Below are 56,782 nucleotides of genomic sequence, written 5' to 3'. Positions count from 1 at the left end.
GAGCCTTGGTCTCCTCTATCCGTAACCAGTCCACATCATGTGAGGGGTTAGCCATGGCCGCCCACCGGATTCATTACCGCACGACCACCGTCCAGGGTCACGCGATCTTCTACCGGGAGGCCGGCCCTGCGGACGCCCCCGTGCTGCTCCTGCTGCACGGGTTCCCCACCAGCTCCCACATGTTCCGCGAGCTGATCCCGCTGCTCGCCGACCGCTATCGGGTCATCGCCCCCGACCACCTCGGCTTCGGCCGCTCGGCCACTCCCCCGGCCGACGCCTTCGGCTACACCTTCGAGCGGCTCGCGTCCCTCACGGACGAGTTCACCGAACAGCTGGGACTCACCCGGTTCGCGCTCTACATCCAGGACTACGGCGCCCCGATCGGGCTGCGGCTCGCCCTGCGCCACCCCGAGCGCGTCACCGCGATCATCACCCAGAACGGAAACGCCTACGAGGAGGGGCTCGGCGCCGAAGCCTGGGCGCCGGTGCTGGCCATGATCGCCAACCGGACCGCCGAGACCGAGGAGGCGGTCCGCGCGATCCGCTCACTCGACGGCATCACCTGGCAGTACCTCCACGGCGTCCCCGCCGAGCTGCTGTCCCTGGTCAGCCCGGACTCCTACCACCATGACGCCGCGCTCATGGCCCGCGAAGGCCAGGACGCCATCCAGCTCGACCTGATGGGAGACTACGGCTCCAACATCGCCCTCTACCCCGACCTCCACGCGTACTTCCGCGAAAGCCAGGTGCCGCTGCTCGCGGTCTGGGGCGCGAACGACGCCGTGTTCGTACCGGCCGGGGCCGAGGCGTACCGCCGGGACCTCCCGGACGCCGAGGTGCACCTTCTGCCGACCGGGCACTTCGCCCTCGAGACGCACACGCCCGAGATCGCGGCGCTGATCGACGACTTCCTGAAGCGGGTGCTCGGCCATGACCGGGCAGCGGTGACCCCATTGCCCTGACCGCGTGTGGTGACCGGGTTGCGGCGCCCAGGTTGCGCTGCCTAGGTCGAGGTGACCTTCTCCAGATACGCGGCCATCCGCCCCACCCAGCCGGTGAACTCGTCGCGGCTCTGTGCCTGCGCACCGCACAGCGCAGCGACCTGCGGATCCGTGAGCCGGTGCGGCCCGGCCTCGTCCAGCAGCCGGTGCAGGTCCCTCATGACGGACGCGAGCCGCCGGGCATCGGCGTGGTCGATCGCGTCGACCCCGTGGCCGGGGCCGAGAGTCGTCGAACCGGGCATGGTGAGCCTCCTCGGCGTCGCCCCCCTGCCTTCCCCAGCAGCCTAAGCCCGGTGAACGTGAGCCGCCCCCGGCCGGTACGGGGGGAGACCGGCCGAGGGCGGGGTTCATGGGCGGCCCCGCAGGGCCACACGTGGGCGTCAGCCCATGTGCGGGTAGGTGTAGTCCGTCGGTGCGACCAGCGTCTCCTTGATCGCGCGGGTCAGCGTCCAGCGCATCAGGTTCTGCGGGGCACCGGCCTTGTCGTTCGTACCGGAGGCACGGCCGCCGCCGAAGGGCTGCTGGCCGACGACGGCACCGGTCGACTTGTCGTTGATGTAGAAGTTGCCCGCGGCGTAGCGGAGCTTCTCCATCGCCTCGGCCGCGGCGGCACGGTCACCGGCGATGATCGAGCCCGTCAGCGCGTACGCCGACACCGACTCCATCTGCGCCAGCATCTCGTCGTACTTCTCGTCCTCGTAGACGTGCACGGCGAGGATCGGGCCGAAGTACTCGGTCGTGAAGACCTCGTTCTCGGCGTCGGTGCACTCGATGACGGTCGGGCGGACGAAGTAGCCGACCGAGTCGTCGTAGGTACCGCCCGCGACGATCGTGCAGCTCGGATCAGCCTTGGCACGGTCGATCGCGGCCTTGTTCTTGGCGAAGGCGCGCTCGTCGATGACGGCGCCGATGAAGTTGGTCAGGTCGGTGACATCACCCATCTTGATGGCGTCGACCTCGGCGGCGAACTCCTCCTTGAAGCCCGAGTTCCAGACGGAGGCCGGGATGTACGCACGCGAGGACGCGGAGCACTTCTGGCCCTGGAACTCGAAGGAACCGCGGGTCAGCGCGGTCTTCAGGACGGCACGGTCGGCGCTCGGGTGGGCGACGACGAAGTCCTTGCCGCCCGTCTCACCGACGATGCGCGGGTAGGAGCGGTACTTCTCGATGTTGTTGCCGACCGTCTTCCACAGGTGCTGGAAGGTCCTGGTCGAGCCGGTGAAGTGGATACCGGCGAGGTCCGGGTGGTTGAGGGCCACCTCGGACACGGCGACGCCGTCGCCCGTCACCAGGTTGATCACGCCCTTGGGCAGACCGGCCTCCTCCAGCAGCCGCATCAGCAGCACGGCGGCGTGGGTCTGCGTCGGGGACGGCTTCCAGACCACCACGTTGCCCATCAGGGCGGGGGCGGTGGGCAGGTTGCCCGCGATCGCCGTGAAGTTGAAGGGGGTGATCGCGTAGACGAAACCCTCCAGCGGGCGGTGGTCCAGACGGTTCCACACACCCGGGGAGTTGGCCGGGGGCTGCTCGGCCAGGATCTGGCGGGCATAGGCGACGTTGAACCGCCAGAAGTCGACCAGCTCGCAGGGGGTGTCGATCTCGGCCTGCTGGGCGGTCTTCGACTGGCCGAGCATGGTCGAGGCGGCCATCGTCTCGCGCCAGGGGCCCGCCAGCAGCTCGGCGGCACGCAGGATGATCGCTGCGCGGTCGTCGAAGGACAGCGCGCGCCACGCCGGGGCGGCGGCGAGGGCGGCGTCGATCGCGTCCTGCGCGTCCTGCTGGGTGGCACCGTGGAAGGTGCCGATGACGGCCTGGTGGTTGTGCGGCTGGACGACCTTGAACTCCTCGCCGCCACCCATCCGCTGCACGCCGTTGATGGTCATCGGGAGGTCGATCGGGTTCTCGGCCAGCTCCTTGAGCTTGGTCTCGAGGCGGGCGCGCTCGGGCGAACCGGGGGCGTAGCCCTGGATCGGCTCGTTGACCGGGGCGGGGACCTGGGTCACAGCGTCCATGAGTTCCGTTGCTCCTTTTGAGAGGGGTGGGAGGGCTCGGTCCTGGGGCCCTGGAGTCGGTTCTGGGTTCTCGGTCAGTTCTTGGTGATCATCGAACGCACGAAGAACAGCAGGTTGGCCGGCTTCTCGGCCAGACGGCGCATGAAATAGCCGTACCAGTCGGTGCCGTACGCCGTGTAGACGCGCATCCGGTGGCCCTCGGCCGCCAGGCGGAGGTGCTCGTCGCTGCGGATGCCGTACAGCATCTGGAACTCGTACTCGTCCATCTTGCGCCCGGCGCGCCGCGCGAGCTCCTGTGCGATGGAGATCAGCCGGGGGTCGTGGGACCCGATCATCGGATACCCCTGTCCCTCCATCAGAATCTTCAGGATGCGGACATAGGCCTTGTCGATCTCGCCCTTGTCCAGGTACGCGACCGACGCGGGCTCCTTGTAGGCGCCCTTCACGATCCGCACCCGGCTCCCGCTGGCGGCGAGCCGGCGGGCGTCGGCCTCGGTGCGGAACAGATAGGCCTGGATGACGCAGCCGGTCTGCGGGAAGTCCTTCCGCAGTTCCTCGTGAATCGCGAACATCGAGTCGAGGGTGGTGTGGTCCTCGGCGTCGAGCGTGACCGTGGTGCCGATCGCCGCGGCGGCCTCGACGACCGGGCGCACATTGGCCAGCGCCAGTTCATGGCCGCCCTCGAGGGACTGGCCGAACATCGACAGCTTCACGGACATCTCGGCCCTGGCGCCGAGCTCCAGTGCCTCCAGGCGCCCGATCAGCTCCAGATAGGCGTCGCGGGCGGCGGCGGCCTGCTCGCGGTTGGTGATGTCCTCACCGACCACGTCCAGGGTGACCTCGAGTCCGCGGCTCGTCAGGTCCGCGACGATCGGGATGACCTCGTCGACCGTCTCTCCGGGGATGAACCGGTTGACCACGGGCTTGGTCACCGGGGCCGCGGACACCAGACGGCGCATCTTGTCGCTGCGTGACGCGGCGAGGATCACGGGACCCAGCACGGGCACCTCCACGGAACGGGGGTCGAAGACGGCCGGAACCGGACGGTCCGGAACGGCACGGGGAACCACCGTGAAACCTAAATATCGCTCCGACAGCGGGCCATCGACAGCTGTCACGCATCCGTGTCCCGTACTTCAGACATTTGTCTGAAGCGTGCGTCGTGCGGTGCGAGAATGTCCGGGTGAAGGGCGATTACCAAGAGCTGGTGGACGAGATCTCGGCCCTGCTGGGCGTCCCCGCCACCCTGGAGAACCGCGACTTCGGACTGATCGCCTTCGGCGCGCACGACAGCGAGGACGACAGCGCGATGGACCCGGTCCGTACGCGCTCGATCCTGACCAGGAAGTCCACCCCGGCCGTCCGCTCATGGTTCGAGGGATTCGGCATCGCCCGGGCGACGGGGCCGGTGCGGATTCCGGCTGCCCCTGAGGCGGGGGTGTTCCGCGACCGGCTCTGTCTGCCCGTCCGCCATCGCGGGGTGGTACTCGGGTATGTCTGGCTGCTGGACGCGGAGCCGGGGCCCGCGCAGGACCGGCTGGCCGCTGCCATGGAGGTGACGGAGCGGATCGGGGTGCTGCTCGCGGACGAGGAGCGGGCCGGTTCGGACCTGTCGCGGGAGCTGCGCGCGGCACTGACGGCGGACCGCGACTGGCAGTACGACCTGGCCCTCGCCACCCTCCGCACCGCCCTCGGCCCGGACGCGGAGGGCCTGCACACGGTGGTGTGCGTGGCGCCGTGGACCACACCGGATGCCCCCTCCGTACGTACCATCCCCGGCGCCTCCGCACTGTGCCTGATGCCCTGGCCCTGGACGAGCCCGCGCGGCGGCGGTCAGCCGGACGACTCACCCGCCGGCCAGGTCCGCACGCCCCAGGCACTCGCCGCGCTGCTGCGGCTGCGCTCACCGGACGCCCCCGGCCCGGCCCACTCGGCGGCCGGCCGGCTCGGCGGCAGCGCGGGGGTCGCACTCCCCCGCCGCGGCCTCGGCGAGCTCCGCCTCTCCTGGCGCGAGGCCTGCTCCGCGGCACGCGCCGCTCACGCCCAGCCCCGGCTCGGCCCGGTCGCCGACTGGTCCGCCATCGGTCCCTACCGCCTGCTCACCGCCCTGCCACGGACCGATGCCCCCGACCCGGCGGCGAGCCCCCTGCTCATGCCCGCACACGCGGAACTGGTGCGTACGGCCGAGGTGTTCCTGGACTGCGCGGGGCAGGCGGGGCGCGCGGCCTCGGAGCTCGGTATCCACCGTCAGACGCTCTACTACCGGCTCTCCCGGGTCGAGCAGTTGACCGGGCTCGATCTGGACGAGGGCGAGGACCGGCTGCTGCTGCACATGGCACTCAAGTCGGCCAGGCTCCAGCGCTGACGTGCCGCACTGGTGAGCCGGCATTCGTGATGCGTCCAAAGGCATTAGGGTTTCCGGTCATCGTGTCATGACCACCGCAAAACAGGGGGATCTCCGTGGCAACCCCGCCACCACCGCAGAACGCCGACGCGCACTCCCACGCGCACGGCTGGCAGCCTCAGCAGCCCGCCAACCCGTACACGGCCGGACAGCCAGGAGCGTACGGGCCCCAGCCCGGCAACCCGTACCACACGTCGCCGCACCAACCGGGGCCCTACGCGCCGCCGCCGGGCGCCACGTATGGCGGCGCACCCCACCCACCGGCACCCTACGTCGGGCCGCAGCCCGGCCCGCATCCCGCCGGGACGGGCTGCCGGGTCTGCGGGGGGATGCCCGCCGTTCGCGCCACCGTGCGGGGGCACCAGGGCTTCCTCGTCATCATGCGGTTCCTGAGCCTCAACGGACCGTTCTGCCGCGACTGCGGGCTCTCCGCGGTCCGCGAGATGTCGGCGAACACGCTGTGGCAGGGCTGGTGGGGACCGCTGTCCGCGGTGATCACTCCCTTCACCCTGCTGACGAACCTGGCGCCGTGGTCGAGCCTGCGCAAGCTCCCCGCCCCGTCCGGCGGCTTCCGCCCGCCGCTCGACCCGGGTAAGTCACTGCCGCGCCGCCCGGTAGCGCTGGTGTTCCTGGTGCTGATGGCACTCATACCGGCCGCGATCACCGCGCTGGTGACGCTGTCCCTGGTGATCGGTGGCGAAAGGCCGACGCAGCTGTCGGTCGGCGACTGTGTGCGCAACGCGGCCGAGTGGCCCGAACTGAGCCTGCGCACCGCCGACTGCGGCACCTCGGAAGCGGAGTACAAGGTGTCCCGGGTGCTGGACCGGCCCGGCGACGGATGCCCCGCGGGCCACTACCTGACCTACGACTCCCAGTACGGCTCCGCCTGCCTGGAGCGGATCCCCTGACCCGTCGCGAACGCAGCGCACCCGCCGCGGGAATGGCGGCGGGTGCGCGCAGTGCGGTTGCCCTGTCAGTCGACCAGATTGACCGAGCGGGCCGAGGTGGCGCCGATCTCCTCGGCGATCTCGGTCAGCACATGCGGCGGGACGGTGTCGTCGACGGTGAGGACGACCAGCGCCTCGCCACCCTCCGACTGCCGCGCGACCTGCATGCCCGCGATGTTGAGCCCCGCCTCGCCGAGGATCCGTCCGACGGTGCCGACGACGCCCGGACGGTCCTCGTAGCGCGCCACGACCATGTGGTCGGCCAGGGCCAGATCGATGTCGTACTCACCGACGGCCACGATCTTCTGGAGGTGCTTGGGACCGGCCAGGGTGCCGGAGACCGCGATCTCCTCGCCGTCGGCAAGCGTGCCGCGCACGGTGACCACATTGCGGTGGTCCGGGGACTCGGAGCTCGTGGTGAGACGGACTTCGACCCCGCGCTCCTGGGCGAACAACGGTGCGTTCACATACGAGACGGTCTCGTCCACCACGTCCTCGAACACGCCCTTGAGCGCCGACAGTTCGAGCACCTTCACATCGTGCTGGGTGATCTCGCCGTACACCTCGACGTCCAGCCTGACCGCCACCTCGCCCGCCAGCGCGGTGAAGATCCGGCCGAGCTTCTCGGCGAGCGGGAGTCCCGGGCGCACGTCCTCGGCGATCACACCACCCTGGACGTTGACCGCGTCCGGCACCAGCTCACCGGCGAGGGCGAGCCGCACCGACTTGGCGACGGAGATCCCGGCCTTCTCCTGGGCCTCGTCCGTGGACGCGCCGAGGTGCGGGGTGCAGACGACCTGGTCGAACTGGAACAGCGGGGAGTCCGTGCAGGGCTCCTTCGCGTACACATCGAGGCCCGCGCCCGCGACCCGGCCCTCCTTGAGGGCGCTGGCCAGCGCCTCCTCGTCGACGATCCCGCCGCGTGCGGCGTTGACGATGCGGACGGTCGGCTTGACCTTGTGCAGCGCCTCGTCGCCGATCAGCCCGAGCGTCTCCGGGGTCTTCGGGAGGTGGACGGTGATGAAGTCCGACGCCTCGAGCAACTCGTCGAGCGTCAGCAGCTTGACACCCATCTGGGCGGCGCGCGCCGGCTGGACGTAGGGGTCGAAGGCGACGACCTTCATACCGAAGGCGGCCATCCGCTGGGCCACGAGCACACCGATCCGGCCGAGACCGACGACACCGAGCGTCTTCTCGCTGAGCTCGACGCCGGTGTACTTCGAGCGCTTCCACTCACCGTTCTTCAGCGCGGTGTTGGCCTGCGGGATGTGGCGCGCGGTGGCGACGATCAGACCGCAGGCGAGCTCGGCGGCGGTGATGATGTTGGAGGTCGGAGCGTTGACCACCATCACACCGGCCTTGGTGGCGGCGGAGACGTCCACGTTGTCCAGTCCGACACCGGCACGGGCGATGACCCTCAGCTTGCGTGCGGCGGCGATGGCCTCGGCGTCGACCTTGGTGGCGGAGCGGACGAGGATCGCGTCGACGTCGGCGATGGCGGGCAGCAGCTCGGCGCGGTCCGCGCCGTTGCAGTGCCGGATCTCGAAATCCGGGCCGAGGGCGTCCACTGTCGCGGGCGACAGCTCTTCGGCGATGAGTACGACGGGTTTACGAGGCGCAGTGCTCACGTGTGTCCTCACTGGTCCTGGTGGCACCCCGTGCTGGGGAGAACCACGGGAGAAGACGGCCGTCCCGACGGCCGCCTGGCGGTGGAGGGGCTAGCCGCGTGGAAGACGCACGACGCTGTGGGCCTGACCTGACGCGTATGTGTTGACCACTCTAGTGGTGGTGGGGTGATGGTTTCCCGCCTTGACGGAAGGATCACCCCTCCGTGTTGGACCTGAGTGAGGGGTCCCACGGTCATGCGGCGGGCCCTTCCGGACCCGCCGCACAGGTGGCTCACGCCTCCTCGTTGTCCACCCAGCTCATGAGCTTGCGCAGCTCCTTGCCGGTGGTCTCCAGGAGGTGGTTCTCGTCCTGGGTCTTGTACTCGTTGTACTTCTTCAGACCGCCGTGGTACTCGTCCATCCAGTTCTTGGCGAAGGTGCCGTCCTGGATCTCGGTGAGGACCTTCTTCATCTCGGCCTTGGTCTGGTCCGTGATGATGCGCGGGCCGGTGACGTAGTCGCCCCACTCGGCGGTCTCGGAGACCGACCAGCGCATCTTCTCCAGGCCGCCCTCGTACATCAGGTCCACGATCAGCTTCAGCTCGTGGAGGCACTCGAAGTACGCGATCTCCGGCTGGTAGCCGGCCTCGACCAGGGTCTCGAAGCCCGCCTTGACCAGGGCGGCGGTACCGCCGCAGAGCACGGCCTGCTCGCCGAACAGGTCGGTCTCGGTCTCCTCGGTGAAGGTGGTCTTGATGACGCCGGCGCGGGTGCCGCCGATGCCCTTGGCGTAGGAGAGCGCCAGGGCGAAGGCGTCGCCGGAGGCGTCCTGCTCGACAGCGGCGATGCAGGGGACGCCGCGACCCTCCTCGTACTGCCGGCGCACCAGGTGGCCCGGGCCCTTCGGCGCGACCATGGCGACGTCCACCCCGGCCGGGGGCTTGATGAAGCCGAAGCGGATGTTCAGACCGTGGCCGAAGAACAGGGCGTCGCCGTCCTTCAGGTTCGGTGCGATGGACTCCTCGTACACCTGGGCCTGAATCGGGTCCGGGACAAGGATCATGATGACGTCGGCCTCGGCGGCGGCCTCCGACGGCGTCACCACGCGCAGGCCCTGCTCCTCGGCCTTGGCCTTGGACTTGGACCCCTCGTGCAGACCGACGCGGACGTCCACACCAGAGTCACGGAGCGACAGCGCGTGGGCGTGGCCCTGGCTGCCGTAGCCGATGACCGCGACCTTGCGGCCCTGGATGATGGACAGGTCGGCGTCGTCGTCGTAGAACAGCTCGGCCACTGGGTTTCTCCTTGGGTGTTCTGGTGTTGCGTCCACCGTACGGCGGCGAGGCGCAGGATGGTCTTCGAGTCTCGGTATCCGGGCGCAGCCGCGGTCCGGACAGGTCGGGAGGGTTACGCGCTGCGGTCGAGGGCACGCAGGCTGCGGTCCGTGATGGACCGGGCGCCACGCCCTATGGCGATCGTCCCGGACTGGACGAGCTCCTTGATGCCGAACTGCTCGAGCATCTTCAGCATGGCCTCCAGCTTGTCACTCGATCCGGTGGCCTCGATGGTGACGGCCTCCGGCGAGACGTCCACGGTCTTGGCGCGGAACAGCTGGACGATCTCGACGATCTGGGAGCGGGTCTCGTTGTCGGCGCGGACCTTCACCAGGACGAGCTCGCGCTGAACGGCGGAGCTGGGCTCGAGCTCCACGATCTTCAGCACGTTCACCAGCTTGTTCAGCTGCTTGGTCACCTGCTCCAGCGGGAGGTCCTCCACATTGACCACGATGGTGATGCGGGAGATGTCCGGGTGCTCGGTGACGCCGACGGCGAGCGAGTCGATGTTGAAGCCGCGGCGGGAGAACAGCGCGGCGATCCTGGCGAGGATGCCCGGTGTGTTCTCCACCAGGACGGAGAGCGTGTGCTTGGACATGGTCTTGGTGTCTCTCTCTACTCTCGCTGGTCGCTCAGTCGTCTTCGTTGTCGCCGAAGTCCGGACGGACCCCGCGGGCGGCCATGACCTCGTCGTTGGAGGTGCCGGCGGCGACCATCGGCCACACCATGGCGTCCTCGTGCACGATGAAGTCCACGACGACCGGGCGGTCGTTGATCGCGTTGGCCTCGGCGATGACCTTGTCCAGGTCGGCCGGGTCCTCACAGCGCAGGGCGACGCAGCCCATCGCCTCCGACAGCTTGACGAAGTCCGGGATCCTGGTGCCCTTGCGGGGTGTGGTGGACGCGCCGAGCTGGGAGCCGGTGGTGTGGTGGCCCGTCTCGTCAGCGTGCAGCACGGTGCTCGAGTAGCGCTGGTTGTAGAACAGGGTCTGCCACTGGCGGACCATGCCCAGCGCGCCGTTGTTGATGATCGCGACCTTGATCGGGATGCCGTTGAGCGCACAGGTGACCAGTTCCTGGTTGGTCATCTGGAAGCAGCCGTCGCCGTCGATCGCCCAGACGGCGCGGTCCGGCATACCCGCCTTGGCGCCCATGGCCGCCGGGACCGCGTAGCCCATGGTCCCCGCGCCACCGCTGTTCAGCCAGGTCGCCGGCTTCTCGTAGCCGATGAAGTGGGCGGCCCACATCTGGTGCTGGCCGACGCCCGCCGCGAAGATCGTGTCCTCCGGCGCGAGCTGGCCGATGCGCTGGATGACCTGCTGCGGCGAGAGGCTGCCGTCGTCCGGCAGGTCGTAGCCGAGCGGATACGTCTCGCGCCAGCGGTTGAGGTCCTGCCACCAGGCGGTGTAGTCGCCGGCGTGGCCCTCATTGTGCTCCGCCTGGACGGCCTGGACGAGGTCCGCGATGACCTCGCGGGCGTCACCCACGATCGGGACGTCGGCGGCGCGGTTCTTGCCGATCTCGGCCGGGTCGATATCGGCGTGGACGATCTTGGCGAACGGGGCGAAGCTGTCCAGCTTGCCGGTGACCCGGTCGTCGAAGCGGGCACCGAGGGCGACGATCAGGTCGGCCTTCTGCAGCGCGGTGACGGCGGTGACCGCACCGTGCATGCCCGGCATTCCCACGTGCAGCGGGTGGCTGTCGGGGAAGGCGCCCAGCGCCATCAGGGTGGTGGTGACGGGGGCGTTGGTGAGCTCGGCGAGCACCTTGAGCTCGGCGGTGGCGCGGGCCTTGATGACCCCGCCGCCGACGTACAGGACAGGACGCTTGGCCTGGGTGATCAGCCTGGCGGCCTCGCGGATCTGCTTGGCGTGCGGCTTGGTGACGGGCCGGTAGCCGGGCAGGTCGGCCTGCGGGGGCCAGCTGAAGGTGGTCCGTGCCTGGAGGGCGTCCTTGGCGATGTCGACCAGGACCGGGCCGGGTCGGCCGGTGGAGGCGATGTGGAAGGCCTCGGCGATCGTCCTCGGGATGTCCTCGGCCTTGGTGACCAGGAAGTTGTGCTTGGTGATCGGCATCGTGATGCCGCAGATGTCCGCCTCCTGGAAGGCGTCCGTGCCGATGGACTTGCTGGCGACCTGACCGGTGATCGCGACCATCGGGACGGAGTCCATGTGAGCGTCGGCGATCGGGGTGACCAGGTTGGTGGCACCCGGCCCTGAGGTGGCCATGCACACGCCGACCTTGCCGGTGGCCTGCGCGTAGCCCGTCGCGGCATGACCCGCGCCCTGCTCGTGGCGGACCAGGATGTGGCGGACCCGGGAGGAGTCCATCAGCGGGTCGTACGCGGGGAGGATGGCGCCGCCGGGGATACCGAAGACGGTGTCGGCCCCGACTTCCTCGAGAGAGCGGATGAGGGACTGCGCGCCCGTGACGTGCTCTACGGCGGTGGAGGCCGGTCCGCCCGGTCCGCCGGTACGGGCTCGCGGCTGCGGATGGTGGGCCCCGGTGGCCTGCTCGGTCATCGGCATTCTCTTCTCGAAGCTGAGGGTTTTTGCGGGGATTTTGCGGGGTTGGGTGCCGTGCCAGTGCAACAAAAAACCCCTCGTGCCGGGAGGCAAGCGAGGGGAGCGCGCCGGTGCGTTGAACAGACCTGTGCAGGGGCCTGCTAGCCGACGCGCTTTCCAAGTACGAGAATTCGGGTGCGCATGGCACTGACCCTCTCCCCGGCGCACGGTCACTGTCAAGTGGGTGGGACGGGCGTCTCATTATTTGAGCGGATTGGCTGACGTCCGACGAGGTCGGAGCCAGGAGGCGCCGAGTGCCCCACCGGCAGGCAGCCCCCGCTGAGGACGGGCCAGGCACCCGGAACGGCCGGCCCGGGCACCGGATACTCCCTGCGCACCAGTGCGTGACGGAGCCGGTACTCGTCCAGTGGTCCCGAGAATGCCATGCCCTGACCATGGGTGCAGCCCATGGCGCGCAGGGCGAGCACCTGCTCTGGCTCGTCCACGCCGTCCGCCACGGACTCCATCCCGAGGTCGCAGGCGATCCTCAGCAGCCCGGCCGTGATCTTGTGCAATCGGGCCGATTCCACCACTCCCTCGACCAGCCCGCGATCGAGTTTCAGGACATCCAGGGGGAGCCGGCGCAGGGCGTTGATCGCCGCGTATCCGCTGCCGAAGCCGTCCAGGGCGATCCGGATCCCGAGGCGGCGCAGCGTCACCAGACGCTGCTCCAGGTCGTCGAAGGAGATCCGGGGGTCACTGTCGGCGAGTTCGAGCACCAGCGCGCCCGAGGGGAGCCCGTGGCGGGTGAGCAGCGCCTCGATGGAGGCGAGCGGAATGGACCGGTCCAGCAGTCGGCGCGCGGACAGCCGGACGCAGACGGGCACGTCGTGACCGCGGCGGCTGCGCTCGGCGGCCTGCCCCACGGCCTCCTCGAGCAGCCTGCGGCCGAGCCCGGCGGTGCGGCCACCACCCTCCTCGGACAGCCGGAGGAACTCGGAGGGCGTGAAGAGGATGCCCTGGGCTGATCTCCAGCGCGCCTGGGCGGCGACGGAGGCGATCACTCCGGTCTCGAGGCTGACCACCGGCTGGTGGAGCAGCACGAACTCGCCGCCCTGGAGAGCGCCCCGCGTCCGGCTGGGCGGCTCCGCCCGGCGGCCGGTGTCGGCCTGCATCTGGGGTGCGTACAGCTCGACCCGGTCCTTGCCCGCCGCCTTGGCGCGGTACATCGCCAGGTCGGCGTTGCGCAGCAGATTGCCGGCCGAGATGCCCGGCTCGGCGAAGGCGACGCCGATGGACGCGGCGACCCGTACCTCGTTGCCGTCGACGCGGTAGGGCTGGGAGAGGGTCTGACGCAGTCGGTCGGCGATCTCCTGCACCTGCTTCTGGTGCGCGGACAGGTCGCGCGTGCCGTGGCCGAGGATGAGGGCGGCGAACTCGTCACCCCCGAGCCTGGCCGCGGTGTCGCCCGCCCGCACGGACTCCTGGAGCCTGCGCGCGGCCTGGATGAGCAGCTCGTCCCCCGCCTGGTGGCCCAGGCGGTCGTTCACCCCCTTGAAGCCGTCCAGGTCGATGAAGAGCACGGCCGTGCCCGGGTCACCGGCTCTGCGGCCGCCGAGTGCCCGGCGCACCCGCTCGGTGAAGAGCGCGCGGTTGGGCAGATCCGTGAGCGGATCGTGTTCGGCGTTGTGCTGGAGCTGGGCCTGGAGGCGCACCCGCTCCGTGACATCCCGGCTGTTGAAGATCAGTCCGCCCTCATGGCGGTTGACGGTGGACTCGACGTTCAGCCACTGGCCGGTACCGGATCTGAAGCGGCATTCGATACGGGTCGTGGGCTCGTCGGCCTGGCGGGCCGCCAGAAACCGGCGCACCTCGTGGACCACACGCCCCAGGTCCTGGGGATGGATCAGCGAGGACAGCTCGGAGCCGATGAGCTCGTCCGCGTCGCGCCCGTACACCCCCGCGGCGGCCGGGCTCACGTAGCGCAGTACGCCGGTCGGTGCGGCGATCATGATGACATCGCTGGAGCCCTGGACGAGGGAGCGGAAGTGGTTCTCCTTCTGGGCCAGCTCATGGGTGAGGGCGATGTTGTCCAGCAGCATGATGCCCTGCCGGACGACGAGGGCCAGGACGACCGTGCAGCCGGTGATGAGCACCACCCGGTCCACGCGGCGCCCCTCGGTCACGTTGTAGAGGATCCCCAGGGTGCAGACGGCAGCGGCCAGATAGGGCGTGAGTGCCGCGAGGGAACCCGTGACGGGACGGCTGAAGGCGAGATGGCCGGGAGGCCGTGGTCCGCGCGACGACTGCGCCGCGCCGGCCTCCATTCTGCGCACCCCCCAGGGTGCGTAGGCGAGCAGGAGCGAGCCGGCGAACCAGCCGGCGTCGAGCAGCTGGCCGGAGCGGTAACTCTCGCGCAGCAGCGGGGAGGTGAACAGGGCGTCGCACAGGACGGTCAGGGCGAGGGCCGCGATCGCGGTGTTGATGGCCGGGCGGCTGGCGTTGGACCGCCGGAAGTGCAGTGCGAGGACCATGCTCACCAGGACGATGTCGAGTAGCGGATAGGCGAGCGACAGCGCCGCCTCCGAGACGCTCTCTCCCTGGGTGTGCGCGGTGTGCGCCAGCGCGAGGCTCCAGGAGAGCGTGAGCAGGGAGCCGCCGATCAGCCAGGAGTCCAGGGCGAGGCAGACCCAGCCGGCCCGGGTCACCGGGCGTTTGGCGAGGACGAGCAGCCCGATGATGGCCGGTGGCGCGAAGCAGAGGAAGAAGACATCCGCCAGGGACGGGCTCGGCACCGCCACGCCGAGCACCACCTCGTACCAGCCCCAGACGGCGTTTCCGCACGAGGCCATGGCGGAGGAGAACGCGAACAGCATCCAGGCGGGACGAAACCGGACGCCCCGTGTGCGGGCGTGGAGGAAGCAGGAGACCGCGGCGAGCAGCGCGGCGAAGCTCAACCCGAAATCACCCATGACGCGAGCGAGTTGCTGGGACCCCCAGCCGAACGCCGCGCCGGTGGCATAGCCTCCGCTGGCCAGCACGAGCACCACCTGGGGCAGCCGTCCCGTGCCGCCGTGGGAGACGGGCGGGCGCGTCAGGACGGCTCCCTGGGACGTCACCGCGCCGCTCCTGTCAGCTTCAGCCGGCTCCGTCCTCGGGAACGGCACTTCGGTGCACGCCTCAGGGCGCGTCTCGGTGCACACGAGACCGGAGTGCGCGAGAGTGGTCGGCGGTGCCTTCGCCGCGTCGGATCGTCCGCCGGATTGCCGATCGGATTGCTGCTCGGAATCTTGGTCCATTGGCCGTACATCGCCCGTCGCCCCCCTCGAAGTCCTGAACGCTCCGGTAGCGCCGCCCCGTATACGACGCAGCCCCCAAGTCGGGACGATACACCAGTCTCGTCACTCAGCGACAGGGTTTCTCTACGCTGCGTAACGGCGTGCGGTGGCCACCAACACGCGGCGCATCCGGATGACTTCACTGAGTGTCGGCGCAGCGTGCGCGCTCGTCCACCCGGCGCGCCAGGAGGGACGCGCCGGTGCCCCGTGAGGTCGTCAGCGGGTGGTGAGGACCACGTTGCGCAGGGGCTCTCCGGTCGCGAAGCGGCGCAGCTGGTCCCCCATCAGACGGTTGGCGCGTGGCAGGAACGCCGAGGTGGAGCCGCCGACATGAGGGCTGATCAGCACACCCGGCGCATGCCACAGGGGGTGCCCTGGTGGCAGCGGCTCCGGGTCGGTGACGTCGAGGGCTGCGGTGATCCGGCCGGTGGCGGTCTCCTCGATGAGGGACTTGGTGTCCACGACCGGCCCGCGCGCGACGTTCACCAGCAGGGCGCCGTCCTTCATCCGACCCAGGAAGTCCGCGTTCACCAGGTGGTGGGTGCCGGGAGTGAGAGGAGTCGAGAGGATCACCACGTCCGCTTCGGGGAGCAGGAGCGGAAGTTGGGAGAGTGGGTGCACCTGACCGCGCTCCGTAGCACGTGCGGAGCGCGCGACGCGCGCCACCCGCGCACATTCAAAGGGCGTGAGCCGGTCCTCGATGGCCGCGCCGATCGAGCCGTAGCCGACGATGAGCACGGACTTGTCGGCCAGCGCGGGATAGAAGCCGGACCGCCACTCCTCCTTGCGCTGGCCCTCCACGAAGCGGGGGATGCCCCGCAGGGAGGCCAGGACGAGGGCGAGGGCCAGCTCGGCGGTGCTCGCCTCGTGCACCCCCTTGGCGTTGCAGAGGCGTACGCCCGCGCGCAGAGATCCGAGTCCGGGCTCCACGTGGTCGATGCCGGCGGTGAGGGTCTGGACCACCTGAACGGACGTCATGGCGGCCAGCGGCCGCACCACGGTCTCGGTGGGCTTCATGTACGGGACGACATAGAAGGCGCAGTCTGCGGGATCGGCGGGAAACTCCTCGCCGCCGTCCCAGAAACGGTAGGTGAGCCCCGACGCCGCAGGGGCGGGGAGTCCCTCGATCTCATCGGCCGCGACGGGGAGCCAGACGTCTGCTGCGTTCATGGACAGGAGGCTATGCGAAGCACGGTGGCCGCCAGAGGTTAGTTTTGGGTGCGGCACAAGGAGGGGTACGGGCAGGTGGAGCGCAGGACAATCGGCGCGGCGGCTCTCGAAGTGGGCGCGGTCGGTCTCGGCTGTATGCCGATGAGCTGGGCCTACACCACATCACAGCAGCGGAGCGACCGTGCGCTGCGAACGGTGCACGCGGCGCTCGACGCGGGTGTGAGTCTGCTGGACACGGCCGACATGTACGGCCCCTTCACCAATGAACTGCTGCTCGGCCGGGTACTGAAGGAGCGGCGCCACGACGCTTTCGTGTCGACCAAGGTGGGTCTGCTGGTGGGCGGCGACCAGCACATCGTGGCCAATGGGCGGCCGGGTTACGTGCGTCGGGCGTGCGATGCCTCACTGCGGCGGCTCGGGACCGACGTGATCGACCTCTACCAGCTCCACCGGGCGGATCCTGAGGTGCCGGTGGAGGAGACCTGGGGCGCGATGGCGGAGCTGGTCCAGGCGGGCAAGGTGCGCGCGCTCGGGTTGTGCGCGATGACTGCGGACCCGGCGCGCAGATCGGGCAGGGGCACGTCACGGCCCGGCCGGGCCGGCGGAGCGGGACGGCACGCGGGGTCCGTGCGCCATGCGGAGCCCGGACGCCATGCGGAAACGATTCGTCAGCTCGAGCGTGTCCAGCAGGTGTTCCCGGTCAGCGCGGTCGAGGCCGAGCTGTCGGTGTGGTCGCCGGACGCGCTGGCTGACCTGCTCCCCTGGTGCGAGGCGCGCGGCGTGGGCTTCCTGGCCGCGATGCCGCTCGGCAACGGTTTCCTCTCCGGGACGCTCACACCGGGTGGCGGCTTCGAACCGGACGACCTGCGAGCCCGGCACCCGCGGTTCACGGCGGAGATGATGGCGGCGAACCAGCCTCTGGTGGCGGGACTGCGAAGGATCGCGGGGCGCCACGGCGACGGAACCACCCCGGCGCAGGTGGCGCTCGCCTGGGCCCGCGGCCAGGGCCTGCACGTGGTGCCGGTGCCGGGCGCCAAGCGGGAGTGCTGGGCCGTGGAGAACGCAGCGTCGGCGGAGCTCGCACTGACCGCGTGGGACATGGCCGAGATCGCGGCACTGCCACCGGCCAGGGGATCCTGGGACTGGTAGCACCCGTCCTCGTGATCCTGAACGGAGACGGGAACCTCGGGAACCCCCGTGGCGTATGAACAGTGCACGGGAGCTCCAGGGCGCCGGCCCGTCCGCACCCGCGCACACTCGCCCGCAGTCCGGTGAAGGGACTCCACAGTGCAACGTCCAGCCGCGACGGCCGTTCTGGCCGCAGCCGCCCTGCTCTTCGCCGCGGGCTGCTCATCCGGCGACACGGGTGCCGGCACCGGTCAGGACGCCGGTCGCAAGAACCCGCCGACGAGCGCAGCTGCCCCCTCCCCCACCGGCTCCGGCACCGCTCCGGCCGCGCCACCCGCCAAGGGGGCGGTGAAGGTGGCGGCGACCCTGACGAAGGATCTGAAGTCCCCGTGGGGGCTGACCGCCCTGCCCGACGGCGATCTGCTGGTGTCATCGCGCGACGAGGGCACCATCACCCGGATCGACACCGCCAGCGGAAAGAAGACCGAGATCGGCTCGGTGCCCGGGGTCGCCCCGGCCGGAGAAGGTGGGCTGATGGGCCTCGCAGTCTCCCCGGCCTTCGCGTCGGACCATCTGGTGTACGCCTACTTCACGACGGAGTCGGACAACCGGATCGCCCGCATGCTGTACGACGAGAAGAAGCCCGCCGGACAGCAACTCGGCGCGCCCGACACCATCCTGCGGGGCATCCCGAAGGGGACCGTCCACAACGGCGGCCGGATCGCCTTCGGCCCCGACCGGATGCTGTACGCGGGCACGGGCGAGACGGGCGACACCGGCCTCGCGCAGGACAAGCAGTCACTCGGTGGCAAGATCCTGCGGATGACCCCGGACGGCCAGCCGGTGCACGGCAACCCCTGGCCCGACTCCCTGGTCTATTCCTACGGGCACCGCAATGTCCAGGGTCTCGCCTGGGACTCGGAGAGGCGGCTGTGGGCCTCCGAGTTCGGTCAGAACACCTGGGACGAGCTGAATCTCATCGAGCCGGGCAGGAACTACGGCTGGCCCGAGGTGGAGGGCAGGGGCCGCAGGTCCGGATTTGTGGACCCGGTGGCGCAGTGGCGCACGGGCGACGCGTCGCCGAGCGGAATCGCGTACGCCGGGGGATCGATCTGGATGGCCGGGCTGAGGGGCGAGCGCCTGTGGCGGATCCCCCTGGCCGGTGCGGAACCTTCCGCGGCCCCCCAGGCGTTCCTCCAGGGAGAGTACGGCCGTCTGCGCACGGTCCTGCCGGTCGGCGGAGCCGGGGGCGGCGCGGCAATCTGGCTGGTCACCAGCGAGACGGACACCAGAGGCACACCCGGGCCGGCGGACGACAGGATCCTGCGACTCGAGGTCGAGTGAGAGGTGGGCGGCCCGTGTTCACTCTGATCGAGCAACTCTTCGCACCCAGCCGCAAGCACACCGACGACGAGCGCAACCGTCTCCAGCTGACCAGGGTGGATGTCGGCGACGGGGACCCGGGGCACGGCGAGATAGATCTGGCCTCGGGGAAGGTCGTCATACGCACCCGGGGCGAGACGCCCGGAGCCTGACGGGCCACCGCGGGGCACGGACGAGCCGCCCGGAGCCTTCACCGGGCGCCGCAGGGGCTGCTCAGGCGCTTGCGGGGAAGAGCCGTAGCCGGTGGGCCAGCGCGGCTGCCTCACCGCGGCCGGATACACCCAGCTTGGCCAGGATGTTGGAGACATGCACGCTCGCCGTCTTGGGCGAGATGTAGAGCTCCCCGGCTATCTGGCGGTTGGTGCGGCCGATCGCCACCAGACGCAGCACGTCCTGCTCGCGGGGAGTCAGCCCGAGGTCGTCGACGGGGGCGGGTGCCGAGACCGCCGGGCAGCTCTCGGAGGCAGGCTCGGCGAGCCGTAGCCGGGCACGCTGGGCGAGACCGGTGACCGCTTCTGTCAGTGGGCGGGCGCCGAGGCGTTCCGCGGTGCGATGGGCCTGACGCAGCAGTGTGCCGGCATGCTCGCGGTCCCCGGTGGCCAGCAGGGACTCGGCCAGGCGGTGGCGTACGCGGGCCACGTCATAGGGACGGTCGACCGCCGAGAAGGCCTCTGCGACCTCCGCCCAGGTGTCCGGGGTGTCCCGCGCGTCGGCGCGCAGCAGCTCCGCCCGCACCCACCGCTCATAGGCGATCCATACGGGCACGGCCGAGGGCAGCGCCTTGGCGGCGCTGCGGATCGTGGTCAGCGCTTCGTCGCGGCCCTTTGCGACGGCGGGCAGCCCGCGCACATCGGCCTCGATGGTGGCCGCAGCGAGCAGCAGCGGCCAGGCGTAACGCTGCGTACCGGGCGGGAAACCGGTGGCCACCGCACGGTGCAGCTCCGCGCGGGCATCGTGGAAGCGGCCTTCGCCTCCGGCGATGCCGATGGAGATCCGGGCCAGGGGTATGGACTGCTGCGGCATGGGGTCATGGGTGCCGTAGTGCCCGGCGGCGGTCTCGTGCCAGTGGACCGCACCTGCCATGTCACCGCGGGCGAGCGCGAGGTAGGCGAGCCTGGAGGCTCCCGCGCCGCGCGGCTTGGCGCTCTGGCCGACCCGTTCGACCTGCGCGGCGGTCTCCGCCGCCTCGTCCCAGCGGCCGAGGGCGTAGTAGGACTCGGAGAGATTGCTCCACACCCAGGCTTCGGAGTCCAGCAGACCGTAGGTGCGGGACAGCACGAGGCCCTTCTCCAGGAGGCCGAGGGCCTCCTGGGAACGGCCGACGCCTTCCAGGACGGACGGCAGGTTCACATGGCTGCGTCCCACCAGGGCCGCGAAGCCCAGCTTCACGACCTGCTCGGTGACCTCGTATATCTCGGCGAGGCCCGCCTCCACGCCGCCCGCGTCGACCATGAGGCCGCCCAGGGTGATCCGGGCGTTCATCTCGATCTCGCAGGCGCCGACCATCCGGGCGTACTCGACGGCGCGCTGGGCCGCCGCGAGGGCTTCGGGTCCGGGTTCGTGCAGCCAGCACCAGCCGGCGACGGCCGCGAGCACCTCGGCGTGCACTTCCGACGGTGGCAGCCCGCGCACCAGTTCCTGTGCGGTGGCGAGCTCCTTCCAGCCGTCTCCGCGTGCTTGGCTCTGCACCAGCCGCGACCGCTGTGACCAGAACCAGGCTGCGCGCAGCGGGTCCTGCTTCTCGTCGATCAGCCGCAGTGCGCGCTTGATGGTCTTGAGCGCCTGGTCCCGCTCGCCGCTGAGCCGTCCGGCGACCGCCGCCTCGGCCATGAGGTCCAGATAGTGCGGCGGCCCCGCGCTCGCCCCGGTGTCCCCCGGGGAGAGGGACAGCGGGGGGTAGGCCTCGGCATGGCACAGGGGCCGTAGTCCCGCCCGTATCTCGTCCGGCGTGTCGTCCCACAGCTCCATCGCCCGTTCCAGCAGCTCCAGTTGCTCAGCGTGGGCATGACGGCGGCGGGCCTCGGCCGAGGCGTCGAGTACGGCGGGCAGCGCCTTGGCGGCGTCGTGGGCGTGGTACCAGTAGCTGGCCAGCCGGGCGGCACGCTGGTCGGCGGGGACGAGCGCCGGACCGGCTTCCAGTGCCTCGGCATAGCGGCGGTTGAGCCGGGAGCGCTCACCGGGCAGCAGATCGTCGCTGACGGCCTCGCGCACCAGCGAGTGGCGGAAGCAGTAGCCGTCGCCGTCGGGGGTGGCGAGCAGGATGTTCGCGCCGACCGCGGCGCGGAGGGCGTCGATCAGCTCTTCCTCACCGAGTCCGACGACCGCGGCGAGCAGCGGGTACTCGACGGTGGAGCCGCCTTCGGCGGCGATCCTGGCGACCCGCTGGGCGTGCTCCGGGAGTCCTTCGACACGGACGAGCAGCAGGTCGCGCAGCGAGTCGCTGAGGGTGGGGCAGCAGCCTTCACTGGCGGCGACGGAGAGTTCCTCGACGAAGAAGGCGTTGCCGTCGGAGCGTTCGAAGACGTCGTCGACGAGGGTCGGTGCCGGCTCGCTCGAAAGGATTCCGGCCATCTGACGGCCGACCTCGTCACGGCTGAACCGGGGCACTTCGACACGCTGGACGGTGCGCAGCCGGTCGAGTTCGGCGAGCAGCGGTCTCAGCGGGTGACGGCGGTGGATGTCATCGGCGCGGTAGGTGGCGATGACGGCGAGGCGCCCTCTGCGGAGCGTGCGGAAGGCATACGCGAGCAGTTGGCGGGTGGAGGCGTCGGCCCAGTGGAGGTCTTCCAGGACCACGACGACGGTGCGGTCGGCGGCCAGGCGTTCGAGGAGGCGGACGGTGAGGTCGAAGAGCCGGGCCCGGCTCTCCTCGTCGTGCCGGACCTGCGGGTGCGAGATCCCGCCCAGTTCGGGGAGCAGCCGGGCGAGTTCCTCCTCCCGCCCTGCGGCTGCGGCGGCGAACTCGTCGGGCAGCTGCCGGCGAAGACTGCGCAGGGCGGCGGAGAAGGGGGCGAAGGGCAGTCCCTCGGCGCCGATCTCGACACAGCCGCCGATGGCGCAGACGGCGCCGTCGGCGCGGGCCGCTTCCCGGAACTCCTCGATGAGGCGGGTCTTGCCCACGCCCGCCTCGCCGGCGACGAGGACCGCCTGCGGCTGCGGGCAGGGGCCCTGTGAAGCGCCCCCACCGGTGGCTCGGGCGAGCGCACCGGTGAGGGCGGCGAGTTCGGCTGTTCGGCCGACGAACACGGGGCTGACTGACCTGGTCTGCACGGCCCAGAGCATCGCACAGGCACCCGGTGCGACGGCACCGGGCCTCGAGGTCTCCTGAGTGTCCGTCATGGGTGTGACCAGGGGTGGGGCCATGAGCGCGGCCGGCCCGGTACGGGCTCAGGCGCCCTGCTCGTGCCGGTTCCGGCTGCCGCTCACCGGCCCCTCCGAGCCATGTGCCGCGGGCCTGCGCCCGGTGCGGCCGGCCCGCCGCACATGGCGCGCGAGCCACTCGCTCTCGGCCCGGCGGACCAGCTCGGCGTGGCGGATCTCGTGAAGTTGGTACTCGAACACGGTGCTCTCCTCGTTGGTGACATGGTGGGCGGCGGTTCACGCCGGCCCTCGCCGTCAGGGGTGCCTCAACTCTCTTCTCCCAGGCGGCGCGACCGCATCGGTCGAGTGCCGCATCTTGGCGGCCGCGGGGCCTTAGGCGACGGCCTCCGGATCCACGGCGCGCCTTAGACCCTGTCCGGGCCCAACGCGGGCAAGGCCTAGTCGAGATCGCGCCAAAGGGTCCGATCCGTCAGCCGGAGATGAGGAATTGGCAGCGTTGTCAGCGCTGCCTGGCAGCATGGAGGCATGACTGATACGGGGGCGTCGAGGACCATTGCTGTCAGTTCGCCAGGAGAGGCCGCCGGGCTCGCCTGGCACTTATACGACGAGCCGGGGGGATACGCCGGCCGTCCACCGGTCCCGGTGGTGAGCTATGAACCGGGGGCCGGCGCGCTCGCTCGGCGCGAGGCGCTCCGGGATGTGTACGGGGCGATCGTGGACCGCGTCGGTGAGCCCACGCTGTACGGGGGATCGGCCCAGGGGCCGAATGTCCGCTGGCGCGACGACAGCAGACTGCTGCTGCTGTCGGGTGACCGTTTCGGCGCCCGGCTGTCCGTGCACCATACGGAGATACTGGAGGAAGAGGAGTACCGCAGCTTCGCCTGGGGCGACATCCGGTCGCCGGCCGGCGCCGGAGACTTCGATCTGCTGCCGTACAGCTGGCAGTTGTACCGGAACGGTCCGGGTGAGCGCCCGGTGACCCGGGCGGGCGCCTGGCTCGCCGGCTCCTGGGAGCATCTGGAGAAGGCTCTGGAACTGATGCTCGGAGCCTGGGCCGAGCAGTTGCCGGTCCAGCTGCCGGGTGACTGGGCGGGCTTCACGATCCTGTCCAGCCGGGATCCCGGGCGCGAGCTCGTCGTCTCCTACAACCCGGACGAGGGACTGGGCGTGGCCGTCGATGACCGGGACAATGGGCAGGGGCCGGAGCGGGAGCGCCAGATGAGAGGGCGGGGCTGGCACGCCAGGGACCGGGGCTGGTGGCAGTCGGTGTTCCACGAGGTGTACGAGAACGCGGCCCGGCTGGCCGCACGGCTGACGGTGACGGAGCTGCGGGCACGGGGAGCCGTGACGCCGGACGATCTCATCGTGCGGGACATGGGGGTCAGCGACCGGGGTGAGCTGTGGCTCCCCGGTCTGGGGATACGCACGAGCTGAGGGCTCACAGCGCCAGTGCACGGGAACGTGTGAGGGCGGGACACCGCCGGTGTCCCGCCCTCACAACGCAGGTGCTCAGCCCTCGGAGACGCCGAGCTTCTCCAGGATCAGTTCCTTCACCCGGGCCGCGTCAGCCTGCCCGCGCGTGGCCTTCATGACCGCGCCGACCAGTGCGCCGACCGCCGCGACCTTGCCGCCGCGAATCTTGTCCGCGATGGCGGCGTTGCCCGCGATGGCCTCGTCCACGGCCGCGCCGAGCGCGCCCTCGTCGGAGACGACCTTCAATCCGCGCTTCTCGACGACGGTGTCCGGGTCGCCCTCGCCCGCGAGGACGCCCTCGATGGCCTGGCGGGCCAGCTTGTCGTTGAGCGAGCCGTCGGTGACCAGGGCGGTCACCCGGGCGACCTGCTCCGGGGTGATCGGCAGCTCCTCCAGGGCGCGGCCCGACTCGTTGGCGTTGCGGGCCAGCTCGCCCATCCACCACTTACGGGCCGAAGCGGAGTCGGCGCCCGCCTCGACGGTGGCCACGATCAGATCGACCGCACCCGCGTTGAGGATCGACTGCATGTCCGTCTCGGAGATGCCCCACTCCTCGCGCAGCCGGTTGCGGCGCAGACGCGGCAGCTCGGGCAGCGTGGCCCGGAGCTCCTCGACCCACTCACGGGAGGGTGCCACGGGCACCAGGTCGGGCTCCGGGAAGTACCGGTAGTCCTCGGCCTCCTCCTTGATCCGGCCCGAGGTCGTGGAGCCGTCCTCCTCGTGGAAGTGACGGGTCTCCTGGACGACCTTGCCGCCGCCGTTCAGCACGGCGGCGTGCCGCTGGACCTCGAAGCGTGCGGCGCGCTCCACGCTGCGCAGCGAGTTGACGTTCTTGGTCTCGCTGCGGGTGCCGAACCGCGTGCTGCCCTTGGGCATCAGCGAGAGATTGACGTCGCAGCGCATCTGGCCCATCTCCATGCGGGCCTCGGACACACCGAGGGCCTTGATGAGCTCGCGCAGCTCCGCGACATACGCCTTGGCCACCTCGGGAGCGCGTTCACCCGCGCCGACGATCGGCTTGGTGACGATCTCGATCAGCGGGATACCGGCACGGTTGTAGTCGAGGAGCGAGTGGGACGCGCCATGGATACGGCCGGTGGCCCCGCCGACGTGCGTCGACTTGCCCGTGTCCTCCTCCATATGGGCGCGCTCGATCTCCACCCGGAAGACCTCGCCGTCCTCGAGCTGGACGTCCAGATAGCCGTTGAAGGCGATCGGCTCGTCGTACTGCGAGGTCTGGAAGTTCTTCGGCATGTCCGGATAGAAGTAGTTCTTCCGGGCGAAGCGGCACCACTCGGCGATCTCGCAGTGCAGCGCGAGGCCGATCTTGATGGCGGACTCCACGCCGATGGCGTTCATCACCGGCAGGGAGCCGGGCATACCGAGGCAGGTGGGGCAGGTCTGCGTGTTGGGCTCGGCGCCGAGGGCGGTCGAGCAGCCGCAGAACATCTTGGTCCTGGTGCCGAGCTCGACATGGACCTCCAGGCCCATGACGGGGTCGTAGGCCGCGAGGGCGTCCTCGTACGACACCAGTTCAGTCGTGACGGTCACGGTGAAACTTTCCCTCTCAGCCGAACAGGACGTCGTCGTCGCCCAGGCGCTTGAGCTCCCGGTAGAGGATCGCCAGTCCGGTGACGATGGCGGCGGCGGACACGGCCGCGTCGATCAGGCGGAGCGTGTCATGCTCCAGACGCGCCTTCTTGGCCTGCTTGGCGACGCTGATCGCGCCGACCGCGGTACTGGCCATGGCCACATAGGTGCCGGTCTTGGACTTCCTGAAGCCCTTGGCCTTCTGCAGCGTGCTCACAGTGACGGTGCCTCCTCCAGCAGCGGGTGGCCCCACTTCGCCACGAAAGCCGCCTCAACGGCGGCGCCCACCTTGTAGAGGCGGTCGTCCTTCATGGCGGGGGCGATGATCTGCAAACCGACCGGGAGGTTGTCCTCCGGTGCCAGACCGCACGGCAGCGACATCGCCGCGTTGCCGGCCAGGTTGGTCGGGATGGTGCACAGGTCGGCGAGGTACATCGCCATCGGGTCGTCGGCGCGCTCGCCGATCGGGAAGGCGGTGGTCGGCGTGGTCGGCGAGACGATCACGTCTACCTGCTCGAAGGCCTTCTCGAAGTCGCGGGTGATGAGCGTGCGGACCTTCTGCGCGCTGCCGTAGTACGCGTCGTAGTAGCCGGACGACAGGGCGTAGGTGCCCAGCATGATCCGGCGCTTCACCTCGTCGCCGAAGCCCGCCTCACGGGTGAGGGCGGTGACGTCCTCGGCCGACCGCGTGCCGTCGTCGCCGACCCGCAGGCCGTAGCGCATGGCGTCGAAGCGGGCGAGGTTGGACGAGCACTCGGACGGGGCGATCAGGTAGTACGCGGAGAGGCCCAGGTCGAAGGACGGGCAGTCCAGCTCGACGATCTCGGCGCCCAGTTCGCGCAGCAGCTCGACCGACTCGTCGAAGCGCTGCACCACGCCTGCCTGGTAGCCCTCGCCGCGGAACTGCTTGACCACGCCGACACGCATCCCGGCCACCGAGCCGTTGCGCGCGGCCTCGACCACGGGCGGGACCGGGGCGTCGATGGACGTGGAGTCCAGCGGGTCGTGCCCGGCGATGACCTCGTGCAGCAGCGCCGCGTCCAGGACGGTGCGGGCGCAGGGGCCGCCCTGGTCCAGGGAGGACGAGAAGGCGACCATGCCGTAGCGGGAGACCGCGCCGTAGGTGGGCTTCACGCCGACGGTGCCGGTGACGGCGGCCGGCTGGCGGATCGAGCCGCCGGTGTCCGTACCGATGGCGAGCGGGGCCTCGTAGGAAGCCAGCGCGGCGGATGAGCCGCCGCCGGAGCCGCCGGGGATCCGGGTCAGGTCCCACGGGTTCCCGGTCGGGCCGTACGCGCTGTTCTCGGTGGAAGACCCCATGGCGAACTCGTCCATGTTGGTCTTGCCGAGGATCACCACGTCGGCGTCCTTCAGCCGCCTGGTGAGCGTCGCGTCGTAGGGCGGGATCCAGCCCTCGAGGATCTTGGAACCGACCGTGGTCGGGATGCCCTCGGTGGTGAAGATGTCCTTCAGCGCCAGCGGCACACCGGCCAGCGGGCCCAGCTTCTCGCCGCGCGCACGCTTCTCGTCGACGGCGCGGGCCTGCGCGAGCGCGCCCTCCCGGTCGACGTGGAGGAAGGCGTGCACCTTCTCGTCCACGGCCTCGATACGGGCCAGGTGCGCCTCGGTGACCTGGACTGCGGTGAGCTCGCCGGAGGCGATCTTCGCGGCGATCTCCGCCGCGGTGAGCTTGATGATGGTGCTGTCCGTCATGGTTGTTAGTCCTCCCCCAGGATCTGCGGCACCTTGAAACGCTGCTGCTCCTGCGCGGGGGCGCCGGAAAGCGCCTGCTCGGGGGTGAGCGACGGACGGACCTCGTCCGCGCGCATGACGTTGGTCAGCGGCAGCGGGTGAGAGGTCGGCGGCACGTCTTGGTCGGCGACCTCGGAGACGCGGGCGACCGCGCCGATGATGTCGTCCAGCTGTCCGGCGAAGTGGTCGAGCTCTTCGGCCTTCAGCTCCAGACGCGCCAGCCGGGCGAGGTGGGCGACCTCCTCGCGCGTGATGCCAGGCATGCAGCGATCCTCAGGGTGAGTGTTCGGGTTTTGGCCCAATCCTATGGGGCCGCCGCCCGTCCCCGCGAAACGCTTTGCCCGGCCGCCCTCCGGGCCGCGGTCATGTCCGGTTCATTCCCAGGGGCGGTCGAGGCTGTCGAGGCGGCACCCCGGTGGTTCTGGGGCACTCGGGTGGACTCCGCGGCCCCGGCCCGCCGCCTGCCGCGGGCCGGCCGCGCCGATGGGGTAGCGATGGTCCGGTGCGTACGATCGTGACCGCCGACGGACCCGTGGTCGCCCGGATCACGGTCACCGCTGCCGTGGCCTGGCAGACCTCGGTGTGGCTGGGCGCCGACCAGCCCCCGGTCTTCGCCGCCCTTGTCCCCCTGTTCGCCATGCGCAGCAGCCCCGAATCCGCGGTGGTCACCTCGCTCAGCCGGGTCCTGGGCGTGGTCGCGGGGGTCCTGCTCGGGATCGGGGTCCTGAACGTATTGCGCCCGCAGACGTTCACCCTGGCCCTGGTCGTGGGCACGGGTCTGGTCATCGGGGCGGTCCTGCGCCCGGGCCGCGAGCTCAACGTCCAGGTCGCGGTGTCCGCCCTGCTGGTGTTCGCCAACCCCAGCCCCGCTGCCTACGGGTTCGACCGCGTCTGGGAGACCGCCGTCGGCGCCCTGGTGACCGTGGCACTCGGCTCGCTGCTGTGGCCGCCTGATCCCCGTCGTGTGCTGTCTGCGACCGTGCGGGACTGCGGGGCACGGCTCGTGCGCGCGCTCACCGGCACCATCGCCGTGCTGGGCACCGATACGACCGCCGCACGGGACAATCTCGCACGCGTACGGAAGGACATGCGGGACCTCCAGCACACGGCCCAGGAGGCCGGCCAGGCCGAGCGCCTCCTCGTGTTCAATCCGTGGCACCGGCGGCACAGGGGCGTCGTGCGGGACCTGTCCCGGCGCACGGCCGTCGCGGCCGGGATCGCCTCGCATCTCCAGGTGCTCGCCAGGGAGGTCGCGTTCTTCACCGCCCGGCCCGATGCCGTCAAGGACGCGGCCCAGGCGCGGCTGCCCTGTGCGGCGATCGCCGCGTCCACCGCACAGGCCGTCGAACGCCGCATGGAGGGCGCGGACACGGGGCCCGCGATCACAGCGGCCCGCGGCGAACTGGCCGCCTTCAGGCGCGCCATGCCCGGTCCCGTCGACGTGGCTCTGCGGCGCCCCTTCCAGCGGATCCTGGACGACCTGGACGACCTGGGCGAGCCGCACGACGACGGGGACGACGGGGCGAGCAAAGCGAACACGTGACCCGACCGCGTTGCCCGGTGCGCAAATCGCATGGCCGATCTCGAGGGGGCGAGCATGTACTCGAACGGGTACGCCGGCAGCTCGACCGGTTTGACCGGCGCCGGCGTCAACACCGGTGTTCCGGGCTGGACGGACCCTCCAGGACTGGCGGAACCCGGAACCAGGTCCTGTCCGGGCGATCTGCGACCGAGCGCCTTTCAGCGAGCCGGTCCGGCCGGGTCCGCGCTCAGCACGGTGCGCTCGGCCTTCTCCAGCCATCCGAGGTACCAGCGAGCGAAAGTCACCGGCCTCCCGGCGTCGTCAAGGAGCGGCACGAGGTCGGCGTCGTCCACCCGACGGTCGGACCAGACCGTGCCACGGTGACTGCCGCTGATGATCAGCCATTCCCGCTGGGCGCAGCCCAAGTGGCAGATCACGATCGCACCTGCTGTGCGTTCGGGGGCGAACATGAGGGCATCCCACCGCTCGTCCCACGCCTCGATCGCGTCGTCGAAGTCCTCGGTCTCCTCGAAGGCTTCTTCCTCGGGGCGCTCGGCCAGGAGCGTGTCCAGGGCCTCGGGGTCCGGGCCCTGCTCGGGAAACGGCTCGGCGAGCAGGGACAGGTCGGCCATGTCCGCGCCGTCGCCCTCCCATCGCCAGCGGCCCTGCACGAGCCGCACGGGAAAGACGCCATAGGCCGGACCCGCACCTCCGGCGCCAACGCGTGTCAGAAACGTCCGGTACTCCTCCGGCAAGCTCGCGCCCGTCTGGCCTTCGAGTGCAGCGAGTTCGTCCTGCGTGAGCGGCTCTTCCAGGGCCCACCCATGCCCGCCCGCCCCGAACACCTCACCACTCGCCGGCTCAGTGCCCAGTCGCATGACGCGCTCCCGCACACCAGTCCACTTCTGATCAATCATGCGTGGACCATAGGTCCTGCCACTGACACGGCCCTTGCTGCTTCCGCCCCGACGCGACGCCCTCGGCCACGAGACCATCCGAGCCCTGTCCGGGCCCAGTGCGGAGGCGCTAGTTCACGACATGGCCAGAAGGCCGGTCCGCCTCCGCGGGGGCCGCGGCGGGCAGTTCGCCCGCGGGGCGGCGCCAGCCGTGCTCGCCGCGGGCGCGGAGCCAGGCCGTGGTCTCCTGCGGGGGCATCGCCGCGGCGACGAGCCACCCTTGGACGGCGTCGCAGCCCAGGTCCCGCAATCGCTCCCAGGTTTCGTCGTCCTCGACGCCCTCCGCCACCACGAGCAGCCCGAGCGAATGGGCGAGGTCGACGGTGCAGCGGACGATTTCGGCGTCCTGTGCGTCGATCGCGAGGCGGGCCACGAAGGACCGGTCGATCTTCAGCTCGCTCACCGGGAGCCGGCGCAGGTGGACCAGCGAGGAGTAGCCCGTGCCGAAGTCGTCGAGTGACATCTTCACTCCGTGACCCGCGAGCCCGGCGAGGGTGTCGGCGGCGCGCTGCGGGTCCTCCAGCAGCACGTGCTCGGTGATCTCCAGTTGGAGCGCTCCGGCAGGGACGCCGTGCCGTGCCAGCCGGGCGGCGACGGCCCCGGCGAATCCGGGGGTGTGGACATCACGGGGCGACACATTGACGGCGACCGGGACATGGAGCCCCTGGGCGCGCCAGCGGGCGACCTGGCCGAGCGCGGTCTCCAGGACGTACTCCGTCAGATGGGGCATCAGCCCGGAGGACTCGGCGATGGCGATGAACTCGTCGGGCGGCACCCGGCCGCGGTCCGGGTGCACCCAGCGCACCAGGGCCTCCAAACCGGCCACCTGACCGTCGAAGCCGACCTTGGGCTGGTAGTGCAACTCCACTTCCCCGGCGTCCAGTGCCCTGCGAAGGTCGCCCAGCAGACCGAGCCGGTCCGGCGTGTTCGAGTCCCGCTTGGACTCGTACACCTCGACACCCGTGCGGTCGCGCTTCGCCTGGTACATCGCCACATCCGCCCGCCTGAGCAGCCCTTCGGCGTCCAGCGCGTGGTCGGGGAACACCGCGAGCCCCGCGCTGGCCTCCAGTACGAGGGTCAGCCCGTCGAGGTCGAGCGGTGAGGAGAGCTGGCCCACGAGGTGGCGGGCGACGCGCTGGGCACTGGTGGTGGAGTCGGCGGTCGGCAGGAGTACGGCGAACTCGTCACCCCCGAGCCGGGCCGCCTCCGCTCCTCGCGGCAGGGCGACGCGCAGCCGGTCGGCGATCTGAAGCAGCAGCCGGTCGCCCGCGAGATGGCCCAGGGTGTCGTTGACGGAGCGGAAGCGGTCGAGGTCGATGAGGACGAGCGCGGACCGGGCGCCGACGCCCTCGGCCTCCTCGATCGCCGCCCAGGTGCGCTCGAGCAGCCACTGCCGGTTGGGCAGGCCGGTCAGCGGATCGCGCAACTGCTCCTCGGCACGTGCCCGGGCGATCCACAGGGTGGAGTCGAGAGCGATCAGCGGCACGGCGAAGAGCGGCAGCAGGATCGGCATCGCGGTCGCCACCACACAGATCAGCGGGGCGATCCCCAGCAGGGCCACCGCGACAAGGCCCTGCCGCAGCAGGGCCGTACGGGCGGCGGTGGGCAGTCCGCCGCCCTGCGGCGCCAGCGTGTACCACAGCACCGTTCGGGTGACGCCGAGGTAGGCGGTGGCCGCGAGCACCACTTCGGGCCCGGCGTCAGCCCCCCATTCCACGGGCGACCAGGGCTGGTCCACGGTGGGCACGTCGCCGAACGCGGCGAGCACCAGGGCCGCGGCCCCGACGCCGAGGACATCCGCCGCTCCGTGCAGCACCCCTTGCCGCCAGCGGTGCCTGCGAGCCGCACCGACGAGCAGCACGACCGCGAGGCTGACCAGACCCGCGGGCACCCAGCCGTAGAGCAGCAGCACGGCGAGAGTGAGGGCGGCACCCGAGCCGGTGCCGCCCCACCAGCGGTCGCGGCCCAGCGCGACCAGGTGGCCGACGATGATGCCGGTGAGCACGGCCAGGGACCAGCCCTCGACCCCGGCGGGGAACAGCGGGTGCCCCTGCCTCACGGCCGCGACGATGCCTGCCGCCAGGGCGAGGCCGGCGAGCCCCACGACCACGGAGGGCATCCTGGCGGGGATACGCGCAAACCTCCGGAAACCACGCGGCCGTGAGACCGGGGCGGCGCTCTCGGTCGGTTCCATACCCGTCCCTCTCACAGCCGGCGGTGCCGATGCCACGCGATGGGCTCCCTGTCATGCCACCACGGCCGAAACCTCGCCACGCAGCCGTGTACGACAGACGCACAACTCAACAGTAGGCTGCGGAAGGCCCGTACGGGCAGCGCTCTACAGCTCTTGCCCGATTGCGACCCGGCCACCCTTATCCCTCTGATATGCGCCGATCGGGTGAGCCCATCAGAGTGAATGCTCGATCATACGTGCCACTCCGCGACGCCCTCCGGGGCCGTTCGCCCGCCCCCTTACTGCTCTTCGGCCGGCATCGCGGCCTCGCGGGCGGCGTCCGGTCCCTGTCCGAGCAGGACACCGAAGCCGTCCTCGTCGAGCACCGGCACCTTCAGCTGCATGGCCTTGTCGTACTTCGAACCGGGGTTGTCGCCGACGACCACGAAGGAGGTCTTCTTGGAGACCGACCCCGTCACCTTCGCCCCAAGGCTCTGAAGGGCGTCCTTGGCGCCGTCCCTCGTGTAGTGCTGCAAGGTGCCCGTGACGACGACCGTGAGGCCTTCCAGCGGACGCGGCCCCTCGTCCTCACCGGCCCCCTCTTCCTCCATCCGGACGCCGGCGGCCCGCCACTTACGCAGGATCTCGCGGTGCCAGCCCTCCTCGAACCACTGCTTCAGCGAGGCCGCGATGGTCGACCCGACACCCTCGACCGCCGCCAGCTCCTCCTCGGAGGCCTGCTCGATCCGGTCGATGGAGCGGAACTCACGGGCGAGCGCCTCGGCGGCGACCGGGCCGACATGACGGATGGACAGACCCGTGATGACACGGGCCAGGGGGCGCTCCTTGGCCGCCGCGATGTTCTCCAGCAGCGCCAGGGTGTTCTTCTTCGGCTCGCCCAGCTGGTTGGCGAAGACGGTGACGATCTTCTCCTCGCCGGTCTTCGGGTCACGCTTGGGCAGCCCGCTGTCCTGGTCCAGGACATAGGCCTTGATGGGCAGCAGCTTCTCGACGGTCAGATCGAACAGGTCGCCCTCGTCGGCCAGCGGAGGGTCGGACGGCTCCAGAGGCTTGGTGAGCGCCGCCGCCGCCACATAGCCGAAGGCCTCGATGTCCAGGCACTTGCGCCCGGCGAGATAGAACAGCCGCTCACGCAACTGGGCAGGGCAGCTGCGGCTGTTGGGGCAGCGGAGGTCGATATCGCCCTCCTTCATCGGCCGCAGCGCCGTGCCGCACTCGGGACACTCGGCCGGCATCACGAACTCCCGCTCGCTGCCGTCCCGCAGGTCCACCACCGGCCCGAGGATCTCCGGAATGACATCGCCCGCCTTGCGCAGCACGACGGTGTCGCCGATCAGCACACCCTTGGCCTTCACCACCTCCTGGTTGTGGAGCGTGGCGAACTCGACCTCGGAGCCCGCCACCTTGACCGGCTCCACCTGCGCGTACGGAGTGACGCGGCCCGTGCGGCCCACACCCACGCGGATGTTGACCAGCTTGGTGTTGACCTCCTCCGGCGCGTACTTCCAGGCAATCGCCCAGCGCGGCGCCCGGGAAGTCGAGCCCAGCCGGCCCTGGAGCGGGATCTCGTCCAGCTTGACGACCACGCCGTCGATCTCGTGCTCGACGGAGTGGCGGTGCTCGCCGTAGTACGTGATGAACTCGCGGACCCCGTCCAGGGAGCCGACCACCTTGTTGTGCCGGGCCGTCGGCAGACCCCACTCGTGCAGCAGCTCGTACGCCTGCGACAGGCGGGTGATCTCAAGGCCATCGCGTGCGCCGATCCCGTGCACCACCATGTGCAGCGGAAGCGTCGCGGTCACCTTCGGGTCCTTCTGGCGCAGCGAACCCGACGCGGAGTTGCGGGGGTTGGCGTACGGCTGCTCCCCCGCCGCGACCCGGCGGGCGTTGAGCTCCTCGAAGGCCTCCATCGGGAAGTAGACCTCGCCGCGGATCTCGACCAGATCCGGGATGCGGTCGCCCTTCAGACGCTCCGGGATGTCCCTGATCGTCCGTACGTTCGGAGTGATGTCCTCGCCGGTGCGGCCGTCGCCACGGGTCGCCGCCCGGGTCAGTCTGCCCTTCTCGTACGTCAGATTGACCGCCAGACCGTCGACCTTCAGCTCGCACAGGAAGTGGTACGCCGACGAACCGACCTCCTTGGCGATCCGATCCGCCCAGCCCGCCAGCTCCTTGTCGTCGAAGGCGTTGTCGAGCGACAGCATCCGCTCGCGGTGCTCGACTGCCGTGAACTCCGTCTCGTACGCCCCCGCGACCTTCTGGGTCGGCGAGTCGGGGGTGCGCAGCTCCGGATACTCCTCCTCCAGCGCCTCCAGCGTCCGCAGCAGCTTGTCGAACTCGGCGTCGCTGATGACCGGCTGGTCCTTCACGTAGTACCGGAAGCGGTGCTCCTCGATCTGCTCCGCCAGCTGGGCGTGGTTCTCCCGTGCCTCCGCGGGCACCGTCCCCTGCTGTTCGACAGCCACCGTGATGTCCTCCCGTTACCTCAGCCCCGAGTCCATTACTCAGGGTTGTCCGCGAGCGATCTGGCCGCCCTGACGCAGTGCGTGAGAGCCGCACGCGCATAGGCGGGCGAAGCGCCCGCCAGCCCGCACGAAGGAGTGATTACCACAGACCCCTCAAGAGTCCCCGGACTCAGCCCCAGCCTGCGCCACAGCGTCCTGACACCCATGACGCTACCGCCAGGGTCTGACAATGGACCGTCCGTGGACGGGACGACCCCGGCAAGGAGTTTCATGCCGCCTTCGACCGCCTCGCCGATCGCCTCCTCGTGACGCTCGGTGAGCAGGCTGAAATCGAACGAGACTCCTGTGGCCCCTGCCCGGCGCAGCAAGGCGAACGGCACGTCCGGGGCGCAGGAGTGCACCACCACAGGACCGTCCGTGACCGCCCGCACCTCTCGCAGCGTGCTCTCGACGAGCTGCCGGTCCACCGCCCGGTGCGTCCGGTAGCCGCTGGCTGTCCTGATCTGCCCGCTCAGCACGGCGGTCAGGGACGGCTCATCCAGTTGAAGCACCACCTGTGCCCTCGGAACACGCCGCCGCACCTCCGCGAGATGCCCGCGCAGCCCTTCGGCGAGCGAGGCCGCGAGATCGCGGCAGGCACCCGGATCACCCAGGGCCGCCTCGCCGTTCCTGAGCTCCAGGGCGGCGGCCAGTGTCCACGGCCCGACGGCCTGGACCTTCAGCGGGCCCTCGTACCCCTGGGTGAACTCCTCGAGCGCGTCCAGGTCCTCGCCGAGCCAGGACCGGGCGCGCCGGGTGTCGCGCCCCGGCCGGTCGCTGACCCGCCAGCCGCTGGGCTCGACATGCCCGTACATCTCCACGAGCAGGCCGATCGTCCGCCCGATCATGTCCGCGCCGGGGCCACGGGCGGGCAGTTCGGGCAGATACGGGAAGTCCTCGAAGGAGCCGGTGACGGCCTTTGCCGCCTCGCGGGCGTCGCCGCCCGGCATGGAGCCGACGCCGGTGGCCCTGCCCCACACGAAGCTCCCCGCGGTGTCGTCGCTGGACTCGCTCATCGTCCCGGCCGCACCGTCAGATCGTTGATCTCCGCGTCACGCGGCAGATCGAGGGCGGTGAGGATCGTGGTCGCGACCGACTCAGGGTCGATCCACCGGGACGGGTCGTAATCCTTGCCCTCCTGCTGGTGCACCTTGGCCTGCATCGGGCTCGCGGTGCGTCCCGGGTAGACGGAGCTGACCCGGATGCCGTTGGGCTTCTCCTCATGGCGCAGCGAGTCGGCGAGCGCCCTGAGACCGTGCTTGGAGGCGGCGTACGCACCCCACCCCGCATGGGCGTTGAGCCCCGCGCCCGAGTTCACGAAGATCACCGTGCCCTCAGCGGCCCGCAGCTGCGGCAGCGTCAGCCGGGTCAGCTCGGCCGGCCCCACCAGGTTCACGTCGAGCTGGGCGTGCCAGGTCTTCGGCGTGAGCTCGCCGATCGCGCCGAGGTCCACGACGCCCGCGATGTGGAGCAGGGAGTCCAGGCGCTCGGGCATGGTCTGGTGCGAGAAGGCCCAGGAGAGCCGGTCGGGCGCGGCGAGGTCGCCGACGAGGGTACGGGCGCCGGGGTACGCCTGGGCGAACTCCTTGGCGCGTCCCGCGTCACGTGCCAGCAGCACGAGTTCGTCCCCGCGCTCGTGCAGTCGGCGCGCGACGGCGGCGCCGATGCCGGAGCCCGCGCCGGTGATCAGATGGGTAGCCATGAGGGCAATGCTCGCATCACCGCAAGCCCGGCCATGCCTCCAGGTCCTGTCCGGGAGCGGTCGGCGCTGCTCCGCTGCCGGAGGGCTGCTTCGTGACGTCCTTCGTCGAGTACGTCATGAAGCAGCGGAGCAGGGGGGGTGGCACGGCCTACGCGACCGCGCCGGCCCCTCGTCGTGCCGTCGTCGCGATCGTCGCCGATCCGACCACGCGCGTGCCGTCGTACAGCACGATCGCCTGTCCGGGGGCCACCCCGTGCACCGGCTCGGCGAAGCTCACCCGCAGCTCACCGCCGCTCAGCTCGGCGGTGACCTCGGTCTCGCCGCCGTGGGCGCGCAGCTGGGCGGTGTAGACACCCGGGCCCTGCGGGGCGGTGCCGCACCAGCGGGGCTTGATCGCGGTCAGGCCACTGACCGCGAGTGCCTCGGCCGGGCCCACTGTGACGGTGTTGTTGACGGGTGAGATGTCCAGGACATAGCGCGGCTTGCCGTCGGGCGCGGGGTGACCGATGCGCAGGCCCTTGCGCTGGCCGATGGTGAAGCCGTACGCGCCGTCGTGGGTCCCCAGCTTCGTACCGGACTCGTCCAGGATGTCGCCCTCCGCCTTGCCGAGGCGGGAGGCCAGGAAGCCCTGGGTGTCGCCGTCGGCGATGAAGCAGATGTCGTGGCTGTCGGGCTTCTTCGCCACCGCGAGCCCACGCCGCTCGGCCTCCGCGCGGATCTCGTCCTTGGTGGTGAGGGTGTCGCCGAGCGGGAACATCGCGTGGGCGAGCTGCTTCTCGTCGAGCACGCCCAGCACGTACGACTGGTCCTTGGCCATGTCGCTCGCCCGGTGCAGCTCCCGGATGCCGTCCGCCCTGAGGACCACCGTGGCGTAGTGGCCCGTGCACACGGCGTCGAATCCGAGTGCCAGAGCCTTGTCGAGCAGCGCAGCGAACTTGATCTTCTCGTTGCAGCGCAGGCAGGGGTTCGGCGTACGGCCCGCCTCGTACTCCGCGATGAAGTCCTCCACGACGTCCTCGCGGAAGCGCTCGGCGAGATCCCACACATAGAAGGGGATGCCGATGACGTCGGCGGCGCGGCGCGCGTCGCGCGAGTCCTCGATGGTGCAGCAGCCGCGCGCGCCGGTGCGGAAGGACTGCGGGTTCGCGGAGAGCGCCAGGTGCACGCCGGTGACGTCGTGCCCGGCCTCGACGGCGCGGGCGGCGGCGACAGCGGAGTCCACACCGCCGGACATGGCGGCGAGCACACGGAGCGGACGTGATGGGGTCTGAGTCATAGCCCTACCAGAGTACGGGGCCCCGGGAACCACCGACTCGGGAGTAAGCGTTCCAGAAGCTGAGAGGGGCAGGGAGCGATCGGCGTAGGGGTGGCATGGGCGGTAGTGGGGACGCGCGGCGCGGCGTCGGACGCAGGGCGGTGCTGATCGGCGGCGGAGCCGCGCTCGTGGGCACGGGTGTGGCGGCCCATGACGAGCTCAGACGCCTGTGGTGGCGGCTGCCCGGAGTGGAGAAGAAGCGGGTGGAGGGCGAGCTCGACCACCCGGGGGCGCTGTGGACGGCGGCATCCCGGGCCAACTGGCGCAGAGCCGACCGCCCGGACGACTTCACGATCGACCGGGTCGTGATCCATGTCGTCCAGGGCAGCTACGCGACCGCATTGAAGGTCTTCAAGGACCCGGGCCACCGCGCGGCGGCGCACTATGTGGTGGGCAAGGACGGGCGGATCGCCCAGATGATCCGCGAGCTCGATGTGGCCTACCACTCCGGGAACCGCTCGATGAACGAGCGCAGCATCGGGATCGAGCACGAGGGCTTCGTCGACCGGCCCCGGGACTTCACGAACACGATGTACGCGGCATCGGCGCGGCTGACGGCCGGGATCTGCCTGCGGTACGGGATCCCTGTGGACCGGGAGCACATCGTCGGCCATGTGGAGGTGCCCGGCACGGACCACACCGATCCGGGCCCGCACTGGGACTGGCACCGCTATCTGCGGATGGTGCGCTCGGCTCGGACGCAGATCGAGTCGGCCTCCTCCAAGTGAGAACCGCCGTGTGCTGGGTCCCGCCGTGACGTGAATCCGTCCGTGAGGTGAATCCCGCCGCTAGGTGAGTCCCGCCGTGCGCGCCCGCTCGACCGCCGGGCCGATGGCCTTCGCCAGTGCTTCCACGTCCTCCTGGGTGGAGGTGTGGCCCAGGCTGAAACGGAGCGTCCCGCGGGCGAGCTCCGGGTCCGCGCCGGTGGCGAGCAGCACATGGCTCGGCTGGGCGATCCCGGCCGTGCAGGCGGAGCCGGTGGAGCACTCGATGCCCTGGGCGTCGAGCAGCAGCAGGAGGGAATCGCCCTCACAGCCGGGAAAGGTGAAGTGGGCGTTGGCCGGGAGCCGGTGCTCGGGGTCGCCGCCGAGGATCGCGTCCGGCACGGCGGTGCGTACGGAGCCGATCAGCCGGTCCCGCAGGGAGCCCACCTCGCGTACGAAGTCCTCGCGCCGCTCTGCCGCCAGCCGGCCCGCCACGGCGAAGGCGGCGACGGCGGGCACGTCGAGGGTGCCCGAGCGTACGTGGCGTTCCTGGCCGCCGCCGTGGAGCACCGGCACGGGGGTGTACTCCCGGCCGAGCAGCAGCGCACCGATTCCGTAGGGGCCGCCGATCTTGTGGGCGCTCACGGTCATCGCGGCGAGGCCGGACGCCCCGAAGTCCACATCGAGCTGCCCGACCGCCTGCACGGCGTCGGAGTGCATCGGGACCCCGAATTCGGCAGCGACATCGGCGAGTTCGCGGATCGGCAGGACCGTGCCGATCTCGTTGTTGGCCCACATCACGGTGACGAGGGCGACATCGCCGGGGTCCCGCTCGATGCTCTCGCGCAGGGCGTCGGGGTGCACCCGGCCGTGCCGGTCGACCGGCAGGTACTCGATGGTGGCGCCCTCGTGTTCGCCGAGCCAGTGCACGGCGTCGAGCACGGCGTGGTGTTCGACGGGGCTGGACAGGACCCGGGTACGACGGGGGTCGGCGTTGCGACGGGCCCAGTAGAGGCCCTTCACCGCGAGGTTGTCGGCCTCGGTGCCACCGGAGGTGAGGACAACCTCGCTGGGACGCGCTCCGAGCGCGTCGGCGAGTGCCTCCCTGGCCTCCTCGACGGTACGGCGGGCCCGGCGGCCCGCGGCGTGCAACGACGAGGCGTTTCCGGTGACGGCGAGCTGGGCGGTCATCGCCTCGATCGCTTCCGGAAGCATCGGAGTGGTCGCGGCGTGGTCGAGGTAAGCCATGATGCCCACGATTCTACGAGCCACGGGGTGGCCGGCGGTGCGGCCGGGTGCCCCTGTCCGTACCCGGGCAGGGGCACCCGGCCGGACTTCGCGGCAACACCCGGCCCGGTGCCCGTGGAGCGGTCAGCCGCCGAAGCTCCAGACGACGGCGCCGCTGCCGTCGAGGAGCACCGTGAAGACGACGAGGTCGGCGATTCCGAGACCGAGGCCGAGCAGGGCCCGCCCGCGGCGGGCGGTGCCGCGCAGCAGAGCGAGTCCGCCGAGGACGATCGCGGAGGGGCCGAGGATCACATTCATCACCAGCAGGCCGAGCAGCCCGAGCACGAAGGAGGCGACGGCCATGCCGTCGGCGTCGCGCTTGCTGCTGGTGAACCGTCGGGTAGGAGAAACGAGTTCCATGGTCCTGCTCCCTATGTCAGTGGGTACGGCGGCGCGCGCGGCGCTCGCGTACGGCGAAGACGAGCAGCCAGAGACCGATGAGGGTGGCGGCTGCGGCGGACGCGGGAAGCGGGATCTGTGCCACGGTGCCCAGGAGCAGTCCCAGGAGAAGCAGCGCGGCAACGAGGGCGATCATGATCAGCCTTTCACTGAACGGATGAGAGTACAACTGTTCACTGACTTCCCAGTCTAGTATTCCCAGAGTCGGCGAACACATGTTTACTGAATGGCATGAGTCACACCGCCGGAATCCGCCAGACCCAGAAGTTGAAGACGCGTCAGGCGCTCCTGGACGCCGCCCTGCGGCTGCTGGAGCACCAGAGCCTCAGCAGCCTCGGCCTGCGTGAGGTGACCAGGGCGGTGGGCGTGGCACCGGCGGCGTTCTACCGGCACTTCACGGACCTCGCGGAGCTCGGTGTGGCCCTGGTCGAGGAAGCGCTCGGCAGCCTGCACGGACTGGTCGCCGAGCTGCTCGCGGAGACAGGGGACGCGGAGGTGCGCATTACCCGCACGGTGGACCTCATCGCGCGCCATGTCCGCACCCAGCCTGCCCACTTCCGCTTCATCGCGCGCGAGCGGCACGGCGGATCCGGACGGGTACGCGCTGCCATCGCGACCCAACTCGACGCGTTCACCGACGAGGTGGCCAGGGCGTTCGCCGCGGAACCGGGGTCCCAGGGCTGGACGGACGCGGACCTGCACATGCTGGCGGGACTCTGTGTCGAGCACATGGTGCTCACGGCGTCGGCGTTCCTGTCGGCGTACGAGGCGGAGACGAGCGGCGATCCGGGGGCGGCGGACGAGCAGGAGATCGCCCGTACCGCCCGCAACCGCCTGCGGATCGTCACGCTCGGCCGCCGCCACTGGCTGGAGGACGACGTCTTCGGAGCCCACGACTGACCCCCGGGCCCCTTGCCCGGTCAGTCGTGGGCGGGGCTGCGATCTCCCGTATCGGCGGACCGGCCGACCCCCGCCATAAAGCGCCACACCAGGCCGTGCCCCAGCATGACCAGCAGGATCAGCAGCAGGGCTTCGGCCTGGAGCCCCGAGAGACCGATGGCACCGGCGACCCCGGGCGCCGCGCCCACCACGGCGATGAGCACATAGATACCGGCCGCCGCACCCATGGCCGGGCTGAGCAACCCGGAAGCGTCGTCCCGGCGCCCGCGTGCGAGCAGCCGCAGCGTCGACACGCAGCCGACCACCGCGAGCACGACGAAGCTCGCCCGCCAGAGCCCCGGCGCCTCACTCCCGCCGACCTGGGCGAACAGGCCCATCAACGCGGGCAGCAGAAAGGAGAGATAGATGCCGCCGACGATCCGGCGCAGCGGCGGCAGGCGCATCCAGTCGGCATGCCCCTGAACCACGTTCCACCACAGGCCCACCAGCGTGAAGCAGGTGGCCGCGAAGAGCGCGTAGAACGTACTGACATCCATCGGGCGAGCGTCGCACGGGGACGCGGTCACCCCGGAGGATCGACACTCCTCACGCACCCGGCCGGGTGGCCGGGCGCGCCTGTGGACCTCAGTGCCTGGGCAGCGGCACCTTGGCCAGCTGGCGGGACTGGGCGACCAGCCGGTCGGCGCTGTCCCAGACCTCGGCGTCCTCCTCCAGGAAGCCGCCCGCGAGATTGCGGGTGGTGATGGCGACGCGCAGCGGTCCGGGAGCCGGGCGGCACCGGATGTGGGTGGTGAGCTCGACGGTCGGGGTCCATCCCTGGATGCCGATCTCGAAGGCGGTCGGCGGCAGCGCGTCGACCGTCAGCAGCAGCGACAGCGGGTCCGCGTCCCGGCCGTCGGCCAGCCCGAACCAGCCGCGCATCTCACCCTTGCCGGACGGGGCGCCCACGGCCCAGCCGACGGTGGCGGGGTCGAGCCTGATGTTCAGCCGCTCGGTGATGTCCGTGGCGCCGGGTATGGCATCGGACGCGGGACCGTCGGCCGGCCCCAGACAGAGCTCGTACGGCGGGATGGCCGGGGGCTTCGCGGTCGTACGGACGTCGTCGGGCAGCTGGTCCAGGTCGCCGTAGGTGGCGAGGACGCGGATCCGCTCGACCTCGGTGCCGTCCTCCGCGTACTGAACGAGCGAGGCCTGGCCCGTGGAGAGGGTGCGTCCGGTACGGACGATCTCCGTGCGGATCACCGCGGGACCGGGTTCGGAGGGGCTCAGGTAGTGGGCCGAGACCGAGAAGGGGTCCGGGTGCGGCAGGGCGTCACCGAGCGCACGCCCGAGGGTCGCCAGAAGATAGCCGCCGTTGACGGCCCGGATGATCGTCCAGCCGGCGGAGAGCTCCGCGCGGTACACGCCCGGGACGTCCGGGTCTTGCAGGGTGACAGCGGTATCGCGGTCGAACTCGCTGTCCCCAATGGTTGCCTGTGCCACCTGTGCCACCTGTGCCATGCCGCGACCGTACAGCAGTAAACTACTAAGCGGTAGCTTTTCTGGGTGTCTCCTCCGTCTCAGTGGCCGCCGACCTGCGGTTCCATGCGCGCGGCGCCCGCCAGTGGAAGCGCATGGCGAGCAGCCGCAGCACGAAGGCGGTCACCACGGCGAGCCCACTGGTGAGGGCGTTCAGCGCGTCGAACCTGATGCAGAGCGCCACCATCGTGGCGCCCACCATCGCCGGGACGGCATACAGATCCCGGTCCCAGCGCAGCAGCGAAGGCACCTCGTTGGCCAGCACGTCGCGCAGCACACCGCCCCCGACGGCGGTGGCGAGCCCGAGCACAGCGGAGGAGGTCAGCCCGAGACCGTACTCGTACGCCTTCGTCGTGCCCGTGACACAGAAGAGCCCGAGACCGGCGGCGTCGAAGACATTGACCGAACCCTGGATGCGCTCGACCTCCGGATGCAGGAAGAAGACGAGCGCGGCGGCGACGAGCGGCATCAGGAAGTAGCCGAGATCCGTGAACGCGGCGGGCGGCACCGCCCCGATGACCAGGTCCCGGAAGAGCCCGCCGCCCAGTGCGGTGCTCTCCGCGAGGACGGCGATGCCGAAGACGTCGAAGTTCTTGCGCACGGCGAGGAGAGCGCCGGAGATGGCGAAGACGAAGATGCCGACGAGGTCGAGCGCGTGTTGGACGGAGGGGGTGAACAGTTCCTGGAGCACGCCCCTAATTGTGCGGGTCGCCTCCGGCGGGGGTGGTTGCCGGTGCGCCCGCACCCCCGTGGCTGCGGACGGGTTCCGCGGTGCGCAAGCCCCGTGGGCCCCGTCGATCTGCGCTGCGGGCGGGCCGCGCGGCGCACCCCGTGGCGGTGCCCCGCGTGCCCGGTGTGTCCGCACTCCGGCGCCGGACGGACCGGGTGCAAGGGCTGCCCGTGCCCGCGAGGTTGCCGTGGGGGCCGCGCCCGAGCCCATGTCCGCGACCGACACGGCCGGGTGAGGTGCACCGGGGCCTGCCCGGTGCACCGCACCCCGCACGCTACTTCGCGACAGGCTCCTCGGAGGGCTTCGCGTCCTCCACGCCCTCACGGGTCGCGGGGACCACCTCGCCGGATGTGCGGGCCAGCTCGCCCGAGGCGATCTCCGCAGTGAAGTGACAGGCCACCTTGTGGCCGTCCCCGGTGTCCGTCAGCTCGGGGCGCTCCTTCGCGCAGCGGTCCTGAGCCCAGGGGCAGCGGGTGTGGAAGCGGCATCCCGCAGGAGGGTTCGCGGGGGACGGCAGGTCCCCCCGGAGCAGGATCCGCTCGCGGCGGTCCTCCACCTCCGGGTCCGGCACCGGCACCGCCGACATCAGCGCCTTGGTGTACGGGTGCTTCGGCTCCGCGTACAGCACGTCGCTGGGTGCCTCCTCCACCAGAGAGCCCAGGTACATGACACCGATGACGTCCGAGATGTGCCGCACGACCGCGAGGTCGTGGGCGATGACGAGATACGTCAGGCCCATGGACTCCTGGAGTTCCTCCAGGAGGTTGATGACCTGCGCCTGGATGGACACGTCCAGCGCGGACACCGGCTCGTCGCAGATGATCACGTCCGGTTCGAGCACCAGGGCCCGGGCGATCCCGATACGCTGGCGCTGACCGCCGGAGAACTCGTGCGGGTAGCGGGACAGCGCGTTCGCCGGAAGCCCGACCTTCGCCAGGATCTCCTTGATCTTCTCCCGGCGTGCATCCTGGTTCGCACCGATCCCGTGCGCGGCCATGCCCTCGGACAGGATCGACTCGATGTTCTGCCGGGGGTTGAGACTGCCCAGCGGGTCCTGGAAGACCATCTGGAGCCGCCGCCGGAAGGTGCGCAGTTCCTTCTCGGGGAGCTTCGCCACATCCGTGCCGTCGAGGACGACCTTGCCGTCGGTGACATCCACGAGCCGCAGCACCGCACGCCCCAGCGTGGTCTTGCCGCAGCCCGACTCACCGACGAGACCATAGGTCTGGCCCGCCTCGACCGAGAGCGAGATCCCGTCGACGGCGTAGACATGGCCGACCGTGCGGTTGAAGAGAAGTCCCTTCCTGACGGGGAAGTGGACCTTCACTCCATCGAGCTCGAGCAGACTCATGCCGGGACCTCCGTGGTGGCCAGGACCGGGTTGACGCAGCGGGCCTGGTGTCCGGGCTCGCGGGGTTCGGTCAGTTGGGGCGTGCCGGTCAGGCAGTCCATCTCGTAGCGGTCGCAGCGCGGGGCGAAGGCGCAGCCCTCGGCCCAGGCGATCTGGTCGTTGATGGATCCGCGGATGGGGTTGAGCGGCTCGCCGCGCGGCGCGTCGAGCCGTGGGATGGAGCCCAGCAGTCCATGGGTGTACGGGTGCGTGGGGTGCGCGAAAAGCTCACGCCTGCCCGCCGATTCGACGGCCTTGCCCGCGTACAGCACATTGACCTGGTCGCACAGGCCGGCGACGACACCCAGATCATGGGTGATCATCAGCAGCGCGGTGCCCTCCTGGTCGACCAGCTCCTTGAGCAGTTCCAGGATCTGCGCCTGGATGGTGACATCCAGGGCGGTGGTCGGCTCGTCGGCGATGAGCAGCCGGGGCGCGCACGCCACCGCCATGGCGATGAGGGCGCGCTGGCGCATGCCGCCGGAGAGCTGGTGCGGGTACTCCTTGAGCCGCCGGGTCGGGTCGGGAATGCCGACCCGGTCCAGCAGGTGCGCGGCTTCCTTGCGGGCAGCCTCGCCCTTCAGGCCCCGGTGGCGCTGGAGGATCTCGGTGACCTGCACCCCGATGGGAACGACGGGGTTCAGCGAGGAGAGCGGATCCTGGAAGATCATCGCCATCTTGCTGCCGCGCAGGTCCCGCATCTTGCGGGGACTCAGCGACAGCAGATCGACGCCGTCGAAGTCGGCGCGCCCGCCAAGGGTGACACCCTTGCTCGGGAGCAGGCCCATGAGTGCCAGCGAGGTGACGGACTTGCCGCAGCCCGATTCTCCGACCAGGCCGACGACCTGACCCTGGTCGACGGAGAACGAGACTCCGTTGACCGCCCTGACGTCCTGACGTCCACGTCCGCCGAAGGTGACGGTGAGTTCGTCCACGTTGAGCAGTGGCATGACATCAACCTCGCAGCTTCGGGTCGAGGGCTTCGCGCAGGGCCTCGCCGAGCAGAGTGAAGCCGAGGGCCGTGATGATGATGCCGACCGCGGGATACATCGACATCATCGGCTCGTTGTCGAAGAAGCGCTGTGCCTGGGAGAGCATCACACCCCACTCCGGGACCGCCGGATCCGGGTTGCCGAGGCCGAGGTAGGACAGCGCGGCGGCCTCGATGATGGCGGTGGCGAGGCTCAGCGTCGCCTGGACGATCACCGGGCTCAGCGAGTTGGGCATGATCTGCGTCAGCACGATGCGCCGCTTGCGGATGCCGAGCGAACGCGCGGCCAGCACATAGTCGCTGCCGCCCTGCGCGAGCATCGAACCGCGCAGCAGCCGGGCGAAGATGGGGATCTGCACGACACCGACGGCGATCATCACGGTGGTCAGCGACTGCCCCATCACCGCGGCGATGGACACGGCCAGCAGCAGCGAGGGCAGCGCCAGCATGATGTCGGTGATGCGCATGATGGCGTCGTCGAAGCGCCGCCCCGGGCGCCCACCGAGGGTGGCCGCGGCACCGGACACGGCACCGATCACGGCACCGATGATCAGGCCGATGAGCATCGACACCACACCGACGAGCAGTGTCTGACGGGCGCCGACGAGCATCCGGGAGAAGAGGTCACGGCCCAGGTGGTCCAGGCCGAACCAGTTCTCCGGGCGCGCGCCGACGAACTCACCCTTGTTGGGGAAGACCTCGCCGCGCCAGGCCTGGTCGGTGGGTGCGTGCGGGGCGATCCAGGGGCCGACGATCGCGAGCACGACGAACGCCACGATGATCACGGCACCGATGATCGCCGCCTTGTTGCCGCGCAGTCGGCGGAAGGCCTCACGCCACAGGCTCGCGCCACTCGTGGCCTCGGTCTCTGCGGTGAGTTCCGCGAGCCGGTCGATCTTTGACGTCTTGGTGGTTGCCAGACTCATCCGTCCACCCGCACCCTCGGATCAATGACGCTGTACGCGAGATCGACCACCAGGTTGATCAGGACGTACACCACCGCGATGAACATGATGAAGCCGACGAGCACCGGATAGTCGCGGGCGTCGATGGCCTTGCGGATGAACTCGCCGATGCCTCCGAAGCCGAACACGGACTCGGTGAGCACCGCGCCCGAGAGCAGGCTGCCGGTGAGCAGACCGATCGTGGTGACCACCGGCAGCAGCGCGTTGCGCAGGATGTGCCGGCCGCGGACCACCTTCCGCTCCAGGCCCTTGGACTCGGCGGTGCGGACGTAGTCCTCGCCGAGTACCTCCAGCACGCTGGCACGGGTCATCCGGACGATGACCGCGAGCGGGATGGAGGCGAGCGCGATGCCGGGCAGTACCAGATGCTTGAGCGCGTCGAGGGAGGCGTCGAACTCGCCGGTGAGGAGGCCGTCGAGGACTGCCAGGCCGGTCACGGACGTGGCGTCCATTCCGCTGGAGAGGCGGCCGAACGTCCCGAAGGTTTCACCGAAGGCGCTCTTGAGCAACTGAGCGAGGAAGAAGACCGGGATGCAGATCCCGAGCAGGGAGCTGGATACCGAGGCCACGTCCAGCCAGCCCCCGCGCTTGCGGGCGGCGAGGTAGCCGAGTGGGATGCCGATCGCGGTGGCGATCACCATGGCGGCGATGCTGAGTTCGACCGTGGCGGGGAAGCGCAGGACGAATTCGTCCCATACCGGCTGCCCGGTCTGGGTGGAGGTGCCGAGGTCGAGTTCGAAGATCCGCTTGAGGAAGCGGCCGTATTGGACGTAGAGCGGCTGATCGAGCCCGAGCGCCCGGTTGATGCGTGCCACATCGGCTTCGGTCGCCCGCTCCCCCAGGATCGCTGAGGCGGGTCCGCCGGGCAGCCGGTTCAGCCATATGAAGAGCAGAACCGACAGGCCGAGCAGGGTGGGTATCAGCTGAAACAGTCGTCGTACGACGAGTCGCAACACCCCGCATGCCCCTTTCTTGCGTGTGTTGTGCGAGTGGTACGGAAATGGGATGCGGGTCCGCCCGGCTCACGGTGTTTCGTGAGCCGGGCGGACCCCCATGCGGTGTGCTACTTGAAGGACAGCTCGGCGAAGTTCTCCTGCGTCAGCGGGGAGACCTTCGGCGGGTTGATGTTCTTGCCGAACGCGATCGCGGGCGGCGACGAGGACAGCGGGACACCCGGCAGGTAGTCCATGATGGTCTCGTTGGCCTTCTTGTAGAGCTCCGTACGCTTGGCCGGGTCGGGCTCGAGGGAGGCGACCTTCACCGCGTCGAAGACCTTGGCGTCCTTGAAGCCCCACTGCTTGTCGTACCCGGCGAACCAGGTGCCGATGAAGTTGTAGCCGTCGTTGAAGTCACCGGTCCAACCCAGCATGTGCAGGGCGCAGGAGCCGGCCTCGGTGGCGTCCAGGTAGTCCGGGGCCCACTTCATCGGCTTCGGGGTGACCTTGATGCCGGCCTTCTCCAGGTCGGCCTTGATCAGCTCGAAGATGTCCTGCGGGGCGGGCATGTACGGGCGGGTGACCTCGGTCGGGTAGCAGAACTCGACCGAGAGGCTGCTCTCCTTGGCCGACGCCAGCAGCGACTTGGCCTTGGCGGTGTCGAAGGCGTACTTCTTCGCGTTCTCCGAGTACCCGGCGACCGTGTCGGGCATGAACTGGGTCGCGACCTTTCCACCCTCGGGCAGCTGGGTCTTGACCAGGTTCTCGCGGTCGATGGCGTGGGCGATGGCCTGCCGGACGGCGGGCTTCTTCAGCGCCGGGTTCTTCTCCTGGGACATACCGAGGTAGAAGATGTTGAAGACGTCACGGGTCGGCACCTCGAAGCCGGCGTTCTCCAGCGTCTTGATGTCCGCGGGCGCGACCAGGTCGTAGCCCTGGATGTCATTGGCCTGGAGGGCCTGGCGACGGCCGTCCTCGGTACTGATGGTGCGGAAGACGAGCTTCTTCACCTTCGCCTTCTCGCCCCAGTAGTCGTCGAAGCGCTCAAGGGACACTTCCTTGTTGCCCTTGTTCCACTTCGTGATCTTGTACGGACCGGTGCCGGCGACCGTGCCGGCCTCCTGGCTGTACTTGGGGTACGTGATGGCGTCGCCCTTGGCGCTCGCGCCCTGCTTCTCGTACTCCTTGATCGCCTTCGGCGAGTGGATGGCGAGGGCCTGGAGCGAGAAGCCACCGGGCAGGTTGGCAGAGGGCTCGTTGACCTCGATGACCGCGGTGTTCTCGTCCTTGGCGGTGCAGGACTTGTAGTTCGCCTTCGGCGCTTCCTTGTCCTCGTTCGCCTTGAACCCGCCCATGATGCTCTGCCAGTAGTACGAGACCGAGCTCGACTGGTAGGTACCCTTCCAGTTGAACCAGTGGTCGTAGTTGGCACAGACCGCGGCGGCGTTGAACGCCTCGCCGTCGTGGAACTTCACGCCCTTGCGCAGGTTGAAGGTCCAGACCTTGCCGGCCGGGTCGCTGGACCACTTCTCGGCGAGACCGCCGACGAGCTTGCTGCCGCCGGACTCGTGCTCCAGCAGCGCCTCGAACGCCTGGCGGGTGACCCGGAAGGTCTCACCGTCGCTCGCGAGGGCCGGGTCGAGGGAGCTCGGGTCACCCGGAGCACCGAAGACAAAGGTGTCCCCCGCACCCTTGTCGCCGTCCTTGCCGCGCTCGCTCGAGCAGCCGGTGGCGATCAGGCCGACCGCAAGGACCGCCGTCATCGCCCGAACAGACCGGGACTTGAATATTCGCATGGGTCCACCCCTGGGTCGCCATGTGTGGTCTTGACCGGCCGAACACTACTCACGCATGTCAGGACAGAGAACAGTCCGTATAGCGGTGATACCGAGCTGAGACCCGGACACTTGGCAAAACGGGCGGATGCGGGACATCGCAGCGCTTCTTTTAACTTCCCCGACACAGAGCAACGTTGGGGAGATGCCGGGCGGGGACACGGCGCAGGGCGCCGCCGACCAGCAGGTCAGCGATACTGCGCGGGAGCCGGGCCGCCCGCGGGGCCGGGGGGCGGAAAGCCGTAACCGGGCTGCTGGGCCGGTGCGCCGTGCGCCTCTCGGTCGTAGAACGGGCGGGCATTGGCCCGCAGCCACATCGTCACAGGGTCGTACTCATCGGACATGGCGACCGTGGAGACGGGGAGTCCGTCCGGCACCGCGGCGATCGACTGCTGCATCATCGCCCGCACGCTCTCGACGGACTGCTGCCCCGTGTCGTACAGATCGAGACCGATGGCGAGATACGGGGCACCGAGTGCGGGCTGCACCCAGACCCTGCGCAGCGAGCGGATCGCGGGGGTGCGGTGGGCGTTCTGCGTGAGCAGCGCGTAGAACTGCGGGAGCTCGATGGCCGGTTCGGTCAGCCGCAGGGGACCTGCGGGCATGCGGTCGAGACCGGTGGCGATCCGGCGCAGATCGGGCCAGGGGATGCCGACGCCGCCCCCCGGGGCATGCGGGTTGAGCCAGACGCCGTAGCGGTCGGGGAAGAGTGCGCGGGCGATGTCCGGAGCGCCGATGACCTCGTGCGCGCGGTTCCATCCGGAGGCGGCGAGCTCCTGGGTGGAGGTGACACACGGGGCGTAGAGCTGGCCGTCGATCTCCATGTTTCCGTACTGGGCGTCGGGGGAGCCGGGCTGGCCGTGCCACAGCAGCATCCAGAGCCGGCCGGCCGCGGGGTCGGCGAGTGCGTGCAGCAGCGCCTCGTAGGCGTCGTAGCGCCCGGGCGTCACCTGGCGCAGCATGTGCTCGACCTGCCCGGCCGCCGCAGTGCCTGACGCACTCACTTGGATCCCGCCCCTCTTCGATCCGCCTTTGGAAACCAGCTTATGCGGCCGTACCCACACCGGCCGGACGCCTGCCGCGCGACTATGCGTACGACTGGGGGTACTGCCTGGTGTAGAAGGGCCGCACCCTGTTCAGCATCCAGTCGCCCACGGGGTCCTGGGCGACGTCCAGCAGAACCAGGTTGACCGGCCACCGCACGGGGACCCGGCCCAGCGCGCGGCCGAGCGCGTCCATCGGGGCGGTGCGGTGCTGGCCCTCCCAGGCGGACATCTGCACCCCGATGAACAGCGTCGGCGCCTCGCCCTCGATGCTCGCCAGGACCCGGCGGGCGGTCTGCACGACGCCGGTCTCCTCGAACTCTCCCGCCGCGGCGGCGAGGAAGTCGATGGGCTCCTCCTGCCAGTCCGGCTCGAACAGCCGCACCCGGCCTCCGCTCGCGGGACCGTCCAGGGGAGTACGGCCGGCCCTGCACAGCTCGGCGACGGCGGGTGGCGGCAGCGGTACGCCGACGGCGCCGCCAGGGTTCACGACGATGCCCAGCTGGGGCGGCAGCCCGCGGGCGAACTCGGTCGTCGGGGCCACGGTGCCGGACATGTGCTCCCCCAGGCACTGCACGAACTGCTGGTGGGAGCTGTAGACGGGCACGTACGGCGCCCCGTCGATCTCCAGCGTGGGCAGATCGAGACTGGGGCTGTCGGGTCCGCCTCCGTTGGGCAGGGGCACCCAGACGTGGCTGCGGCCGAGCACCTCGACGAGCCGGCCGCCCGCGCCGGGCATCCCGACGGATGCGGCCAGCACCTCCTCCAGCTCATTGGAGGGCCATGTCGTGTCCACTACGTCCCTGCTTCCCCGTCTGCCCGGATCGGGCGGCGTGTCTGCGCCGTTCTGCACCGTCCTGCGCCAGCAGAGTAACCGTAATGGCGTAAGGCGGCCGGGGCACGGCGGCGCACGAACGGGTACCCGCTCGAACGGGCGTGGGGCCGGGAGCGGCGTACGCCCGGCAGCGGCGCGGGAACGGCGAACGGCAACGGCGCGGGAAACGGGAAAGGGGACGCGGGACCGGGAACGTCTGCTGCCCGGGGTCTCAGTCGCGCTTGCCGAAGCCGATCCGCTTCAGCACCGTCGCCGCGTCCCGGTCCAGCAGGGTCGCGGACGCGCACCCCGCCGGGAGCCGGCCCCGCTCGGCGTCCCGCACCAGCCGGGAGACCGCGCGCCGGTGGCGGTGGAAGGCGTACGGAGAGACGCCGCGGCCGCGCTCGCGCTGGCCCGCGCGGGCGACGGCCGGGGTGACGTCCAGCAGGAGCAGATGCAGGGCTCTGCCTCGGCGCCGCGCGTCGTGGGCCAGCCAGCGGCGGACCCAGGACTGGGTACCGCAGTCGTGCACGATCACCCCGGAGCCCGAGCGCAGCGCACGCCACAGGCCCGCGTAATGGGCGGCACGGACCAGGGGGCGGTACACCGCATACGGCAGCAGCCGGGGCATCCGGGCGCCCCAGCGGTCGCGGGTGTCCTGGGAGTCGATCCCGCCGCCGTCCGCGGCGCGCCGGATCAGGGTGGACTTGCCGCTTCCGGGCAGGCCGGAGATCACCACCACGTCCCCGTGCGCGAACTCCAGGCCGCGGGGGCTCCGCCCGGCGCGCTCCCGCAGATCCCGCACCACCGGCCGGGGGGCAGCGGGCGCGTGGGCGCCCACGCCCAGGAGCCCGCGTACCCGCACGGGCACGGACACCCTGGTCCCGGTGGACACTCCCGGTGTTGTCGTCATCGAGGCACCTGGCTGCTCCAACGTCATCGCACTCCCCCTTGTCGGGTCGCATGAGACCCTGCCCAAGAAGCCTAAAGAAAAGGTAATGACCATCAAGTGATTTGCCGATCGTGACACCCGTGCAATGATGAGCCCGCCAACTGCATACCGGCCGCTTGAATCCGCGCGGGAGAGTCCCGGTCGCCGTCAACGTGTGTACATACAGTCACCGTGAACGGATACCGGGCGCCGAAGGAGCAAGTCCCTCCCTTGAATCTCTCAGGCCCCGTACCGCGAGGATGAGGCAGATCTGAAAAGCGGGCCGCAGACCCTGCGGCTCCACCCAAGGTGCAAGTCATGCCCCGCGTGTACGCCGTGTACACAGGGCCATGACGAACCTCTCAGGTTTCATGACAGATGGGGAGGATCGTCCTCGCCAGTCATGCCCTGGGAGTCCTATCCAATGAGCACCACCCCCCGTCACACGGCCCTCGACGCCCTGCATCGTTCGCTGGGCGCGACCATGACCGACTTCGCCGGCTGGGACATGCCGCTGCGGTACGGCAGCGAGCGCGACGAGCACAACGCCGTGCGCACCAAAGCCGGTCTCTTCGACCTGTCGCACATGGGCGAGATCACGGTGACCGGACCACAGGCCGCCGCCCTTCTGGACTACGCGCTGGTCGGCAACATCGGCGGGGTCGGTGTCGGCCGGGCGCGCTACACGATGATCTGCCAGGAGGACGGCGGGATCCTCGACGACCTGATCGTCTACCGGCTCGGCGAGCAGGAGTACATGGTCGTCGCCAACGCCTCCAACGCGCAGATCGTGCTGGACGCCCTGACCGCTCGCGCCGGGGCTCACGGGGGATTCGACGCGGCCGTACGCGACGACCGCGACGCCTACGCGCTGATCGCGGTCCAGGGCCCGGAGTCTCCCGGCATCCTGAAGTCGCTCACCGACGCCGATCTGGACGGACTGAAGTACTACGCGGGCCTGCCCGGCACCGTCGCCGGAGTGCCCGCGCTGATCGCCCGTACCGGCTACACCGGCGAGGACGGTTTCGAGCTCTTCGTCGAACCGCGGCACGCCGAGAAGCTGTGGCGGGCGCTGACCGAGGCCGGCGAGCCCGTCGGTCTCGTGCCCTGCGGCCTGTCCTGCCGCGACACGCTGCGTCTGGAGGCGGGCATGCCGCTGTACGGACATGAGCTGACCACTTCGCTCACCCCGTTCGACGCGGGCCTGGGCCGGGTCGTGAAGTTCGAGAAGGAGGGCGACTTCGTGGGCCGGAGCGCCCTCGAGGCCGCCGCGGAGCGCGCCGCCGCGAACCCGCCGCGCAAGCTGGTCGGGCTGATCGCCGAGGGCCGCCGGGTGCCGCGCGCCGGGATGTCGGTGGTCGTGGACGGCGAGGTGGTGGGCGAGGTCACCTCCGGCGCTCCCTCCCCCACCCTGGGCAAGCCGATCGCCATGGCCTACGTGGACGCTGCGCACGCCGCGCCCGGCAGCGCGGGTGTGGGCGTCGACATCCGCGGTACCCATGAGCCGTACGAGGCCGTCGCGCTCCCCTTCTACAAGCGCCAGAAGTAGACCCCTGCTGCCTCCGGCAGCCCCCGTCAGCAGCACTTCCCCGCGTACAGGAGAATTCAGCCATGAGCAACCCCCAGCAGCTGCGCTACAGCAAGGAGCACGAGTGGCTGTCGGCCGCCGAGGACGGCGTGTCGACGGTCGGCATCACGGAGCACGCGGCGAACGCACTCGGCGATGTCGTCTACGTCCAGCTCCCCGAGCTCGGCGACACGGTGACCGCGGGCGAGACCTGCGGTGAGCTGGAGTCGACCAAGTCGGTCAGCGACCTGTACTCCCCGGTGTCCGGCGAGGTCACCGAGGTCAACGACGACGTCGTGAACGACCCGTCGCTGGTGAACACCGCTCCGTTCGAGGGTGGCTGGCTGTTCAAGGTACGCGTCGCGGACGAGCCGGCCGACCTGCTCTCCGCCGACGAGTACACCGAGTTCGCCAGCTGACCCACGACCAGGCCACAGCCACAAGGGATCGCGTGATGTCGCTTCTGAACACTCCCCTGCACGAGCTCGACCCGGACGTCGCCGCCGCCGTCGACGCCGAGCTCCACCGCCAGCAGTCCACCCTCGAGATGATCGCCTCGGAGAACTTCGCTCCGGTCGCGGTCATGGAGGCCCAGGGCTCCGTCCTGACCAACAAGTACGCCGAGGGCTACCCGGGCCGCCGCTACTACGGCGGCTGCGAGCACGTCGACGTGGTCGAAGAGATCGCCATCGACCGCGTCAAGGCGCTGTTCGGCGCCGAGCACGCCAACGTGCAGCCGCACTCGGGTGCCCAGGCCAACGCGGCGGCGATGTTCGCGCTGCTGAAGCCGGGCGACACGATCATGGGTCTGAACCTCGCGCACGGCGGGCACCTGACCCATGGAATGAAGATCAACTTCTCCGGCAAGCTCTACAACGTGGTGGCCTACCACGTGGACGACGCCACCGGCCAGGTCGACATGGCCGAGGTCGAGCGGCTCGCCAAGGAGTCCAAGCCCAAGCTGATCGTGGCCGGCTGGTCGGCGTACCCGCGTCAGCTGGACTTCGCCGCCTTCCGCCGTATCGCGGACGAGGTCGGCGCGTATCTGATGGTCGACATGGCCCACTTCGCGGGCCTGGTCGCCGCGGGTCTGCACCCCAACCCGGTGCCGCACGCCCACGTCGTGACCACGACCACCCACAAGACTCTGGGCGGTCCGCGCGGCGGTGTGATCCTGTGCACCTCCGAGCTGGCCAAGAAGATCAACTCCGCGGTCTTCCCCGGTCAGCAGGGCGGTCCGCTGGAGCATGTCATCGCGGCCAAGGCGGTCTCCTTCAAGGTCGCGGCCTCCGAGGACTTCAAGGAGCGCCAGCAGCGCACGCTGGAAGGCGCGCGGATCCTCGCCGAGCGCCTGGTCCAGGAAGATGTGGCGAAGGTCGGTGTCTCGGTCCTGTCCGGCGGCACGGACGTGCACCTGGTCCTGGTCGACCTGCGGAACTCCGAGCTCGACGGCCAGCAGGCCGAGGACCTCCTCCACGAGGTCGGCATCACGGTCAACCGCAATGCCATCCCGAACGACCCGCGCCCGCCGATGGTCACCTCGGGGCTGCGGATCGGCACGCCGGCCCTCGCGACCCGGGGTTTCCAGGCCGAGGACTTCCGCGAGGTGGCGGACATCATCGCCGAGACGCTGAAGCCGTCCTACGACGCCAAGGCGCTGCGCGCACGGGTGACGGCGCTCGCCGCGAAGCACCCGCTTTACCCTGGGCTGTAACAGCCAGACGTGAATAACTGAACGGGGCATCGCGAGCACTTTCGGTGAATGCGGTGCCCCGTACCACGCCCCTCAACGTTTGTTTTTCTGCACGACCCTGGCAGACAACGGCGTCTACCACCCGCAAGGAGTACCACCGTGGCCATCTCGGTCTTCGACCTGTTCTCGATCGGCATAGGCCCGTCCAGCTCCCACACGGTCGGCCCGATGCGGGCGGCCGCCCTGTTCGCCCGCCGTCTGAAGAACGAGGGCCAGCTCGCCCACACCGCGAGGGTCCGCGGCGAGCTGTACGGCTCACTCGGCGCGACCGGTCACGGCCACGGCACCCCGAAGGCCGTTCTGCTCGGCCTGGAGGGCGAGTCGCCCCGCACCGTCGACGTCGAGTCGGCCGACGACCGGGTCGAGCAGATCAGAAGCGGCCGGCGGATCAACCTGCTCGGGGTGCACGAGATCGATTTCGACTTCGACGCGGACCTGGTCCTGCACCGCCGCAAGGCCCTCCCGTACCACGCCAACGGCATGACCCTGTGGGCCTACGACGCCGAGGGCGCCACGCTGCTGGAGAAGACCTACTACTCGGTCGGCGGCGGTTTCGTCGTGGACGAGGACGCGGTCGGCGAGGACCGGATCAAGCTCGACGACACCGTGCTGAAGTACCCCTTCCGCACCGGTGACGAGCTGCTGCGGCTGTCCCGCGACACGGGCCTGTCGATCTCCGCGCTGATGCTGGAGAACGAGAAGGCGTGGCGCACCGAGGACGAGATTCGCGAGGGGCTGCTGGACATCTGGCGGGTCATGCAGGCCTGCGTCTCGCGCGGAATGTCCCGCGAGGGCATCCTGCCGGGCGGCCTCAAGGTTCGCAGGCGCGCCGCCACCACCGCGCGCAAGCTCCGCTCCGAGGGCGACCCGCTGGCCCTCGCGATGGAGTGGATCACGCTCTACGCGATGGCGGTGAACGAGGAGAACGCGGCGGGCGGCCGTGTCGTCACCGCCCCCACGAACGGCGCCGCGGGCATCATCCCGGCCGTCCTGCACTACTACATGAACTTCGTCCCGGGCGCCGACGAGGAGGGCGTGGTCCGCTTCCTGCTCGCCGCGGGCGCGATCGGCATGCTCTTCAAGGAGAACGCCTCCATCTCCGGCGCCGAAGTCGGCTGCCAGGGCGAGGTCGGCTCGGCCTGCTCCATGGCCGCCGGCGCACTCGCCGAGGTCCTCGGCGGCTCCCCCGAGCAGGTGGAGAACGCCGCGGAGATCGGCATGGAGCACAACCTGGGCCTGACCTGCGACCCGGTGGGCGGTCTGGTCCAGATCCCGTGCATCGAGCGCAACGGCATGGCCGCGGTGAAGGCGGTCACGGCGGCCAGGATGGCGATGCGCGGCGACGGCAGCCACAAGGTCTCGCTGGACAAGGTCATCAAGACCATGAAGGACACCGGCGCGGACATGTCCGTCAAGTACAAGGAGACGGCCCGGGGCGGGCTCGCGGTGAACATCATCGAGTGCTGAGGGAAGCAGCCTCCTCGGAACACCGCGCACGGTTGAGTGATCTCTACTCTCGCGCCTGCTCATCACCCGGAAGTACCTTCGGCTGGAAATTGTCCGCTGCCTCATGCGGTGTACGCGCGGCGGGCACTCGACCGTGATCCTGCACGTTTGCGCAGGTCGACTTCATGAACCGGAGACGTTGATGCCGGCAAGCGGCACGGCCACACAAGATCAGTCCCAGCACAGTGTGGTGGGTGCGCGTCGTGTGGGGTTCCTGGTGGTTCTTGTATTGGGTGGGTTGACGGCGTTGCCGCCGTTGTCGATGGACATGTACCTTCCGGCGCTGCCTCAGGTGACGGGGGCGTTGAATGCGTCGGCGGCGACGATTCAGCTCACGTTGACGGCTTGCCTGGCCGG

General features: G+C 70.2%; 49 protein-coding genes, 1 pseudogene and 1 riboswitch. Of the genes and pseudogenes, 15 read left to right on the top strand and 35 right to left on the bottom strand.

Annotated features, from left to right (window positions below; genetic code table 11):
- Positions 1-53 precede the first annotated feature (53 nt).
- Positions 54-962, top strand: coding sequence for an alpha/beta fold hydrolase (locus ACFV6V_RS23505; protein ID WP_385568241.1), 909 nt, complete (start codon positions 54-56; stop codon positions 960-962).
- Positions 963-1,003: 41 nt separating this feature from the next.
- Here ACFV6V_RS23505 and ACFV6V_RS23500 read toward each other — a convergent pair whose 3' ends face one another.
- The 3 genes from ACFV6V_RS23500 to ACFV6V_RS23490 form a co-directional block, all read right to left on the bottom strand.
- Positions 1,004-1,243 carry a hypothetical protein gene (locus tag ACFV6V_RS23500; protein WP_385568238.1) on the bottom strand — a complete coding sequence of 80 codons (240 nt, stop codon included), beginning with the start codon at positions 1,241-1,243 and terminating at the stop codon, positions 1,004-1,006.
- 138 nt (positions 1,244-1,381) lie between these two features.
- Positions 1,382-3,013 carry an L-glutamate gamma-semialdehyde dehydrogenase gene (gene pruA / locus ACFV6V_RS23495; protein WP_385568236.1) on the bottom strand — a complete coding sequence of 544 codons (1,632 nt, stop codon included), beginning with the start codon at positions 3,011-3,013 and terminating at the stop codon, positions 1,382-1,384.
- Positions 3,014-3,087: 74 nt separating this feature from the next.
- A complete protein-coding gene (locus tag ACFV6V_RS23490) occupies positions 3,088-4,014 on the bottom strand; it encodes a proline dehydrogenase family protein (protein WP_385568264.1) in 927 nt (308 codons plus the stop codon).
- Between the two features lie 182 nt (positions 4,015-4,196).
- Between ACFV6V_RS23490 and ACFV6V_RS23485 the strand changes: the two genes are divergently transcribed.
- Positions 4,197-5,378, top strand: coding sequence for a PucR family transcriptional regulator (locus tag ACFV6V_RS23485; RefSeq protein ID WP_385568235.1), 1,182 nt, complete (start codon positions 4,197-4,199; stop codon positions 5,376-5,378).
- 95 nt (positions 5,379-5,473) lie between these two features.
- The gene (locus tag ACFV6V_RS23480) at positions 5,474-6,325 is read left to right on the top strand and encodes a hypothetical protein (RefSeq protein ID WP_385568233.1); all 852 of its coding nucleotides are present in this window, start codon (positions 5,474-5,476) and stop codon (positions 6,323-6,325) included.
- Positions 6,326-6,390: 65 nt separating this feature from the next.
- Here ACFV6V_RS23480 and serA read toward each other — a convergent pair whose 3' ends face one another.
- The 6 genes from serA to ACFV6V_RS23450 all read right to left on the bottom strand — a co-directional run bounded on the left by serA (position 6,391) and on the right by ACFV6V_RS23450 (position 16,317).
- Complete coding sequence (gene serA, locus ACFV6V_RS23475) at positions 6,391-7,992, bottom strand: phosphoglycerate dehydrogenase (RefSeq protein WP_385568230.1); 1,602 nt, start codon at positions 7,990-7,992, stop codon at positions 6,391-6,393.
- Between the two features lie 271 nt (positions 7,993-8,263).
- Entirely contained in the window at positions 8,264-9,265 is a 1,002-nt protein-coding gene (gene ilvC, locus ACFV6V_RS23470) for a ketol-acid reductoisomerase (protein WP_361289156.1), read from the bottom strand.
- 113 nt (positions 9,266-9,378) lie between these two features.
- Positions 9,379-9,903 carry an acetolactate synthase small subunit gene (gene ilvN / locus ACFV6V_RS23465; protein ID WP_385568228.1) on the bottom strand — a complete coding sequence of 175 codons (525 nt, stop codon included), beginning with the start codon at positions 9,901-9,903 and terminating at the stop codon, positions 9,379-9,381.
- Positions 9,904-9,937: 34 nt separating this feature from the next.
- Positions 9,938-11,833 (bottom strand): acetolactate synthase large subunit, encoded by a 1,896-nt coding sequence (locus tag ACFV6V_RS23460; protein ID WP_385568225.1) that lies wholly within the window; start codon positions 11,831-11,833, stop codon positions 9,938-9,940.
- 212 nt (positions 11,834-12,045) lie between these two features.
- Positions 12,046-14,928, bottom strand: a complete 2,883-nt coding sequence (locus ACFV6V_RS23455; RefSeq protein ID WP_385568223.1) for a putative bifunctional diguanylate cyclase/phosphodiesterase — start codon at positions 14,926-14,928, stop codon at positions 12,046-12,048.
- A gap of 435 nt (positions 14,929-15,363) precedes the next feature.
- A complete protein-coding gene (locus tag ACFV6V_RS23450) occupies positions 15,364-16,317 on the bottom strand; it encodes a 2-hydroxyacid dehydrogenase (protein WP_385568220.1) in 954 nt (317 codons plus the stop codon).
- A gap of 75 nt (positions 16,318-16,392) precedes the next feature.
- Here ACFV6V_RS23450 and ACFV6V_RS23445 point away from each other — a divergent pair, with 75 nt between their 5' ends.
- From ACFV6V_RS23445 to ACFV6V_RS23435, 3 genes are all read left to right on the top strand, one after another.
- Complete coding sequence (locus tag ACFV6V_RS23445; protein ID WP_385568218.1) at positions 16,393-17,466, top strand: aldo/keto reductase; 1,074 nt, start codon at positions 16,393-16,395, stop codon at positions 17,464-17,466.
- 138 nt (positions 17,467-17,604) lie between these two features.
- A complete protein-coding gene (locus tag ACFV6V_RS23440; protein ID WP_385568216.1) occupies positions 17,605-18,789 on the top strand; it encodes a PQQ-dependent sugar dehydrogenase in 1,185 nt (394 codons plus the stop codon).
- Positions 18,790-18,803: 14 nt separating this feature from the next.
- On the top strand, positions 18,804-18,980 hold the full coding sequence (locus tag ACFV6V_RS23435) for a DUF6191 domain-containing protein (protein WP_385568213.1): 177 nt from the start codon (positions 18,804-18,806) through the stop codon (positions 18,978-18,980).
- A gap of 61 nt (positions 18,981-19,041) precedes the next feature.
- On the opposite strand, the gene ACFV6V_RS23430 is transcribed toward ACFV6V_RS23435, so the two are convergent.
- Complete coding sequence (locus ACFV6V_RS23430) at positions 19,042-22,167, bottom strand: AAA family ATPase (protein WP_385568210.1); 3,126 nt, start codon at positions 22,165-22,167, stop codon at positions 19,042-19,044.
- Positions 22,168-22,215: 48 nt separating this feature from the next.
- Entirely contained in the window at positions 22,216-22,389 is a 174-nt protein-coding gene (locus ACFV6V_RS23425) for a hypothetical protein (protein WP_385568208.1), read from the bottom strand.
- Between the two features lie 285 nt (positions 22,390-22,674).
- Between ACFV6V_RS23425 and ACFV6V_RS23420 the strand changes: the two genes are divergently transcribed.
- A complete protein-coding gene (locus ACFV6V_RS23420) occupies positions 22,675-23,583 on the top strand; it encodes a hypothetical protein (protein WP_385568205.1) in 909 nt (302 codons plus the stop codon).
- 75 nt (positions 23,584-23,658) lie between these two features.
- Here the strand turns inward: ACFV6V_RS23420 and gatB are convergent, their stop codons facing one another.
- Genes gatB through gatC form a run of 4 tightly spaced genes read right to left on the bottom strand, consistent with a single transcriptional unit; the run spans position 23,659 to position 27,227 of the window.
- The gene (gene gatB, locus ACFV6V_RS23415; protein WP_385568202.1) at positions 23,659-25,173 is read right to left on the bottom strand and encodes an Asp-tRNA(Asn)/Glu-tRNA(Gln) amidotransferase subunit GatB; all 1,515 of its coding nucleotides are present in this window, start codon (positions 25,171-25,173) and stop codon (positions 23,659-23,661) included.
- A 16-nt stretch (positions 25,174-25,189) separates the two neighbouring features.
- Positions 25,190-25,429, bottom strand: a complete 240-nt coding sequence (locus tag ACFV6V_RS23410) for a hypothetical protein (protein ID WP_361289188.1) — start codon at positions 25,427-25,429, stop codon at positions 25,190-25,192.
- A complete protein-coding gene (gene gatA / locus ACFV6V_RS23405) occupies positions 25,426-26,925 on the bottom strand; it encodes an Asp-tRNA(Asn)/Glu-tRNA(Gln) amidotransferase subunit GatA (RefSeq protein WP_385568199.1) in 1,500 nt (499 codons plus the stop codon). Before gatA ends, ACFV6V_RS23410 begins: the two co-directional genes overlap by 4 nt.
- A gap of 5 nt (positions 26,926-26,930) precedes the next feature.
- The gene (gene gatC / locus ACFV6V_RS23400; protein ID WP_010984178.1) at positions 26,931-27,227 is read right to left on the bottom strand and encodes an Asp-tRNA(Asn)/Glu-tRNA(Gln) amidotransferase subunit GatC; all 297 of its coding nucleotides are present in this window, start codon (positions 27,225-27,227) and stop codon (positions 26,931-26,933) included.
- 239 nt (positions 27,228-27,466) lie between these two features.
- On the opposite strand from gatC, the gene ACFV6V_RS23395 reads away from it, so the two are divergent.
- Entirely contained in the window at positions 27,467-28,507 is a 1,041-nt protein-coding gene (locus ACFV6V_RS23395; RefSeq protein WP_385568196.1) for an aromatic acid exporter family protein, read from the top strand.
- Positions 28,508-28,704: 197 nt separating this feature from the next.
- Here ACFV6V_RS23395 and ACFV6V_RS23390 read toward each other — a convergent pair whose 3' ends face one another.
- The 6 genes from ACFV6V_RS23390 to mnmA all read right to left on the bottom strand — a co-directional run bounded on the left by ACFV6V_RS23390 (position 28,705) and on the right by mnmA (position 37,118).
- The gene (locus tag ACFV6V_RS23390; RefSeq protein WP_385568194.1) at positions 28,705-29,403 is read right to left on the bottom strand and encodes an SMI1/KNR4 family protein; all 699 of its coding nucleotides are present in this window, start codon (positions 29,401-29,403) and stop codon (positions 28,705-28,707) included.
- 109 nt (positions 29,404-29,512) lie between these two features.
- Positions 29,513-31,636 carry a putative bifunctional diguanylate cyclase/phosphodiesterase gene (locus ACFV6V_RS23385; protein ID WP_385568191.1) on the bottom strand — a complete coding sequence of 708 codons (2,124 nt, stop codon included), beginning with the start codon at positions 31,634-31,636 and terminating at the stop codon, positions 29,513-29,515.
- Positions 31,637-31,914: 278 nt separating this feature from the next.
- A complete protein-coding gene (gene ligA / locus ACFV6V_RS23380; RefSeq protein ID WP_385568188.1) occupies positions 31,915-34,101 on the bottom strand; it encodes an NAD-dependent DNA ligase LigA in 2,187 nt (728 codons plus the stop codon).
- A gap of 35 nt (positions 34,102-34,136) precedes the next feature.
- Positions 34,137-35,156, bottom strand: coding sequence for a methionine synthase (locus ACFV6V_RS23375; RefSeq protein ID WP_385568186.1), 1,020 nt, complete (start codon positions 35,154-35,156; stop codon positions 34,137-34,139).
- Positions 35,153-35,842 (bottom strand): SDR family oxidoreductase, encoded by a 690-nt coding sequence (locus ACFV6V_RS23370; protein WP_385568184.1) that lies wholly within the window; start codon positions 35,840-35,842, stop codon positions 35,153-35,155. The genes ACFV6V_RS23375 and ACFV6V_RS23370 overlap by 4 nt, the downstream gene beginning before the upstream one ends.
- Before the next feature lie 148 nt (positions 35,843-35,990).
- Entirely contained in the window at positions 35,991-37,118 is a 1,128-nt protein-coding gene (mnmA, locus tag ACFV6V_RS23365) for a tRNA 2-thiouridine(34) synthase MnmA (protein ID WP_385568181.1), read from the bottom strand.
- A 95-nt stretch (positions 37,119-37,213) separates the two neighbouring features.
- On the opposite strand from mnmA, the gene ACFV6V_RS23360 reads away from it, so the two are divergent.
- Complete coding sequence (locus tag ACFV6V_RS23360) at positions 37,214-37,885, top strand: N-acetylmuramoyl-L-alanine amidase (protein ID WP_385568179.1); 672 nt, start codon at positions 37,214-37,216, stop codon at positions 37,883-37,885.
- Positions 37,886-37,945: 60 nt separating this feature from the next.
- Here ACFV6V_RS23360 and ACFV6V_RS23355 read toward each other — a convergent pair whose 3' ends face one another.
- The 3 genes from ACFV6V_RS23355 to ACFV6V_RS23345 form a co-directional block, all read right to left on the bottom strand.
- Positions 37,946-39,109 (bottom strand): cysteine desulfurase family protein, encoded by a 1,164-nt coding sequence (locus ACFV6V_RS23355; RefSeq protein ID WP_385568176.1) that lies wholly within the window; start codon positions 39,107-39,109, stop codon positions 37,946-37,948.
- A gap of 123 nt (positions 39,110-39,232) precedes the next feature.
- Entirely contained in the window at positions 39,233-39,508 is a 276-nt protein-coding gene (locus ACFV6V_RS23350; protein WP_361289222.1) for a DUF4190 domain-containing protein, read from the bottom strand.
- A 16-nt stretch (positions 39,509-39,524) separates the two neighbouring features.
- Positions 39,525-39,683, bottom strand: coding sequence for a hypothetical protein (locus ACFV6V_RS23345; RefSeq protein ID WP_361289225.1), 159 nt, complete (start codon positions 39,681-39,683; stop codon positions 39,525-39,527).
- Positions 39,684-39,778: 95 nt separating this feature from the next.
- On the opposite strand from ACFV6V_RS23345, the gene ACFV6V_RS23340 reads away from it, so the two are divergent.
- Positions 39,779-40,447 (top strand): TetR family transcriptional regulator, encoded by a 669-nt coding sequence (locus ACFV6V_RS23340; protein ID WP_385568174.1) that lies wholly within the window; start codon positions 39,779-39,781, stop codon positions 40,445-40,447.
- 20 nt (positions 40,448-40,467) lie between these two features.
- Here the strand turns inward: ACFV6V_RS23340 and ACFV6V_RS23335 are convergent, their stop codons facing one another.
- The 11 genes from ACFV6V_RS23335 to ACFV6V_RS23285 all read right to left on the bottom strand — a co-directional run bounded on the left by ACFV6V_RS23335 (position 40,468) and on the right by ACFV6V_RS23285 (position 51,608).
- A complete protein-coding gene (locus tag ACFV6V_RS23335) occupies positions 40,468-40,983 on the bottom strand; it encodes a hypothetical protein (protein WP_385568171.1) in 516 nt (171 codons plus the stop codon).
- An 88-nt stretch (positions 40,984-41,071) separates the two neighbouring features.
- Positions 41,072-41,947 carry a thioesterase family protein gene (locus tag ACFV6V_RS23330; RefSeq protein WP_385568168.1) on the bottom strand — a complete coding sequence of 292 codons (876 nt, stop codon included), beginning with the start codon at positions 41,945-41,947 and terminating at the stop codon, positions 41,072-41,074.
- Between the two features lie 25 nt (positions 41,948-41,972).
- A complete protein-coding gene (locus ACFV6V_RS23325; protein WP_385568166.1) occupies positions 41,973-42,656 on the bottom strand; it encodes a trimeric intracellular cation channel family protein in 684 nt (227 codons plus the stop codon).
- Positions 42,657-42,969: 313 nt separating this feature from the next.
- Complete coding sequence (locus ACFV6V_RS23320) at positions 42,970-44,046, bottom strand: ABC transporter ATP-binding protein (protein WP_385568163.1); 1,077 nt, start codon at positions 44,044-44,046, stop codon at positions 42,970-42,972.
- Entirely contained in the window at positions 44,043-45,035 is a 993-nt protein-coding gene (locus ACFV6V_RS23315) for an ABC transporter ATP-binding protein (RefSeq protein WP_385568161.1), read from the bottom strand. Before ACFV6V_RS23315 ends, ACFV6V_RS23320 begins: the two co-directional genes overlap by 4 nt.
- A 4-nt stretch (positions 45,036-45,039) precedes the next feature.
- Positions 45,040-46,002, bottom strand: a complete 963-nt coding sequence (locus tag ACFV6V_RS23310) for an ABC transporter permease (protein ID WP_385568158.1) — start codon at positions 46,000-46,002, stop codon at positions 45,040-45,042.
- Positions 45,999-46,997 (bottom strand): ABC transporter permease, encoded by a 999-nt coding sequence (locus tag ACFV6V_RS23305; protein WP_385568155.1) that lies wholly within the window; start codon positions 46,995-46,997, stop codon positions 45,999-46,001. The genes ACFV6V_RS23310 and ACFV6V_RS23305 overlap by 4 nt, the downstream gene beginning before the upstream one ends.
- A 107-nt stretch (positions 46,998-47,104) precedes the next feature.
- Positions 47,105-48,772: an ABC transporter substrate-binding protein gene (locus tag ACFV6V_RS23300; protein WP_385568152.1), complete on the bottom strand. Its 1,668-nt coding sequence runs from the start codon at positions 48,770-48,772 to the stop codon at positions 47,105-47,107.
- A 227-nt stretch (positions 48,773-48,999) separates the two neighbouring features.
- Positions 49,000-49,815 carry an enhanced serine sensitivity protein SseB C-terminal domain-containing protein gene (locus tag ACFV6V_RS23295; RefSeq protein WP_385568149.1) on the bottom strand — a complete coding sequence of 272 codons (816 nt, stop codon included), beginning with the start codon at positions 49,813-49,815 and terminating at the stop codon, positions 49,000-49,002.
- Positions 49,816-49,897: 82 nt separating this feature from the next.
- A complete protein-coding gene (locus ACFV6V_RS23290; protein WP_385568148.1) occupies positions 49,898-50,650 on the bottom strand; it encodes an enhanced serine sensitivity protein SseB in 753 nt (250 codons plus the stop codon).
- Positions 50,651-50,900: 250 nt separating this feature from the next.
- A complete protein-coding gene (locus ACFV6V_RS23285; RefSeq protein WP_385568145.1) occupies positions 50,901-51,608 on the bottom strand; it encodes an AAA family ATPase in 708 nt (235 codons plus the stop codon).
- Between the two features lie 129 nt (positions 51,609-51,737).
- A riboswitch (glycine riboswitch) is annotated at positions 51,738-51,864 on the top strand.
- Between the two features lie 159 nt (positions 51,865-52,023).
- Here ACFV6V_RS23285 and gcvT point away from each other — a divergent pair.
- From gcvT to ACFV6V_RS23260, 5 genes and pseudogenes are all read left to right on the top strand, one after another.
- Positions 52,024-53,148, top strand: coding sequence for a glycine cleavage system aminomethyltransferase GcvT (gcvT, locus tag ACFV6V_RS23280; RefSeq protein WP_385568142.1), 1,125 nt, complete (start codon positions 52,024-52,026; stop codon positions 53,146-53,148).
- A gap of 62 nt (positions 53,149-53,210) precedes the next feature.
- Positions 53,211-53,585 carry a glycine cleavage system protein GcvH gene (gene gcvH, locus ACFV6V_RS23275; protein WP_385568140.1) on the top strand — a complete coding sequence of 125 codons (375 nt, stop codon included), beginning with the start codon at positions 53,211-53,213 and terminating at the stop codon, positions 53,583-53,585.
- Positions 53,586-53,620: 35 nt separating this feature from the next.
- Positions 53,621-54,880: a serine hydroxymethyltransferase gene (gene glyA / locus ACFV6V_RS23270; protein ID WP_385568137.1), complete on the top strand. Its 1,260-nt coding sequence runs from the start codon at positions 53,621-53,623 to the stop codon at positions 54,878-54,880.
- A 138-nt stretch (positions 54,881-55,018) separates the two neighbouring features.
- Entirely contained in the window at positions 55,019-56,386 is a 1,368-nt protein-coding gene (locus tag ACFV6V_RS23265) for an L-serine ammonia-lyase (protein ID WP_385568135.1), read from the top strand.
- Positions 56,387-56,567: 181 nt separating this feature from the next.
- Positions 56,568-56,782: pseudogene (locus tag ACFV6V_RS23260) on the top strand (Bcr/CflA family drug resistance efflux transporter); the annotation flags it as partial.

This window comes from Streptomyces sp. NPDC059828 (genome assembly GCF_042731955.1).
In the GTDB taxonomy this organism is placed as follows: Bacteria; Actinomycetota; Actinomycetes; order Streptomycetales; family Streptomycetaceae; genus Streptomyces.
The sequence above is the reverse complement of the archived record's forward strand: the minus strand, read 5'-3'. Positions and strand labels throughout refer to the sequence as shown.

What these genes read in the sequence shown, in the direction of transcription:
- gatC (WP_010984178.1), bottom strand. Translation starts at nt 27,227, where the DNA reads ATGCCTGGCATCACGCGCGAGGAGGTCGCCCACCTCGCCCGGCTGGCG.
- ACFV6V_RS23320 (WP_385568163.1), bottom strand. Translation starts at nt 44,046, where the DNA reads ATGAGTCTGCTCGAGCTCGATGGAGTGAAGGTCCACTTCCCCGTCAGG.
- ACFV6V_RS23345 (WP_361289225.1), bottom strand. Translation starts at nt 39,683, where the DNA reads ATGATCGCCCTCGTTGCCGCGCTGCTTCTCCTGGGACTGCTCCTGGGC.
- ACFV6V_RS23430 (WP_385568210.1), bottom strand. Translation starts at nt 22,167, where the DNA reads ATGACGGACACTCAGGAGACCTCGAGGCCCGGTGCCGTCGCACCGGGT.
- ACFV6V_RS23390 (WP_385568194.1), bottom strand. Translation starts at nt 29,403, where the DNA reads ATGATTGATCAGAAGTGGACTGGTGTGCGGGAGCGCGTCATGCGACTG.
- ACFV6V_RS23450 (WP_385568220.1), bottom strand. Translation starts at nt 16,317, where the DNA reads ATGAACGCAGCAGACGTCTGGCTCCCCGTCGCGGCCGATGAGATCGAG.
- ACFV6V_RS23420 (WP_385568205.1), top strand. Translation starts at nt 22,675, where the DNA reads ATGACTGATACGGGGGCGTCGAGGACCATTGCTGTCAGTTCGCCAGGA.
- ACFV6V_RS23370 (WP_385568184.1), bottom strand. Translation starts at nt 35,842, where the DNA reads ATGGCTACCCATCTGATCACCGGCGCGGGCTCCGGCATCGGCGCCGCC.
- gatA (WP_385568199.1), bottom strand. Translation starts at nt 26,925, where the DNA reads ATGACGGACAGCACCATCATCAAGCTCACCGCGGCGGAGATCGCCGCG.
- ACFV6V_RS23285 (WP_385568145.1), bottom strand. Translation starts at nt 51,608, where the DNA reads ATGACGTTGGAGCAGCCAGGTGCCTCGATGACGACAACACCGGGAGTG.
- ACFV6V_RS23350 (WP_361289222.1), bottom strand. Translation starts at nt 39,508, where the DNA reads ATGGAACTCGTTTCTCCTACCCGACGGTTCACCAGCAGCAAGCGCGAC.
- ACFV6V_RS23375 (WP_385568186.1), bottom strand. Translation starts at nt 35,156, where the DNA reads ATGAGCGAGTCCAGCGACGACACCGCGGGGAGCTTCGTGTGGGGCAGG.
- ACFV6V_RS23505 (WP_385568241.1), top strand. Translation starts at nt 54, where the DNA reads ATGGCCGCCCACCGGATTCATTACCGCACGACCACCGTCCAGGGTCAC.
- mnmA (WP_385568181.1), bottom strand. Translation starts at nt 37,118, where the DNA reads ATGACTCAGACCCCATCACGTCCGCTCCGTGTGCTCGCCGCCATGTCC.
- ACFV6V_RS23300 (WP_385568152.1), bottom strand. Translation starts at nt 48,772, where the DNA reads ATGCGAATATTCAAGTCCCGGTCTGTTCGGGCGATGACGGCGGTCCTT.
- ACFV6V_RS23500 (WP_385568238.1), bottom strand. Translation starts at nt 1,243, where the DNA reads ATGCCCGGTTCGACGACTCTCGGCCCCGGCCACGGGGTCGACGCGATC.
- ACFV6V_RS23315 (WP_385568161.1), bottom strand. Translation starts at nt 45,035, where the DNA reads ATGCCACTGCTCAACGTGGACGAACTCACCGTCACCTTCGGCGGACGT.
- pruA (WP_385568236.1), bottom strand. Translation starts at nt 3,013, where the DNA reads ATGGACGCTGTGACCCAGGTCCCCGCCCCGGTCAACGAGCCGATCCAG.
- ACFV6V_RS23340 (WP_385568174.1), top strand. Translation starts at nt 39,779, where the DNA reads ATGAGTCACACCGCCGGAATCCGCCAGACCCAGAAGTTGAAGACGCGT.
- gcvT (WP_385568142.1), top strand. Translation starts at nt 52,024, where the DNA reads ATGAGCACCACCCCCCGTCACACGGCCCTCGACGCCCTGCATCGTTCG.
- ACFV6V_RS23385 (WP_385568191.1), bottom strand. Translation starts at nt 31,636, where the DNA reads ATGGAACCGACCGAGAGCGCCGCCCCGGTCTCACGGCCGCGTGGTTTC.
- ACFV6V_RS23330 (WP_385568168.1), bottom strand. Translation starts at nt 41,947, where the DNA reads ATGGCACAGGTGGCACAGGTGGCACAGGCAACCATTGGGGACAGCGAG.
- ilvN (WP_385568228.1), bottom strand. Translation starts at nt 9,903, where the DNA reads ATGTCCAAGCACACGCTCTCCGTCCTGGTGGAGAACACACCGGGCATC.
- ACFV6V_RS23335 (WP_385568171.1), bottom strand. Translation starts at nt 40,983, where the DNA reads ATGGATGTCAGTACGTTCTACGCGCTCTTCGCGGCCACCTGCTTCACG.
- ACFV6V_RS23355 (WP_385568176.1), bottom strand. Translation starts at nt 39,109, where the DNA reads ATGGCTTACCTCGACCACGCCGCGACCACTCCGATGCTTCCGGAAGCG.
- ACFV6V_RS23460 (WP_385568225.1), bottom strand. Translation starts at nt 11,833, where the DNA reads ATGCCGATGACCGAGCAGGCCACCGGGGCCCACCATCCGCAGCCGCGA.
- ACFV6V_RS23360 (WP_385568179.1), top strand. Translation starts at nt 37,214, where the DNA reads ATGGGCGGTAGTGGGGACGCGCGGCGCGGCGTCGGACGCAGGGCGGTG.
- glyA (WP_385568137.1), top strand. Translation starts at nt 53,621, where the DNA reads ATGTCGCTTCTGAACACTCCCCTGCACGAGCTCGACCCGGACGTCGCC.
- gcvH (WP_385568140.1), top strand. Translation starts at nt 53,211, where the DNA reads ATGAGCAACCCCCAGCAGCTGCGCTACAGCAAGGAGCACGAGTGGCTG.
- ACFV6V_RS23310 (WP_385568158.1), bottom strand. Translation starts at nt 46,002, where the DNA reads ATGAGTCTGGCAACCACCAAGACGTCAAAGATCGACCGGCTCGCGGAA.